Origin of the sequence: Micromonospora sp. NPDC049662 (assembly GCF_040675055.1) — a bacterium.
In the GTDB taxonomy this organism is placed as follows: Bacteria; Actinomycetota; Actinomycetes; order Mycobacteriales; family Micromonosporaceae; genus Micromonospora.
Genome location: NZ_JBFAOC010000037.1, coordinates 1 through 55,038, shown reverse-complemented (window position 1 = coordinate 55,038; position 55,038 = coordinate 1). Strand labels below are relative to the sequence as shown.

Genomic DNA, 55,038 nt, shown 5'->3' with positions numbered 1-55,038 from the left:
CGACGTCGAGCGGGTGGGCGCGGCGTTCCACTATGTGCGGGACGGGGCGACCGTCCGTCCGACCGACTTGCTGGACGTGACCGGGCTCACCGCCATGATCGCTCACTTGCCCGTGGATTCCGGCCAAGTTTGACCACGACGGGGAAATCCGTGGTAGGTTGACCGGGTTGCAGTTTTGGTTACCAGAGACTCTGTGTGCGCCTGGCGGGATTGTGGCCCCAGGCGCTCTTTGTTGTGTCCGGAGTTCTCCGGGCGGGGCGACCAGAAGCGACAGGCGATTCGCGCATCCCCGCGCGGAGCGCTCCTCTTCGGGCGCGCAACAAGTGCGCGTCCGACGTTCCGTCAAGGAGACGAAACACATGGCTATTGGCACCGTGAAGTGGTTCAACGCTGACAAGGGCTTCGGCTTCATCACCCCGGACGGCGGCGGCGCTGACGTCTTCGCCCACTTCTCGGCGATCCAGTCCTCCGGCTACCGGAGCCTGGACGAGAACCAGCGGGTCGAGTTCGAGGTGACCCAGGGCCAGAAGGGCCCGCAGGCGGAGAACATCCGTCCGCTCTGATCTTCGGATCGGTTCGTAGTACCCGTCGCGCCCTCCGGGTGTGACGGTGACGGGACCGGCCCGCCCCGCCGTCGACCCGCGTAACGCGGGCGGCGGCTCGGCGGCGGGCCGGCCCGTACCCTAATCGGTTCGTGCTTGTGAGTCCTGGCGGCCTTGTTACGCCGGTGACAGCGCCGAGTTCGGCGCCCTCCCTCGACACGTGCCGCGTCGAGGAAGGCTTCTGCGTGACCACAGTTATTCCGTCTTTTGCCCATACCGGTCTGGCGCCGGCGCTGTTGAGCGCCCTGACCGCGCAGGGCATCACCGAGCCGTTCCCGATCCAGTCGGCAACGCTGCCCGACTCGCTCGCCGGTCGGGACGTGCTCGGCCGGGGTCGTACCGGCTCCGGTAAGACGCTCGCCTTCGGGCTTCCCCTGCTCTCGCGTACCGCCGGCCGTAAGGCCCGGCCGGGTCGCCCGCTGGCCCTGGTGCTGGTGCCGACCCGTGAGCTGGCCCAGCAGGTGACCACCGCGCTGGCCCCGTACGCCCGCGCCGTCGGTCTGCGCTGCGCCACCGTCGTCGGCGGACTGTCGTTGCAGCGCCAGGCCGACGCGCTGCGCGCCGGCGCCGAGGTGGTCGTGGCGACCCCCGGTCGGCTGCACGACCTGATCAACCGCGGCGACGCCCGGCTCGACCAGGTCGAGATCACCGTGCTGGACGAGGCCGACCAGATGGCCGACATGGGCTTCCTGCCGCAGGTGACCAAGCTCCTGGAGCAGGTCGCCCCGCAGGGTCAGCGGATGCTCTTCTCCGCCACCCTGGACGGCGGCGTGGACCGGCTGGTCCGCCGCTTCCTCAGCAGTCCGGTCACCCACTCGGTCGACCCGGGTACCGCCACGGTCACCGCGATGACCCACCACGTGCTGCACGTCGACGCGCTCGACAAGCCCGACGCGTTGACCCGGATCGCCGCTCGCGAGGGCCGCACCATCCTGTTCATGGGCACCAAGCACCGCGCCGACCGGCTCGCGCGCCAGTTGCTCTCCAAGGGTGTACGCGCCGCCGCGCTGCACGGCGGCAAGTCCCAGCCGCAGCGCACCCGCATCCTGGAGCAGTTCCGCAACGGCCAGGTGACCGCCCTGGTCGCCACGGATGTGGCGGCGCGCGGCATCCACGTGGACGGCCTCGACATGGTCGTCAACGTGGACCCGCCGACCGAGGCGAAGGACTACCTGCACCGGGGCGGGCGGACGGCGCGCGCCGGCGAGTCCGGCTCGGTGGTGACGCTGGTCCTGCCGGAGCAGCGCCGCGACGTGTCCCGGCTGATGGCCACTGCCGGCATCCGGCCGCAGTCGGTCCAGGTGCGCTCGGGTGACGAGGCGCTGGCCCGGGTCACCGGGGCGCGTGAGCCCTCCGGTGTGCCGGTCACCATCGCCGCGCCGCCGGTGGCGGCCAACCGCGGACGGGCCGCAGGTGGCTCGGCAGCCACGGACGGCGCGCCCCGCTCCGCGCACCGCGCGTCGGGCCGGTCCCGCCGCCCGCGCCGCCCGCGTACGGTCTGATCCTTTCCGCACGACACCGACCCGTCCCGCTTCGGCTGGGCGGGTCGGTTCGTTCCGTGCCGCTGCCCGCCATCTGACCGTTCGGTTGAATCGGTAATCAGCCTCCGTTGGGTCGGCTGGCCGACTGTGCCCTGCTCCCGGGTGGTCGAAGCTGACCAGCGGGGGAACTGGGCGGGGGCCCGGCACGGGGGAGGAGCGGCAATGGTGGGTGCAGCCGGCTCGGGAGCGCTGCGTGAACTGATCCTGGTGGTCGCGGTCGGGCTCGCCGGGTTGCTCCTCGCCATGGTCGCGGCCTTCGGCCCCTGGCATGCCACCACGGCGGGCAACGCTCCCGCCGGTCTGGTGGAGCTGCGCAGTCCCGGCGACCCGGGCCCCGGCCCGACGGTCGAGCACCGGGGCTGAGCAGCGACCGGCCGACCGGCGCCGGCGGAGGGGCAGGCCCGGTCAGGATCGGTACGAGGTGTGGTCGGGCCGGCGGGGCACCGGCCCGACCACACCGCCTACGTGCACGGGTCCGCCAGCGCGTCGATCTTGCAGTTTCGGTCGTCGATCTGCCGTGATACGCCCCCTTTGTTGCCGCAGAAAGTGCAAGATCGCGGGGCAGGGCGGGCGGGGCAGGGCGGGCGGGGCAGGGGTCAGGGGGCGGTTGGGGTTTGGTTGTGGGCCAGCAGCAGGTCGGCCAGGGTGGTGCTGTCGACGACGGTGGCGATCGCCCCGTGCACCGCCAGCCAGACGTCGGTGAGCCCGGCGGCCACCCCGTGGTAGCCGGCCCGATCGGCCGGTAGGCCGCGCACTGTGGTCAGCGACCCACCCACCGCGCGCAGCACGTCCCCGACCGTGATCGCGGTGGCCGACCTGGTCAGCGCGTACCCACCATCGGCGCCGCGATGGCTGTGCAGCAGGCCGGCGCGGCGCAGGTCGAGCAGGATGCCCTGGAGGAAGCTGAGCGGGATCTCCTGCACCTCGGCCAGGCTGCCCGCCTTCACCAGCTCGCCGACACCGTCGCCGCCCGGTGCGGCGGCGGCGACGGCGAGCATCGCCCGGAGCGCGTAGTCGCTGCGCGCGGAGACGTACACCGCTCAGTTGCCCGCCTGGTCGAGCACGCCCCAGCGACGTCGGATCGCCTTGTCCGCCGCGCCGAACGCGGCGTCCACGACCAGGCCGAGCACCAGAATGACGATCATCGTGGAGAGCAGCCACGGCGCGTCGGACAGCTCCCGGGAGTAGGTGAGCTGCGCGCCGAGCGAAGTCTGCGAGATGCCGACCACGATCAGCTCACCGGCCATCAGACTCCGCCAGGAGAACGCCCAGCCCTGCTTGAGGCCCGCGACGATCGCCGGCAGCGCGGCCGGCGCGATCACGTACCGGTAGAGGTTGAGCCCACGGGCCCCCAGGTTGCGTCCGGCGCGCAGGAGCAGCGGTGGGACGTAGTCCACTCCGGAGATCACGCCGTTGGCGATGGACGGCGCCGCGCCGAGTACCACCACGAAGAAGATGGCCTTCTCGCTCAGCTCGAACAGCAGGATGGCCAGCGGGAACCAGGCGATCGACGGCATGGTCTGCAACGCGGTGATCATCGAGCCGATGGCGGCGCGCAGCACCGTGGACCGGGCCACCGCGAGGCCCAGGAGCAGGCCGACCGCGACCGAGAAGACGTACCCGACGGCCGCTCGGCGCAGCGTCGTGAGCAGGCCCTCCCAGAGCTGCGGGCCCTGGGCCTGGGTGATCAGCTCACGGCCCACGACCAACGGGCCGGGCAGGGAGTACGGCGGCTTCCAGCCCGACCAGACCACCACCTGCCAGGCCAGGATGGCGATCGCCAGCGCGGCGAGCTTGGGCCAGGTGGCCGCCCAGAGCCGGGTGCCCCGGGAGACCTCCTTCTCCCGGCCGGCGATCTCCAGCGCGTCCAGTCCGGTGATCTCCGCGTCGCTACGCGCCGAGCTGGTGAGGGTGTCACTGGCCATGGCGGCCCACCTCCGTACGGAGTCGTTCGGTGACCTCGGCGGCGATGGCGGCGACCTCGGGGGAGTCGATCCGTCGTGGCCGTGGGATGTCCACCTCGGTGGAGTAGATGATCCGGCCGGGGCGGCTGGAGAGCAGGATGATGCGGTCGGCCAGCCGGGCGGCCTCGCGCACGTTGTGCGTGACGAACAGGACCGAGAGTCGGCGCTCGGACCAGATGCGTTCCAACTCGTCGTGCAGGATGTCGCGGGTCATGGCGTCCAGCGCGCCGAACGGCTCGTCCATCAGCAGCACCGGCGTGTCCAGGGCCAGGGTGCGGGCCAGCGCGACCCGCTGGCGCATCCCGCCGGACAGTTCGTGCGGGCGTTTGCGGCCGAACTCGGCCAGGTGCACCGTGCGCAGCAGCTCGGCGACCCGGTCGCGGCGTTCGGCACGGGAGAGGCCCCGCAGCTTCAGCGGCACCTCCACGTTGGCCTCGACGGTCAGCCACGGGAACAGCGCCGGCTCCTGGAACATCAGCCCCGGGCTGGCGTCTCCGGCGATGCCGATCGTGCCGCCGCTCGGCCGGTCCAGGCCGGCGACCAGGTTGAGCAGGGTGCTCTTGCCGCAGCCGGACGCGCCGACCAGGCAGACGAACTCGCCCGGCGCGACGTCGAGGGAGACCCCGTCCAGGGCCAGTACGGCGTTCGCCCCGCGCCCGTACACCTTGGTTACCCCGGAGAGCGCGACCGCGGTGGTCGCGCTCTGCGGCGTCGTCGTGGTCGACGTCATGGCTGGGTGACCTCGGGCTTGCCGGCGGCCTTGAGCGACTTGTTGAGGTACGTCAGGTCGTACAGGCCCTTGAGGTCGACCGGCTCGGTGAGCTTGACCTCGACGGCGTGGTCGAGCCCGGCCTTGAGCGAGGTGGCGATCGGGTCGTTGGTGAACTCCAACGTCGGCCATGCCTGCTTGATCAGCTTGAGGTCCAGCGGCTTGCCGGTGATCTTGCCGATCGCGTCGGAGATGGCCTGCTGGGCCTCGTCCGGCTTGCTGTTGACGAACTCGTTAGCGGCGACCTGGCCGTCGACCAGCTTCTGCACGACGTCCGGGTGCGCCTTGAGGAACTTCGTGCTGACCAGCAGGTTGGTGATGACGAACTTCTTGTCCGGCCACAGGTCCCGCTCGTCGACGAGCACCTTGCCGCCGGCGTTGACCAGCCGGGACACGAACGGCTCGGGCACCCAGGCGGCGTCGATCGCGCCGCTGGTGAACGTCTCCACCGTCTGGGCGTTCTCCTGCGGCACGATCTTCACGTCGCCGCCGCCCTCCTTGGTGGTGGTCAGCCCCTGCTGCTTGAGCCAGTAGCGGACGGCCACGTCCTGGGTGTTGCCGAGCTGCGGGGTGGCGACCTTCTTGCCCTTGAGGTCCTGCGGGCCGTTGATGCCGGGCTTGACCACCAGCGCCACGCCTCCGGAGGCCGCGCCCGAGACGACCCGAACCGCCTCACCCTTGGACTTGGAGAACGCGTTGACGGTGGGGTTCGGGCCGATGTAGGTCGCGTCCAGCGCACCGGAGAAGACGGCCTCGATGGCGGCCGGGCCGGCGTTGAAGGTCTTCGGCTCCAGCTTGACGTCGGCGCCGAGCTTCTCGGCGAAGATGCCCTTCTCCACGCCGACGACGGCCGGCGCGTGGGTGATGTTGGGGAAGTAGCCGAGCCGCAGGGTCACCGGGCCGGAGCCGCCCCCCGCGCCCTCGCTGTCGTCGCCGCACGCGGCGGTGCTGCCCAGGGTCGCCGCGCCGAGAGCGGTGAGGGTGGCCAGGGTGACCAACCGGCGCAGGGGGAGGCGTCTCATCGTCCATCCAATCCGCAGTATTCCTACTTAGTTGGTAGGAAGACTGGGTCAGGCTGCGAGCAGCGTCAAGAGGCATCCACATGCCGGGAAGGGGCGTCTCAGTTATGTCGGCATTTCCTACTGTCTTGCTGTGGTAGGTGGTCGACCTCTCAAGCCGGTGGCAGCGGCTGCGCGAAGGTCGCCGGTGGCGGGGGTGCCGACGCGCTAGGGTCGATCCCGTGGCGGCGCGGAGATCCAGAATTCCAGCGACGAAGTATCCGGTCGAGCGGTTCACCCTCGACAACGGCCTGCGGGTGGTCCTGACCCCCGATCGCAGCGCCCCGGTGACCGGGGTGGCGGTGGTCTACGACGTCGGCATCCGCTCCGAGCCCCAGGGGCGTACCGGCTTCGCCCACCTCTTCGAGCATCTGATGTTCCAGGGCTCGGAGAACCTGGAGAAGCTGGCTCACTTCCGGCACGTGCAGGGCGCCGGCGGCACGTTCAACGGCTCCACCCACCTGGACTACACCGACTACTTCGAGACGCTGCCCAGCAACGCCCTGGAACGCGCCCTGTTCCTCGAAGCGGACCGGATGCGGGCGCCCCGACTGACCGAGGAGAACCTGCGCAACCAGGTCGACGTCGTAAAGGAGGAGATCCGGGTCAACGTGCTCAGCCGGCCGTACGGTGGTTTTCCCTGGCTGACCCTGCCGCCGGTCATGTTCGACACCTTTGCGAACGCGCACGACGGCTACGGCTCCTTCGACGACCTGGAGTCGGCCACCGTCGCCGACGCCGCCGACTTCTTCCGTCGCTACTACGCCAGCGGCAACGCGGTCCTGGCCGTCAGCGGTGACATCGACGTGGCCGAGGCGACCGAGCTGGTGACCCGGCACTTCGGGGACGTGCCGGCCCGTCCCGCGCCACGACGACCCGACTTCACCGAGCCCGACCTGACCGCCGAGCGGCGCAGCTCGTACACCGACGCTTTGGCGCCGTTGCCGGCGGTGGCCGGCGCGTGGCGGGTGCCCGACCCGGTCGGCGACTTCGCCGCCTACCTGCCGTACGTGGTGCTGGCCGAGGTGCTCACCGACGGCGAAGCGTCCCGCCTGGTCGAACGCCTGGTGCAGCGCGACCGCACGGTGACCAGCCTGGGTGGCTACCTCGGCTTCATGGGCGACCCGTTCGACGTGCGCGACCCGACGGCGCTGCTGTTGCAGGCGCACCTGCCGCCCGGCGGCGACGTGGACAAGGTGCTGCGCACCATCGACGAGGAGCTGGACCGGCTGGCCACCGACGGGCTGACCGACGGCGAGCTGGCCCGCACCCAGGCGCGGATGGCCACCCACCTGCTGCGCGACACCGACGCGGTGCTCGGCCGGGCGCTGCGGATGGCCGTCCTGGAGCAGCAACGCGGCGAGCCGGGCCTGCTCAACGACCTGCCCCGACTGGTCGGCGACGTCACCGAGGAACAGGTCCGGGCCGCCGCGGCCACCCTGCGCCCGGAACGCCGCGCGACGGTCGAGGTCATCCCCGGAGGCACCCGATGACGACCACGACCACCGCCACCGTCGGGCCGCGTACGCTCCCCCCGCTCGGGCCCACCCGCAAGCTGAAGGTGCCCAAGGCGGCCGAGCGGACGCTGGGCAACGGGCTCACCGTCATCGCGGTACGCCGGCCCGCCGTGCCCCTGGTCGAACTCCGGCTCTGGGTGCCGTTCGGCCGCGCCCACCTCGCGCGCGGGGCGATGCTCTCCCAGACCATGCTCTCCGGCACCGAGTCGATGACCAGCGTGCAGCTCGCCGCCGAGCTGCAGAAGGTGGGCGGCGGCCTATCCGCGGGAGTCGACCCCGACCGGCTGATGATCTCCGGCGCGGGGCTGGTCACCGGCCTGGACCGGATGCTGGAGTTGCTGGCCGAGGTGCTGACCGGCGCCAGCTACCCGAACGACGAGGTGGCCGCCGAGCGGGACCGGCTCATCGACCGGATCCAGGTCGCGCAGAGCCAGCCGTCGCACCTGGCCCGCGAGGCGCTCCTGAAGCGGATCTACGGGCGGCATCCGTACGCCACGCAGACCCCGGAGCCGGGCCAGCTCCGTGCCGTACGACCGGCGGCGCTGCGCAGCCTGCACACCGAGCGGGTGCACCCCGCCGGGGCGCAGCTGGTGGTGGTCGGCGACGTGCAGCCGGAGAAGGCCCTGGACGCGGCCGAGCGGGCGCTGTCCAGTTGGGCCGGGGCCGGGCGTACGGCCACCCTGCCGGCCACCCCGCCGCTGACGCCGGGGCCGCTGCTGCTGGTCGACCGGCCCGGCTCGGTGCAGTCCTCGCTGCGTGTCGCGCTGCCGGCCGTGCCGCGTACCGACCCTGACCACGCCCCGCTGCAACTGGCCAACCTGATCTTCGGTGGCTACTTCTCGTCCCGCTGGGTGGAGAACATCCGCGAGGACAAGGGCTACACGTACGGCCCGCACTCGGTGATCGAGCACTCGGTGGCCGGATCGGTGCTGGTCGCGGGCGCTGAGGTGGCCACCGAGGTCACCGGCCCGGCGCTGCTGGAGACCACGTACGAGCTGGGTCGGCTGGCCTCGCTGCCGCCGAAGCCCGAGGAATTGGAGCAGGCCCGCCAGTACGCCCTGGGCACGCTCCAGCTCGGAATGTCCACCCAGGCCGGTCTGGCGGCGCTGACCAGCGCGTACGCCGGCAATGGCCTGCGCCTGGACTTCCTGGCCGAGTACGCGTCCCGCCTCGCGAAGGCGACCGTCGACGACGTCGCCCGGGTCGCCGCCCACTACCTCGCGCCCGCCCGGGCGGTGGTCGTCGTGCTCGGCGACGCCGAGCGGATCACCCCGGGGCTGACCGCGCTGACGCCCGTGCACACCGAGCCGGTGCAGCCGTGAGCGGCGAGGGCGCGCCACCGCTGGCGCGCTCGACGCTGGATCGGGCCGCGCACCGCCGGGGTGACGCGCAGTGGTTGACCGAGGCGTGGCTGCGCGGCAGGGTGCTGCTGCTCGATTCGACCAACGACGGGCGGACGCTCGCGCGTACCGACGTGTCGCCTCCGACGCTGGTGCTGTTCGGCGCGGCCGACGCGCCGGCCGGCGCGGAGTCGACGGCGATGTTCCTCGGTGTCGAACCGGACGGGGTACCGGTGTTCGCGGTCGACGCCCCGTTGCCGGCGCTGCCGGGCACCCGCGCGGTCAATCTGCGCGAGGTGGGCCACCTGCTGGGTGACCGGGAGGCCGGCCTCTTCACGACCGCGCTCGCGCTGCTGAACTGGCACACCCGGCACGGCTACTCGTCGGCGACCGGCGCGCCCACCGTCATGGACGAGGCCGGTTGGTCGCGGGTGGATCGCAACGGCGGGCGGATCTGGCCGCGTACCGATCCGGCGATGATCGTGCTGGTGCACGACGGCGTCGACGGCCCCGAAGGCCGCTGCCTGCTCGGCAACAACGCCGGCTGGCCGGGCACCCCGGGCGGGCGGCGCTACTCCTGCCTGGCCGGTTACGTCGAGCCGGGGGAGTCGGCGGAGGCCGCGGTACTGCGCGAGGTCCGCGAGGAGGTGGGCGTCGCGGTCGAGCGGATCGGGTACGTCGGCAGCCAGGCCTGGCCGTTCCCGGGCTCGCTGATGTTGGGCTTCCTGGCCACCGCCGACCCGTCCGACCCGGTGCGGGTCGACCCGTCCGAGATCGCGTACGCCCGGTGGTTCTCCCGGGAGGAGATCGGGGCGGCGTGCGCGGGGCGGGCCGTGGACGTGGGGGACGGGGCCCAGCTGATCCTGCCGCCGCCGTCGTCGATCGCGTTGTTCCTGATTCACCGCTGGTTGGACGGGTGGGTGGACGCCGTCCGGTGAGCACGGTCCCGGCCCGTGGCCGCCGTTGCCGCGACGGTCACGGGCCGGGAACACGGGCCGCCGTGGTCGGTGGGAGCGGTATGACGCGGCGGGGGAGCCGAGCCGACCACGGCGGACGTCTGGTGGGTCAGGTGCCGGTGCGGCCGGGTCTGCGCCGGAAGGCGGGCTGCGGCTCGTTGAGCGGCAGGACCTTGACCCGTTGCTTGCCGGCCCGTACCGCGCCGACGGTGGACAGGGCCCGGGCCAGCACCAGCGCGGCGTCCCGGTCCTCGGCGTGCACGGTCTGCCGGCGCGGCTCGGGCGTGGTGGTCTCGTCACGGAGGCGGTGGCCGTCCGCCCAGGCGGCGGCGATGTCACCGTCGGCGACGGTGCGGATGTCGGTGCGAACGATCAGGAACCGCATGTGGGTCTCCGGATGAACCGCGACGGATGAGCCGGTGTGTGGAAGTTCCACGTTTCTCGTGGGTCATGTTACGCCCCGTGTTCATCCCAGCAAGTGAAACGCGCCTATTGGTTTTGAGCCTCGTCCGATCGGCGGATGCCTGGTCAGCGGGGGCGTCGGCGGATACGACGACGGGGCCGCCGGCACTGTGCCGACGGCCCCGCCCCACATTGGAGGATCAGTTCAGATCGAACTGGCCCGTCTTCGCTCCAGCGATGAAGCCGAGCCAACCGGCCCGGTTGAACAGCAGCACCGGGCCGCCCCGGTCCTTGCTGTCGCGCAGCGCGACCGCCGACGGGCCGGTGCCCAGCGGCGCGACCTCCACGCAGTTGGAGGTCTGGCTACGTGTGCTGGTACGCCACGGGGCGTCCGCCAGGGAGCTGGCGGAGACGGACGGCGTGTGGTGGATGTCGTTCATGGTTCTGCTCCTGATGTGAACCGCTCCGATGGGACGAGTGGTGCCGCACGCCCCGACGGAGGGTCCCCCGTGGATCACCGGTCCGTCAGTCGTCCCGAATCACGGCGACGTTGGGTCGGCGCCGTTGCCGGCCCGAACGCCACTGTGGATACGGGTGCCGCCCCGGTCGGCCGTCCCGTCGCCTCGATCAGCCAGGAGAGGGTGTCCGAAGCGTCTAGTGCCGCCGTGCATAGCCACTCGAACACTACTTTATAGCGATTTAGCGTGATTGACTCGGTCGACATGACGTCGACGAACCCCCCTTCGATGGCCAATGTCTCCGGATCGAGCGGATCGGCGAACCGATAGAGGGAGAAGGCGGTCGGCGGAAGGTACCAATCGCCCACCTGAGTGTCCCGCGGAAGCACGTGCAGCGTCACGTTCGGTAGCAGAGCAAGTTCGCAGAGTTGGTGCAACTGCTCCTGCAGCACCTCGGGCGGCCCGGACCGACGGCCGAGGGCGGCCTCCTCCAGCACGGCCGTGTAGGTCGGCGCGTGCGGCTCGCGCGTCAGCAGCGTCTGACGGGCCAGCCGCGCCTTGACCTCGGTCTCCAACTCGTCGGCCGGCTCCGGCTCGCCGGCCCGCTCGCTCACCCGACGGGCCGACTGGAGTCGGACCCGCGCGTATCCGGCGGTCTGCAGCAGGCCCGGCACCAGCACCGGGTTGTACTCGGAGATCTCCGCGCAGCCGGCCTCCAACTCGGCCCAGCTCCGCTGTTGCTGCGTCATCACCGGGAAGTTCTTCAACCAGCCGCGCATGTCGCCGGCCTCGCCGGCGATCCCGAGCAACTCCTCGCGCGCGGCGGCGTCGGCGCCGTACAGGTCCAGCAGGACGCTGACGTCCTGCGGGTCCGGTCTACTGCGGCCGTTCTCCAGGCGGGACAGTTTGGACGCGGACGCCCAGCCGATCCGCTCGATGACCTGGTCGCCGGTGAGGCCTGCGATCTCACGCAGACTGCGCAGTTCGATGCCCAACCGCCGGCGGCGCATGATTGGGCTGGGTGCGGCAGGAGGCACAGTGTCCTCTTTCCCGTCGTCCGCCGCAGACGCGACGGTAACTGTATGAAATTCGCCCCCCACGGTCAGTATGGACGGCGCGACCGGTGTCGGAGGTTCCGGCGGGGGCGTGTCTTGCCAAAAATGGACCACGGGTACGCCGGACGATGACGGACCCGCGGTCCCAGCCTCGTCGACCGCGCCCAGCCGGGCACGCCACCTTGCCGGAGGGACCCATGCGCACCGTCCTGCGCCGACCCGACTTCCGCCTCCTGTTCGGCGGCCTACTGGCCAGCATGACCGCCGAGTCGATCCTGCTACTCGCGCTCGCCATCTGGGTCAAGGACCTGACGGGCTCCGACGGGCTGGCCGGCGGCATCATCTTCGCCGTTGTCGCCCCGATGACGATGGCACCGCTGGTCGGGTGGTTCGTCGACAGGTACCCACGCCGACCCTTCTTCGTGGCCGCGAACGCGGTCACCGCGGTGCTGCTCGTACCGCTGTTCACCGTCCGCGACGCGGGCGACGTGTGGCGCGTCTACCTGGTCGCCGCCCTGTACGGCCTGTCCTCCATCACGCTCGGCGCGGCGCTCAGCGGGCTGATCCGGCAACTGGTGCCCGTGGAACTGCTGGCCGAGGCGAACGGCGTGCTGCAGACCGTACGCCAGGGGTTGCGGTTGGTCGGCCCCCTGGCCGGCGCGGCGCTCTACGCGGCGCTCGGCGGGTGGGCGCTGGCCGGCATCGGGATGGTCGGCTTCATGACCGCCGCCGTGGTGGTGACCGCGGTGCCGAGCCCGGCACAGCCGCCGCCCACCGTACGGCTGCGGTGGCCCGCCGAGCTGGGCGCCGGCCTGCGACACCTGACCGGTGAGCCGGCGCTGCGCCGGGCCCTCGTCGGCTACGGGCTCGGGTCGCTGGTGATGGGCTTCAGCGAGTCGCTGATCTTCGCGTACGTCGACCAGGGGTTGGGCCGGGACGCCGCGTTCGTGGGCGTGCTGGTGATGGTGCAGGGCGTCGGCGGACTGTGCGGCGGGATCTGCTCACCGGTCCTGGTCCGGCGACTCGGCGAGGTCGCCACCCTGGCCGCCGGGGTGGCGTTCTTCGCTCCGGCGGCGCTCGCGCTCGCGTACCCCGACCTGCCGCTCGGGTTCGGGGCGGTGCTGCTGGCCGGCGTCTCGCTGCCGCTGACGATGGTGGGTCTGCAAACGCTGATCCAGCGGCGCACGCCGCCCGCCCTGGTCGGACGGGTGGCAGCGGCCACCCAGGCGCTGGTCAGCGGGCCGCAGGCGCTCTCCATCGGCGCGGGCGCCCTGCTGGTCGGCGTCCTGGACTACCGTGCCCTGTTCGTGCTGGTCGGGGTGGCGACGCTGGCTGCCGGCGGCTACCTGTGGCGGGGCCGACACCTCAGCGCGCCGTCCGGCGGCGCGAAGACCACGCCGCCGACCCTTCCGGGGCCACGCCGCCCACTCGACGCCGGCATCGACAGCTCGGTGACCGTGTCCACCCGGCGGCCGTTCCGGCGTTGACGGGAGGCCGGACACGACGAACGGCCACCCGCGGGGGTGGCCGTTCGTCGAGGTCGTTACGCCTGCAGTCAGGCGCCCAACGTCGCCAGGTGCTGCTTGACCTGCGCGATCGACGGGTTGGTCAGGGCGCTGCCGTCATCGAAACGCAGCGTCGGCACCGTCTGGTTGCCGCCGTTGACGCTCATCACGAAGTCCGCGGCCTTCGGGTCCTGCTCGATGTCGACCACCTCATACCCGATGCCTTCCCGGTCGAGCTGCGACTTCAGCCGGTGGCAGTAGCCGCACCAGGGAGTGGAATACATCGTCAGCATGATCGGATCCTCCAACCGCTCTGGCCGCCGGCTTGCCGATCAAGCCGAGGCTGTCCGCTACAACACCCGGGGGAGCTGAGATGATTCCTGGTTGTGGGGGTTCACTCAGCGTCGGAAGGCGTACTCGCCGGGCTGGACCCGGAGCAGCGCTCCGCGGTGACCGCGCCGGCGGGCCCGGTGTGCATCCTGGCCGGAGCCGGCACCGGCAAGACCCGTGCGATCACCTCCCGGATCGCCCACCGGGCGCTCTCCGGCGAGATCTCCCCCCGGCACGTGCTCGCCGTCACGTTCACCGCCCGTGCGGCCGCCGAGATGCGTCACCGTCTCACGCTGCTCGGGGCCCAGGGCGTCCAGGCACGGACATTCCACGCGGCCGCGCTGCGTCAGGTGCGCTATTTCGCGCCCCGCCTGCTGGCCGGCCGCGCCATGCCCGAGCTGCTGGACAGCAAGGTGCGGCTGGTCACCCTCGCCGCCGCGCGGGTCGGTCTGCGTGCCGACCGAGCCGCTGCGCGGGACCTGGCCGGCGAGATCGAGTGGGCCAAGACGTCGCTGGTCGAGCCGGGGGAGTACGTCGTCGCGGCGGCCCGCGCGCTGCGGGACACGCCGCACGAGCCGGCGAAGGTCGCCGATGTGTTCACCGCGTACGAGCAGCTCAAGCGCTCCAACGGCGTGATCGACTTCGAGGACATGCTGCGGGCTGCGGTGTGGGGCATCGAGGAGCATCCGGACGTCGGCGAGCAGATCCGCAGCCAGTACCGGCACTTCGTGGTCGACGAGTACCAGGACGTCAACCCACTCCAGCAGCGGTTGTTGGACGCCTGGTTGGCCGGCCGCAACGACCTGACCGTGGTCGGCGACGCCAGCCAGACGATCTACTCGTTCACCGGGGCGACCTCGGCGTACCTGGTCGATTTTCCCCGCCGGCACCGCAACGCCACGGTGGTCCGGCTGGTCCGGGACTACCGCTCCACCCCGCAGGTCGTCGGGCTCGCCAACGCCGTGATCTCCCAGGCTCGCGGGACCGAGGCGCGGCTGCGACTGGAGTTGAGCGGACAGCGCCCTCCGGGCCCGGAACCCGACCTGCGGATCTTCACCGACGAGCCGGCCGAGGCGAACGCGGTGGCCGCGCGCTGTCGGGCGCTGATCGACGCCGGCACCCCGGCGAAGGAGATCGCCATCCTGTTCCGGACCAACGCGCAGTCCGAGGCGTACGAGAAGGCGCTGACCGAGGCCGCCGTGCCGTACGTGGTGCAGGGTGCCGAGCGCTTCTTCGAGCGCGTCGAGGTCCGTCAGGCGATGGTCGCCCTGCGCTCGGCCACCCGGTCCATCCCGGGGGAGACCCCGCTGCCGACCGCCGTCGTCGAGGCGCTCACCGCCGTGGGCTGGGCGCCGGACGCGCCCCCGGCCGGCGGCGCGGCACGAGAACGTTGGGAGGCGCTGGCCGCGCTGGTCCAGCTCGCCGAGGAGTACGCGGCCACGCCCGAGCTGGTGCCGATCGGCGAGGCCGCGTCGGTGGAGCGTCCGGTCACCCTCACCGACTTCACCGAGGAGTTGGCCCGTCGGGCCGCCCAGCAGCACGTGCCGACGGTGGACGGGGTCACGCTGGCGTCCCTGCACTCGGCCAAGGGGCTGGAGTGGGACGCGGTGTTCCTGGTCGGCCTCGCCGAGGGCACGCTGCCCACCACGTACGCCAAGACCGTCGAGCAGGTGGAGGAGGAACGCCGGCTGCTGTACGTCGGGATCACCCGGGCCCGGCAGTGGCTCTGGCTGTCGTACGCCGCCGCTCGGTCGCCGGGCGGACGGGCCCGGCGGCCCTCGCGGTTCCTGCCCCAGTTGGACCGCTCCGGCGGCACCGAGCGGGCCGGCGCCTCGACGGGCGGGGCCCGGCGACCCGAGCGGCGTCGGACGCAGATCGTCTCCTGCCGGATCTGCGGCGCCACCCTGCTCGCCGGCCCGGACCGCAAACTCGGCCGCTGCCCCACCTGCCCGTCCGACATCGACGACGAGCTGCACGAACGCCTGCGCGAGTGGCGGCAGCGGGTGGCCGGCGCGCAGAAGGTCCCGGCGTACGTGGTGTTCACCGACGCCACGTTGACCGCGTTGGCGGAGCGGCGACCCGGCCGGCCGGAGGAGTTGATCGCGATCGCCGGCATCGGCCCCCGCAAACTCGGCCTCTACGGTGAGTCGGTGCTGGCGCTCGTGGGGGGCGCGGGGGTGGACGACGTCTGCCCGGAGAAAACTTTCGAAATCTCGTCGTAAATTCGTTTGCCCTCGCGCCCAGGCGAGGAATAACCTCAGGACACACCACGCGAGCGGCGCCATTCCGGCTGCTCACGGGGGTTGGTCCAGTCGATCCGAGGAACGTGAGGGAGGTGGCACCCGTGAAGATCTTCACCTATGAGCGTCTGACGGCGATGCCGTCTGTCTGCGCTCCGCTGTCGACTGTCCGGGTGGCTCTTGTGGCTACCCGACCGTGGGCTTCGCAGGTGCACCAGGTTCAGACCGAGCTGAATCTGACCGTTGCGCCGAATGCCGGAGTCCAGGGGACCAGTGGCTTCACGGGCATGGGCATCGATGGCGCCAAGAAGCGTACGGATGTCCGCGGCGTTCCACCTCGAGGTAGACCGGTCTGAATCTCAGACACCGGCTCACCTCGAGGCCGCGGAACCCGATTACCGGGATCCGCGGCCTCAGTTTTTTGCCCCGCCGTAAGTACGTCGGAATGCGATCCACGAGATCGAAGTGAGAGAGAGGTGACCGGGAGATGAGTCTGGCGTTGGCCCCCATCGACGTGAGCGTCGAGTTGGAGGCGAACCTGCCCTGCCGGAAGTTCGACCCCGACCTGTGGTTCTCCGACTCGCCTGCCGAGCTCGAGCTGGCCAAGTCGCTCTGCGGGGACTGCCCGCTGCGCGTCGAGTGCCTGGCCGGGGCGGTGGAGCGAGCGGAGCCGTGGGGCGTGTGGGGCGGCGAGATCTTCGAGCGTGGCGCGGTCGTCCCGCGCAAGCGGCCCCGTGGCCGTCCGCGCAAGGAGGACGTCGCTCGTGACGCCGCGCTCCGGGTCGAGGCCGAGGCTCGCCTGGCGGCCAGTGGGCTGTCCGAGGTGCGAGGCGCGGTCCGGCTGGCAGCCTGACATGTTCCCGACCCGTTCCAACGACGCCGGTGTCACACCGGCAGTGAGTGAGAAGACGATGTTGAACGTTCCGAGTGGCGCCTACGAGATGCAACTACTCCACGAAGCGCTGACCAGGGCTCGAATGCGCCGGCCTCAGGCCGGTCGTACCACCACGAGCACTGAGGCAACCCGATCCGCCCGTACCGTCGCCATGAACAGCCGTCGCCAGTCGGCGCGCGACCTGGGCGTTCTCTAGTACCACCCCACGCAGAAGGGCGGGTGCCGACCGGCACCCGCCCTTCCCTTACGTCCTCAGGCGACCGGCGCGAAGCCGGGCAGCCAGCGTTCCAGGATGCTCCGGTACGGGGCCTTGGCCTCCAACTGGCAGAGCACCCCGATCGACCCGAGCGTCACCCGGTGGATGAGCAGGTACGACGGTGGCAGGTTGAGCTTCCGGCTCAACTGGTACGTGGGGGATCGGGGGCTGGCCAGCCGGGCCGCCTCGGCGCGTAGCCAGGCCCGGGTGAACCGGAACCCGTCGGCGGCGATGGGCTCCAGCATCGGGCGGAGGAAGTCGAGGACCCCCTCGGCGTCGATCTCGTCGGTGGCCCCGATGAACCCCTCGTCCCGCAGCCCCGCCACCACGCCGTCCGCGTCCCCGCGCAACGCCCGACCGGCGATGAAGCCGATCGGCTCCGGTGTGCCCTCCGGCATTCGGGCCACCGCGCCGAAGTCGATCACCCCGAGCCGTCCGTCGGGCAGGAGCCGGAAGTTGCCGGGGTGCGGGTCGGCGTGCAGCAGACCAGCCCGCTGGGGTGCGGACAGGTGCAGCGTGGCCATCAGTCGGCCGGCCTCGTCCCGCTGCTCCTCGCTGCCGTCCCGGATGATGTCGGCGAGCGGTGTGCCCGTCACCCACTCGGTGACCAGCACCCGGGGCGACGCGGAGACGACGCCCGGGATGTAGATCTCCTCGTCGTCGGCGTACGCGGCGGCGAAGGCCCGCTGCGACTCGGCCTCCAGTTCGTAGTCCAACTCCTCGGTGATCCGCTCGCGCAGCTCGACGAGGAGCGGCTTGACGTCGAGGCCGGGCTGAATCGCCCGGAACATTCCGCCGAGGCGGGAGAGCTGCTTGAGGTCGCCGAGCAGCGCGTCGCCGGCACCCGGATACTGGATCTTGACCGCCACGTCGCGGCTGTTCGGCTCGCCGGACGGGCCGTACCCCGGCTCCCGCCACCGTGCCCGGTGCACCTGCCCGATGCTCGCCGCGGCGGCCGGGGTGTCGTTGAACTCGACGAACCGGTCGCGCCAGTCCGGACCGAGCTGCTCGGCCAGCACCTTGTGCACGCTCGCGGCGGGCAACGGCGGCGCGGCCTCCTGAAGCTTGGTCAGCGCCTGTCGGTAGGGGGCGGCGATCTCCTCCGGCAGGGCCGCCTCGAAGACCGACAACGCCTGGCCGAACTTCATCGCCCCGCCCTTGAGCTGCCCCAACACGCTGAACAACTGCTCGGCGGTGCGCTGCTGGATCTCCGCCGAGATGACGTCGGAGGCGAGCCCGGTGACGCGCTTACCCATGCCGAGGACGGTCCGACCGGCGAAGCCGAGCGGCAGAGCGGCGAGCTTGGCGGTCCGGGACACGGCCCGGCGCGGGATGTCGGTCACTTCGCCATTGTTACCGACTTCAGGGGTCCGATGCTGCCGTGCGGCCGGGCTGGTGCGTACGCCCGGCGCCGCGAACACTCGCACGCCGGGTGCGGCGGCCAGCCCCGCCGCCGGAACCGGCCCGCGCCGGAAATCTCCACGGCGCCCCCCAGCGTCTCGGGCTGCCCGCCGTCGAGGTGGGCCAGGGCCTCCGCCACCGCGTATCCGATCGCCGCGAACAGTGTGCCGGTCGCGCCGGCGGTCACCGGCCGCGCCGCGGCCAGTTGAGCGGCGAGCCCTGGCCAGGCCGGGTCGCGGTCGGCCCGGTGCAGCTCGACGCAGCGCAGACACGGCCCGGCGGGCGGACGGACCAGCGGCCCGATCACCGGTACGCCCTCGCGGACGGTCACCATGAGGTGCGGCTGGCGGCGCTGGGCGAGACCGGCGGCGAGCAGCGCGGGCGGACGGTCCGCGCCGAACTGGATCACCAGATCCGTCCGGGCGGCCCGGACCGGGTGGGTGCCGGTGCCCGGCGCGACACGGTCGACCGCCGCCCGGATCGCCGGGGCCAGTGGCCGGCCCAACTCGGCAGCGGGAATGCCCGTCCCGATCAGGTCGATCGGTCGTACCGGGCCGCTGAGGTGCGGGATCACCTGGCCGACGCCGGCCTGGGCCAGCGCCAGCGCCAGCGGTCCGCCGAGGGCCCCGCCGCCGGTGAGCAGCACCCGGGCCGCCCGCCGACGGCGCAGGACCTGCGCCGGGGTGCCGGGTAACCGGGCTGCCGCCAGCGCCAACGCTCCGGCCTCGGCGGCGAGCCGGGCCCGGACCGGCCCGGCCAGGTCGCGGGGGAGCAGGGTGTGCGCCGGCACCAGCAGGCCCGCCGCGCGCAGGGCGTCCAGCAGCGTACGAGCGTCGTCGGCGGCAACCTGGGCGGCGCCGGCCTCGGTCAGTACGTCCCGCTCGCTGCGGGTGCCGTCCAGCAGATCGAGCAGGTGAGCGGTGCGCGGATTGGTCAGCTCCACCAGTACGGCGAGCCCGGGGCCAAGGCCGATCTGCAGGGTGTGCCGATCCCGCCAGAGCCGGCTCAGGCCGGGCAGCAGGGTGGGGCGAGGCAGCGGCGTACGACTCATGGTGACGAATCGTGACCGCATCCGTGCGCTCGGTCGATCGTTGTCCACAGGCGTCCAAGGCCGTATCCAGCCTTGTCCACAGGATCTGCGGGGTTATCCACAGGCCACTGCGCGTGCTGTCGGCCACCCGACAGAGTCACCTACGGGCGGAACGGCAACGGGGGCGGGACGGCCACTCCGCCGTCCCGCCCCCGCAGATCCGTACGGGTCAGACCTTCGCCTTGCCGAGAATCCGGTTCACTGTTGTGCCGCATACCGGACACTTGCCCTTGGCCATGTTCATGCCGGTCTTCGAGACCTCCACGTGCCCCTCGAAGTCCCGCTTCTCCTTGCACTTCACGCAGTAACCGTTGTAGGTCTGGGCCTGGTCGGCCACGGTGCCCTCCTCGTCTCGTCCGCCGGTCAATACGGTTCCGGCGGAATGCCCGGCGGCGGACCTCACGGGGCGCCGGCGCTGGGGCTTACTCCACGGCCACCTTCGTGACCGCTGGTTCGCGGACCCTACCCAGGTCTGGGCAGTTCCATGTCAGCTGTGCATCGTCACTGTGAGCAAGTCGACGTCGAGAGTGTGCATGGCGAATTAGGTCGGATAAGTCAGTTTGGCGGGGACACGCCGACCAAACCCTCACAGCCACCCCTGCGGGTGCCCCCGCGGCGGCGTCGAGCGCGGTGATCACCTACGGTGGAGGGGCGGACCGCGCGATGCCGCCGCCGGCGTACACGGTGGGTGACGAGACGGCGTGATGGCACCTCGGCGGTGGTCCGGTCAAGAAATTTTCGGGACGCCGGGCGACCAATCACCATTTTTTGGGCGCGTGTCGCGCGGTTGACTCTTGCGGACCCCTGGTCAGTACGCATTAGCTTTCCCTCGTGACACGTAGCCGAGGCTGCGCGGCCCAGTGATGGCGGGGACGCGTAAGCCGGTCGTCGAGGTACGGCGCAGCCAGCGTCGGCGACGCACGGTGTCTGCGTACCGTGACGGTGAGCGGGTGGTCGTCCTCATCCCGGACCAGTTCTCCCGGGCCGAGGAGAGCGAGTGGGTCGACCGCATGTTGGCACGGCTCGCCGCCCGCGAGGGTCGACTGGCCCGCTCCGACGACGAACTCGTCGCCCGGGCCAACCGGCTGATCGACCTCTACCTGGGCGGTTACGGCGAGAAGGCCGTGCCGGCCAGCGTCCGATGGGTCACCAACCAGAACGGCCGCTGGGGCTCCTGCACCCCCGCCGACCGCAGCATTCGCATCTCGCATCGCGTCCAGGACATGCCCGACTGGGTGATCGACTACGTGCTGCTGCACGAGTTGACCCACCTCATCGTGCCCAGCCACAACGCCCGTTTCTGGGGGCTCGTCGGCCGGTACCCCAAGTCGGAGCGTGCGCGCGGCTACCTGGAGGGCGTCGCCGCCGCATCCTGCGCCCCCGTCCCCACCTGACCCGCCCCTGGGCTCAGCCCAGCCGGTGACCTTGCCCGGCCTGACGCGCCTAGGGCCCTGTCCGGCTTGCGTGCCTGCCCGGCCTGCGTGCCTGCCCGGCCTGCGTGCCTGTCCGGCTTGCGTGCCTGTCCGGCTTGATCGACTCCGGTTCGCCGATGTTGGGGTGTCCTGGCGTCGGGATGCCCCGACTTCACCGGTGTGGAGTCGATCACCGGGCCCATCGGCCGACTAGGCCCGTCTGGGCTGGCGCAATGCGGCGGGCCGAGTCGTTGGGCTCGACGAGGCGGGCTCAGCGCGCGTTGGGCTCGGCGGGGTGGGGCTCGGCGCGCGTTGGGCTCGGCGGGGTGGGCGTCGGTGGGGTGAGTGAGGCGGTGGGTCGGGGCGTTAGGGTCGGGTCATGGCGCGGCGGGTGGTGGTGGTCATGTTCGGGCCGGTGCGGTGGTCGCCGCCGGGGATCGACCTGGCGGAGTGGCGGGCGGCGCTCGCCGAGGATGTCATCGACCTGGTCGCGACCCTCAATGAGGTGGACGTGGCCGTCGCCGTGACCCCGGCAGACCGTCCGCTGGCGGACGCGCTGGTCTGGCCCGGCACCGCGGTCCACGAGGTACCCGAGCCGACGCCGAACGCGGTGTTTGCCACGCTGGACGGCTACGACCAGGCGGCAGTGCTCGCGGGTGACGTGCCCGACCTGCCCGCGCTGACCGTCGGCAAGCTGTTGCGCCCGCTCACCACCCGGTCGGTCGCCGTCGCCCCGGCCGAGGGCGGCGGCCCGGGTCTGCTCGGAGTGGCCGTACGGCTGCCCGTGCCGCAGTGGTTGCCCCCGCTCGACTTTGACACCGCAATGCCGGCCGACGCCCGGGTCGGCGCCCCCCAGCCAGGGGACGTCGCCGTCACGGCCGGCTGGCGACGCCAGCGTGGCCCGGCCGACCTCGCCGCGCTGGACCCGGCCTTCGAAGGCTGGGAGGCCACCCGCTCGCTGCTGTCGGGCTCAAGCCGCCCCGCCTGATCGGCCCGCCTGATCGGCCCGCCGTCGCCGTGCCCGGTTGCCCCGCCTGGCCGCCGCGCCGTCGAGGCGTCGGCCGCCCCGCGCGGGGTTGTCGCGGGCGTGATCCAAGCGGATTCCCGGAAAGCGCGGCGTCCAGGCCGCGCGGACAACCCGCTTTCCAGGAAGCCGAGTGGATCATCAAGCCGCGCCGGGCGTGTGTCGGACGCCCGAGGCGCGCCGGGCGTGTGTCGGACGCCCGAGCTGCGCCGGGCGTGTGTCGGACGCCCGAGCTGCGCCGGGCGTGTGCCGGACGCCCGACTCGCGGGCGCCCGGCCTGGCCGCGTCAGCTCTTGGTGCCGCCGTCCGTGCCGCTGTCGCTGTCGTCGTTGTCGCCCTCGTCGTCGGACTCGCCCGGCGCCTTCTCGTGCGCGCCGCCCGGGGCGGTGAAGTCGAAGCTGTCCAGCTCGCTCAGGTCCATGTCGTTCATCGCGAACGCCACCGGGTCGGCGAAGTCGTCGTCCGAGGGGAGCAGATCCGGGTGGCCCCAGACGGCGTCCCGGCCCTCGATGCCGCGGTGCTGGGTGAGCGCCGCCCACAGGGCCGCCGCCTCGCGCAGCCGGCGCGGGCGCAGCTCCAGGCCGACGAGCGCCGCGAAGGTCTGCTCGGCGGGGCCACCGGCGGCCCGGCGGCGGCGGAACGCCTCGCCCAGCCGTACGACGTTGGGCAGCCGGTCGCCGGCGGCGCTGTCCACCACGTGGCACACCCAGCCCTCCACCAGGGCCAACGCGGTCTCCAGGCGGGCCAGCGAGGCCTTTTGCGCCGGAGTGTCCTCGGGGGTGAAGATGCCTTCCAGGGCGATCGCCTGCATCGACTCCGGGTCGGTCGGGTCGACCCGGCCCATCGCCTCCTCGATCGCCTCACGGTTGACCCGGATGCCAGCGGCGTACATCTCCACGGCGCTGAACACGTGCCCGCGCAGCCACGGAACGTGCTGGAAAAGCCGCTGGTGGGCGGCCTCGCGCAGCGCCACGTAGAGGCGTACCTCGTCCTCGGGAAGTTCCAGGCCCTCGCCGTACGCGCGGATGTTGGCCGGAATCAGCGCGGCCGTGCCGGCCGGGCCGAGCGGCAGCCCGATGTCACCGGCGGAGAGCACCTCCGCGGCGAGCGAGCCGAGGGCCTGCCCGAGCTGGCCGCCGAAGAGCGCGCCGCCGAGGGTGGCCACCATCGACTGCATCGGGCCGAGCTGGGCGCGCGCCTCCGGCGGCACCAGGTCACCCATCGCGCCGACCATCCGGCTGGCCACCGGGTCGCAGAGCTTGCGCCACACGTCGAGCGTCTTGAAGATCCACTCGTTGCGGTTCCAGGCGACCGGGGACTGGATGCCGGACGGCCACGACGTGGCCGGCTCCAACCACAGGTCGGCCAGGCGCAACGCCTCCTCGACGGCGTTGCGCTCGTACGGTGACACGGCCGGATCACCGGCGGCGGCGAGCTGGCTGGCCGCTACCTGCCGGGCCAGGTCCCAGTTGACCGGCCCGCTGCCCGGCGCCGAGAGCAGGTGCTGCAACTGCGACATGAACTGCTGCATCTGCGCGGGATCGTTGGGGTCTGGTGGTTGCCCACCCGGGAGCGCGAAACCGAACGGAATATCAGGCACGACCTCTACGGTACGCGCGCCGCGCCCCAGGTAGTCGCCGCTGGCGTTGCGCTGAGGGCGAAGTCGTGTGACGCATCCGTCGGACCGGCCGGTGGCGATCGGTACGCTCTGGCGCATGAGACGTCGTGGCCTGACGGTCCTGCTCGGTGCCCTGTTCACCGCCCTGCTGAGTATCGGGGTGCTCCGGGTGCCGATTCCGTACGTGGTGCTCGGCCCGGGCCCGACGGTCAACACGCTCGGGACGACCGACGGTAAGGAGGTCATCCAGGTCACCGGCCGGGAGACCTCCACGTCGGCGGGCCAGCTGCGGCTGACGACGGTGGGGGTGCAGCCGACGGTTCGGCTCCGCTCGGCGATCGCCGGCTGGTTCTCCGACGACGAGGCGGTGGTGCCGCGCGAACTGGTCTACCCGCCGGGGGAGTCGACCGAGCAGGTCGAGCAGCGCAACGCCGAGGACTTCAAGGTGTCGCAGACCAGCGCCGAGACCGCCGCGCTGCGGGAACTGGGCTTCCCGGTGCAGGTGGTGATCAAGACGGTCGCGGCGGACGGCCCGTCCGCCGGGACGCTCAAGGTCGGCGACGTGGTCACCTCGGTCGACGGTCAGCCGGTGCCGGTGGCTGCCAAGGTCACCGAGTTGATCCGGGCCAAGCCGGCGGGTACGGCGTTGACCATCGGTTACACGCGCGACGGCACGCCGGCCACCGCGACGGTGACCAGCCGGGAGCAGGACGGTCGACCGCGCATCGGCGTCGAGATCGACCAGCAGCAGCCGCACCCGTTCACGCTCGGCATCGACCTGGAGGACATCGGCGGGCCGAGCGCCGGTCTGATGTTCGCCCTGGGCATCGTGGACAAGCTGACCCCGGCCGACCTCACCGGCGGAAAGGTCATCGCGGGCACCGGCACCATCGACGACGAGGGCACCGTCGGTCCGATCGGCGGAATCGCCCAGAAGCTGGTCGGCGCGAAGCGGGCCGGGGCCAAGGTCTTCCTGGTGCCGGCCGACAACTGTGCCGAGGCGGTCCGTAACCCGCAGCCCGACCTGCCGTTGCTGAAGGTGGGTTCGCTGGACGAGGCGCTGACCGCGTTGGAGACGCTGCGCGCCGGTGGTCAGCCGACCCGCTGCTGACCCGTGTGACCGTGCCCCGACACGCTCAGGAACAACCCGTACTCTGGGTGCCTGATCGGAGCCGATCACATCGAGCGTGCGGAGCCAACAGTGGTAATGCGTAGCAGCAGCCCTCTGCCGAGGATGAGCCGGCGCGGCCGGGTCACCATCGCCGTCCTGGTCGGGGTGTTCGTGCTCTTCACCCTGCTCGGTTGGGGTGTCCAGGCCTGGACCGACTGGCTCTGGTTCGACGAGGTGCGCTACACCGAGGTCTTCACCGGTGTGCTCGTCACCCGACTGCTGCTCTTCGCAGTCATCGGCCTCGGCATGGCGGTGGTCATCGGCGGCAACCTGTGGCTGGCGTACCGGCTGCGGCCGCGACTGCGACCGCACTCGGCGGAGCAGGCCACGCTGGAGCGCTACCGGATGGCGCTCAGCCCGCGTCTCGGCACCTGGATCGCGTTGATCGCCGCCGTGATCGGCCTCTTCGCCGGGCTGTCCGCCCAGAGTCGGTGGGACCAGTGGCTGCTGTTCCGCAACGGCGGTGACTTCGGTGCCGTCGATCCGGAGTTCGGGGTGGACATCGGCTTCTACGTCTTCCAGCTCCCGTTCTGGCGCTACCTGCTCGGGGTCGGCTTCACCGCCGTGGTGCTGGCGCTGATCGGCGCGCTGGCGGTGCACTACCTCTTCGGCGGGGTCCGCCTCCAGGGCGTCGGGGACCGGATGAGCAACGCAGCGCGCGCGCACCTGAGCAGTCTCGTCGCGGTTTTCGTCCTGCTCAAGGCCCTCGCGTACGTGCTGGACCGGCGGGCGATGCTGCTCGAGTACAACGAGGGCGCCAAGCTGTACGGCGCCGGCTACGCGGACGTCAACGCGCTGCTGACGGCGAAGGAGATCCTGGCGTACATCTCGGTCGTCGTGGCCATCGCGATCGTCGTGTTCTCCAACGCCTGGATGCGGAACCTGGTGTGGCCGGGCATCTCGCTCGCCCTGCTGGGCGTCTCCGCGGTGGCGATCGGCGGCATCTACCCCTGGGCGGTGCAGACCTTCGAGGTGAAGCCGAGTGCCAAGGACAAGGAGGCGCCGTACATCCAGCGCAGCATCGACGCGACGCGGGCGGCGTTCGGGTTGGGCAACACCGAGACCACCCCGTACGCGGCGAGCAACCTCACCCCACCGGCGAACCTGGCCACCGACACGTCCGTCGTGTCCAACGTGCGCCTGCTCGACCCGCAGTTGGTCAGCGAGACGTACACCCAGCTCCAGCAGGTCCGGGGCTTCTACGACTTCGGCCCCAAGCTGGACATCGACCGGTACGGGGTGAACGGCAAGACGTCCGACTACGTCGTCGGTGTTCGCGAGATCAACTACGGCGAGTTGACCGACCAGCAGAACACCTGGATCAACCGGCACACCGTCTACACCCACGGGTACGGCCTGGTGGCCGCCCCGGCGAACCAGGTGGTGTGCGGCGGGCAGCCGTTCTTCGTCTCCGGCTTCCTCGGCGAGCGGACCCAGGAGGCGTGCTCCTCGCAGACCGAGCAGATCCCCGCCAAGCAGCCGCGCATCTACTACGGCGAGCGGATGGCCGCCGACGACTACGCGATCGTCGGGCAGTCCGACCCGAACAAGAAGGCCGAGTTCGACAGGCCCGTCGGTGAGGGCGGCGGCGAGTCCTACACCTACACCGGCGAGGGCGGCGTCAAGCTCGATTCCTTCTCGCGACGGCTCCTCTACGCCATCAAGGAGCAGGAGTCGAACTTCCTGCTCTCCGAGGCGGTCAACAAGGACTCCAAGCTGCTGTACGTGCGCAACCCGCGGGACCGGGTCGAGAAGGTCGCGCCCTTCCTCACGCTGGACGGTGACCCGTACCCGGCGGTGGTCGACGGTCGGGTGCAGTGGATCGTCGACGGCTACACGACGGCCGCCACCTTCCCGTACGCCGAGCGCGTCAACCTCCAGGTCGAGACGACCGACGAGCTGACCAACCGGGGCACCTTCCAACTGGCCCGGGAGAACGTCAACTACATGCGCAACTCGGTGAAGGCCACCGTCGACGCGTACGACGGCACCGTGACGCTCTACGAGTACGACGACACCGACCCGGTGCTCAAGGCGTGGAACAAGGCGTTCGGCGGTGACCTGATCAAGCCGAAGGCGGACATCCCGGTCGAGTTGAACGAGCACTTCCGCTACCCGGCGGACATGTTCAAGGTGCAGCGGAACCTGCTCACCAAGTTCCACGTGACCAACCCGGGTGACTTCTACTCCGCGCAGGACTTCTGGCAGGTGCCGAACGTGCCGGACGCGCCGGACAGCGGGCAGAAGCAGCCGCCGTACTACCTGTTCACCCAGTTCCCCGGGCAGGAGAGCCCTCGGTTCCAGCTCACCTCGGCGGTCACCCCGAACGGCCGGCAGAACCTGGCCGCGCTGATCTCCGGGTCGTACGTCGACGGCAAGCCCCGGCTGGAGGTGCTGGAGTTGCCGGACCAGACCCGGATCTCCGGGCCGGTGCAGGTGCACCAGCAGATGACCAACAACGCGAACATCCGTCAGCAGCTCAACCTGCTCTCCAGCAACCAGGCGCAGGTGCAGTACGGCAACCTGCTGTCACTGCCCTTCGCCGACGGGATGCTCTACGTCGAGCCGGTCTACGTGAAGAGCAACCAGCAGGACGCGTACCCGCTGTTGCAGAAGGTGCTGCTCTCCTACGGTGACGGCGGCTCGTTCGTGGCGCTCGCCGACAACATCAACGACGGCATCAAGCAGTTGGTCGATCAGGGTAAGAAGGCCGGGCAGGGCACCTCGCCGCCGCCCACCACGGGTGGCAACCCGACCAGCCCGTCGCCGGGCGCGACGCCGAGCGCGACCCCGAGCGCGACGCCGAGCGCGACCCCGACGCCGGGCGGCACCGCCCCGCCGGCCGGCGATCTGGCCGTCGCCGCGGACCGGGTGCAGTCCGCCATCACGGAGGTTCGCGCCGCGCAGACCTCCGGGGACTTCGAACGGTACGGCCGCGCGCTGAAGGCGCTGGACGAGGCGTTGACCGCGTTCCAGCAGGCGCAGCAGGCGAGCGGCGGCGCGCCCCCGCCGTCCGGCACCCCGAGCGCCACGCCGGGCGGCTGACCAGCCGCTCGTCAGGCACACCGGAGCCCTCGACGTCGGACCCCCGGGTCCGGACGTCGGGGGCTCCGTCGCATCCGTACGGTATGCCGGCCTGTCGCCTCTCCGACACGCTTTGTCCAGCCGAGCCGCAACCCCGGCCGGCCCCCTGCCGTCCTTGATGCATCGGGGGCGGACAAGGGGGCAGTCGTGAGGGACGCACAGAGCTTCGACGATTTCTACCGGGGCACCGTCCGGCGGATGATCCGGTACGGCTACGCGGTGACCGGTGACCACACCGAGGCGCAGGACGTCGTGCAGGAGGCGTTCGCGCGGGCCTGGCGGCAGTGGGGGCGGCTCGCCGAGCACCCGGCGCCCGAGGCATGGCTGCGACTGGTGGTCTCCCGGTTGGCGAACGACCGTTGGCGGCACCTGCACCGTCGGCGGGTCCTGCTGAGCCGCAGCGGTCCGCCGCCGACCGCGCCCCCACCGGGTGAGGACGGGGTGCTGCTCGTGAGCGCGCTCCGTCAACTGCCGGCCGCGCAGCGACAGGCGCTGGCTCTGCACTACCTCTTCGACATGTCGGTCGAGGAGATCGCCCGGGAGGCCGACGTGCCGGTCGGCACCGTCAAGTCCTGGTTGTCCCGCGGCCGGTGCCGGCTGGCCGTACTGCTGCCCGACGTCCACATCGACGAACTGGAGGCGAACGATGTCCGCTGAACTCTCCGACCTGTACCGATCGCTCACCGTCGCCGTGGACGACGTGACGGTGGCACCTCCCGAGGTGGTCCGGCGGCACGCCGACCGGCGGGCCCTGGTCCGAGCGGCGGGTAGCGCGCTGGCGGTGGCGGTGCTGCTCGGTGGGGTCGCCGTCGGCGGACGCCTGGCGTTCCCCGTGGACGGGTCCGTGCCGCTGCCGCCACCGGCTGACACGCCGGCCCCGCCGTCGGTCGCGGGCAGTTCCACGCCCACCCCGTCGGCGTCCGCGCCGCCCACGCCGCAATCGTCGTCCCCGACGCCGTCGCACACCACCGCAGGGGGTACGCGGTCGGGCGCGCCCACCGGCCAGGCCACCGCCCACGCGCCCACCTCGATCCCGGACCGGGCCTTCTTCGTCCTGGCGGCCGCCAACCGGACCGGTCTGGAGTCGACCGCCGCGGGGCCGGTCCTGCCGACGCTGTGCGGCGCCCGGTACGCCAGCGAGTCGGCGGTGGTGCAGCGCCGTGCCCGGTCGATCGCCTACAAGCGGCCGGAGACCCCGGCCGGGAATGTGCCGGACGGCAGTTACCGGCACAGCATCACCATCTACCGTCCGGGCCGCGCCGACGACGCGCTGCGGGAGCTGCGGCAGGCCGTGCGCGCCTGCCCCGAGCAGAAGATGCCCGACGACACCAGGGTCTGGCGGCAGCGACTCCTGGACCCGGGTGCGTACGGCGACGAGTCGGTGCTGTTCGAGCTGCGGGCCCCGTACCCGGCGGGCATGGGCGACCCGGGCGCGTACGAGGTGCGGCTGGTCCGGGCGGTCCGGGTCGACGACGTGGTGACGGTGCTCTGGGAGCAGGGCTGGGAGTACACCGCCGCCGAGCGCGCGCAGGTGGACGCCGACAGCCGGCGTGCGGTGGCGGCGATCGAGAACTGGCTGGGCTGACGGCGGTATCGGAGTCGCTTTGCGGTGCCCCGGGTCGGTGCGCTACGGTTAGCGAGCCGACGCGGGGTGGAGCAGCTCGGTAGCTCGCTGGGCTCATAACCCAGAGGTCGCAGGTTCAAATCCTGTCCCCGCTACGAGAGAAAGCCCGTCTCCGATCTTCCGGAGGCGGGCTTTCGTCATTGGCGCGTCCGCTCGCGCGGTTGCCCGGTGGGGCGACCCCCCGCTGATCATCGCCGGGACGAGTGGGTTAAGCTTTAACAGCCGACGCGGGGTGGAGCAGCTCGGTAGCTCGCTGGGCTCATAACCCAGAGGTCGCAGGTTCAAATCCTGTCCCCGCTACCACGAGGTACGACAAGAACCCGGTTCCCGCACAGGGACCGGGTTCTGTCGTTCCGGTCGACGTCGCCGCCGTCGCGGGCGGGGGCCGGCGCGAACCGGCCCCCGCGCACATGTCACCGCAGGCCGAAGGCCCGCATGACGGTCTGGGTGACGCCACCGCCGTTACGCTGCTTGGCGGTGACCCGGATCGACACGTACCCGGCCCGGCCCGGCGCGTTCAGGGCCGCCGTCCAGGTGCCCCCGCGCTCCTTGAGGCTCTGCCGTTGCCAGGTGCGTCCGTCGTCGTACGACACCTCGAGGCCGAGCGAGGAGACGCCGTCCTTCGCGGCCGTGCTGCCCACCACCACCGGGGTGATGGTGAGGTCGTTCCGGCGCGGCGCGCGGCCCGCCAGGTCCACGTCCGTGCCGTAGTCCAACTGGACCAGCGGCATCGCCTGCACGTCCGTGCCAGCGACAGCGGCGGAGAAGAAGGTCCAGTCGGTACGCGTGCTCGACGAGTACGGGCTGAACTCCGGCTTGGTCTCCGTCTCGACGACCAGCCGGTACGGTGACCGCTGCGCCGGCAGTTCACCGGCGAACAGCTCCGGCCAGTTCTCGAACTGCACCAGTTGCCGGTCGCCCTGGTAGAACGAGATTCGTTGCAGCATCGCGGCCCCGCCGCTGTGCGCGGATCCCCCGTCGCCGAACCCCTGGATGTAGGCGCTGATCCCGAACTCGCCCCGGAACGGGATGTCGTACGTCAGCAGGCGTGGCCGCGTGATGGGCCCGAACCAACGGTCCTTCTGGACGCTGCCCGGCCGGTAGGCGATCTCATCCGTGTACGACCGCCCCCAGTTGAGGACGTCGGCGAACTGCTTCCACCGGACGCCGTCGCCGGCGGAGACCCAGTCGGTACGTGGTCCCGGGGCCACCGGCTGGAAGCGGAACCCGCGAGCGGCCGCCCACTCGTACGGCGGGAAGTCCGTCCGGGTCTCGGCGGCCTGCTGGCCGGGTGGTGGGGCGAACACCAGGTCGATCCGGGCGAGGTGCTTCGGGTCGGTCCTGGGCGACGGGTCGACGGGTACGCCGCCACGATGGTAGTCGACCAGGTCGTACAGGTACCGCGACGAGGGGTGGGCGGTGACGGTGAGGCGTACCCCCTTGCGGCCGGCGGCGGTGATCTTGCCGATCAGGCTCTCGCCGTCGCCCGCGATCAGTGACGCGACCGGGAGCGGCCCGTTCGTCGTACCGTCGGATTCTCCATACCACTCGCTGGCGCGGCCCTCGCCGTCGTTGACGACCAGGAGCAGCGCCGCGCCGGCGGCGGTCGCCGCCTTGACCCGGTCCGACGGGGACACGGCGTCGTCGCGTCGGACGACGACCGCCTTGCCGCGGGCCGAGACCCCGGCGTAGTCCGCCGTCGCGCCGGTGCCGGCGAAGACGGCGTCCAGGCGCGTGGTGCCGTCGGTCAGCGGGCGGGCGCCCGGCTGTGCGAGTGGGTCACCGGTACGACGGCCATCGTGACTGATCTCCAGTGGCGTCTGCTCCGCCCGGATCCGGGTGGTGAAGACGAAGCTGCCCTCCCGCACCGTGCCCCTGGTGGGGAGCGCCCACAGACTGTCGTAGGTGGCGCCGGGCCAGAACGTCTCGCGCAGGGCGCTCGCGTCGCTGGGCGTCGGCTCGCGCGAGGTGAACGAGCGGTAGACGTCGATGCGGCTGTTGGTGACGGCGGTCGGCTGCGCTGTCGCCACCTTCACCTGACGGGCCGCCGAGGCGTCGAGTACGACGACCCGGTTGGTCGTCAGCTCGACCTCGGGCACGGTCAGCATCGCGAGGCCGAGGGAGCCGTCGCCGTGCAGGCCCTCGACGTCGACCGCGCCGACCACGGTGTAGGAGCCGGGGGCCCATCGGCTGACGAGTTTTCCATCCCGTACCCACATGAAGGTGGAGACGCCGTCGGCGCTGACGATCTCGACCTCACCGCTCATCGGCCGGCCGCTGCGGTCCCTCAGGTGGATCGTGAGGTCGTACTTCCTGGACTCCACCGCGATCCCGACGGCCGTGTGCACGGCACCGGCCGCGTGGCGGGCGGTGATCCGGGCGGAGTACCGGCCGGGGGTCAGCGCCTTCGGGTCCACCACGACGTCGACTGTCGAGGTGCCCCCCGCCGGTACTGTCACCTGGCTGGCACCGACCGCGAACGTCGTGGCGGGGGCGTCGGCGCCCTCGACAGCGAGCGCCAAGGTGATGGCGCTGCCCGTGGTGTTGGTGTAGGTGATCTTCCGAGTGATCGGCTTCGGCTGCGCGCCGGGCGACCACGGGACGAGTCCGGCGTCGACCGATCCGGTCGCGATGATCTGGTCCTGGTGGTAGGCGGCGGCCACGTTCACCCGACCACTACCGGCCCGGTAGGCGCTGTAGTCGGGCGTGGGCACGCTGGTGCCCATGAGGGCGTCCTTGATCTGGCTGGCGCTCCAGGTGGGGTGCTTCTGCGCCAGCAGGGCGGCGGCTCCGGCGACGTGCGGCGCCGCCATCGAGGTGCCGCTGTCCAGACGGTAGAACCCCTCGCCCCACTCGATGTGCTGCGAGCGCGCCGCCAGCACGTCGACGCCGGGGGCGGTCAGGTCGGGCTTGAGGCCGTCGTCGATCATCCGGGGCCCGGCGCTGGAGAAGTCGGCCAGGTGGTCGGTGGCGTCCACCGCGCCGATGGTGAGCGCGGCGTCCGCGGTCCCGGGCGCGCCCAGGGTGTACGGGTCGGGACCGCTGTTGCCGGCCGAGACGACGAAGAGCGCGCCGGTCTCGGCGGTCAGTTGGTTGACGGACTGGCTCAGTGGATCGTCCTGGCTGTGCCAGGCGCTGACGCCCAGGCTCATGTTGATCACCTTGGCGTGTTCGGTCCGTGCCGCCCACTCCATGCCGGCGATGATCCCGGAGATCGAGCCGCTTCCGAAGTCGTCGAGGACCTTGCCGATCACCAGGTCGGCGTCGGGGGCGACACCCCGCTCCCGACCGTCCGACGCGGCGCCCGTCCCGGCGACCGTGGAGGCCGTGTGGGTGCCGTGCCCGTTGCGGTCGATGACGTCCTGGCCGGGGATGAAGCTTCGGGACGCCACGATCCGGTTCACCAGGTCCGGGTGGGTCGTGTCCACTCCGGTGTCCAGCACGGCCACCCGTACGCCGCTGCCCGTCCCACCGGCGGCCCAGGCCGCCGGCGCGCCGATCTGAGCGGTGGTGTCGGCGAGGGCGGCCTTCGCCCTGCCATCGAGCCACACCTTGTCGATGCCGGCCGTGAAGGAGGGCGTCGCGGTGTCGGCGGCGCGGGCCGTCGACGCCGTCCCGCCGGGCTGGCGGCCGCCGGTGAGGGCCGACCAGAATTCGGCGGCCCGTGGGCGGTGGGCGCGGATCGCCTGGCCACGGACCGACGGCAGGTCCAGCGTGGTCTCCGCGCCCGGCAGGTCGGTGCGGCTCCGCAGCGCCGCCGAGCCCGCGGTGCGGGTGACGACCAGGGGGAGCGCGTCGGCCCGCGCGTCGTCGAAGCCCTGGGCGACGAGCTGGGTGACGTCGAAGAGTTGCTTGTCGAGGCGACCGGTGGCCAGGTACGGCAACGCCTCGTCCGGATACACGTAGGTGTCGCGGCCCTCGGTGGCGATGCGTACGGCGCCGGTGGCGCCCGGGGCGCGGACGACGTCCACGGTGGGCGTCGTGCCGTTGCGCCCGGGGGTCACCGTGACACGGTCGCCGGTGACGAGCGTGACCGTCACGGGTGCGGCCGCGGCGTCAGCCGCCCGGCCCGGCGGCGCCGTCGGGGGTGGGGACGCCGGAGCGCCGTGGGCCGTCGTTGGGGTGACGAGAGCGGTGACGAGGGTGACGCCCACCGCTGCTGCCGCAGATCTTCGGGTGAGAGAGAGCCGCACAGTGCCTCCTGAGATGACCAGTTGCCGAATCCGATCATCTGGATGGATCGATGTAAAGATCATCTCTTTTACCGTGTGGTTGCGGGCGCATTGCGCGGCCCGCCGTGCCCGGTCCCGTGAATTTGGCGTCTACCGCCGTGCCGAGGTTGCGCCCTTCGGCGAGGATGGGCGCATGTCTTCCTTCGGCAAGTGGTGGGGCCGGCTCAGCGCGGTCCTCGGTGCGGTGGTCCTGGCGGTCTTCGTGCCGGTCGCGGCCTGGGCGTCCACGGGGGCCGGCGAGGTGGTGGTGGAGGCCGCGCGGCGGCGCTCCCGTGGTGGCGGCTTCGGCTTCCTCGGTCTGCTCTGCTGCCTCGTGGTGGTCGCGATCATCGTGTTCCTGGTGCTGCGCCTCACGCGTAACCGTCGCGGCGGCCCGCCGCGCTGATCCGTCGCGCTCGTGGGCTGAGCCCGACCCGTCGCGCTGACGACCCGGGCTCAGCCCGCCAGGGCGCCGATGGCCTGGGACAGGAAGCGGGCGGTGGCCTCTCGGGTACCGTCCCGTCGGACCCGGACCCGCTCGGCGGCGGTGACCAGCAGGGTGCGTACCTTGGCGTGGCCCTTCGGTGGCGGTGACGGCGCCGGCCCGAGCTGATCGGCCAGGCTGTCCCCGAGAGCGGCGGCGCGCTGCTGGGCCGGGTCGGTGATGCTGCCCTGGGTGTACCGGCGAACGGCGAGACTGGGGTTGAGGCCCCGCTCGTGGCCGAGGACCGTGCCGGCCTCGCCGTTGGTGGTCAAAAAGTTGATCACGTCGGCCACGGTGTCCGGGTGGCGGGTGCCCCGGAAGCCGGCCCAGTACATCGACGCGCGTGCCCACTGGGCGCCCGGCGGCCCCGGGAAGCCCACCACGCCCAGCTCGGAGTCGGTGAGTCGTTGCAGCTCCGGCAGTTGGTGGGACCAGGCGAAGGACGCGGCCGTCAACCCGGTGACCACCGGCTGCCGGGACGGCTCCCCGCTGTCGGCCTGCTCGACGAGGGCCGCGCCCGGCGTCGCCCGGCCGGCGCGGGCCCGCTGCCACAGCTCGAACCAGGCGATCAGCTCGTCGGCGCCGAAGCCCAGCTCCCGACCCCGGTAGAATTCGCCGCCCTGGGACCGGAGCCAGAGCCAGAGGGCGCGGTAGTCGCCGGACGCGTCCATCGTGCCGGCCACCTGGTCGTCGCTGGCCTCGGTGACCAGCTGCGCCCAGGCGATGTAGTCCGCCCAGGACATTCCGCCACGCGGTTCGGGCACCTGTAGCTCGCGCAGCAGGTCCCGGTTGAAGACCACGGCGGCGAGTGTCTGCCCGGCCGCGACCCCCGTCGTCCGCCCGTCCACCGTGCCGTACCGGACCAGACCCTCCGGCAGGCCACGCAGGTCCAGTCGGTGATCGGCGATCGGCTGGCTCAGGTCGAGCGTGATCTGGCGTTGGGTGTACTCGGCCAGCATCGAGTCGTCGAGCTGGATCAGGTCCGGGACGTTCCCGCCGGCCGCCTGGGTGGCGAGCCGCTCGTAGTAGCCGTCGACGCCCTGCCAGGTCACCCGGAAGGTGACCCCCGGGTTGCGCTCGGAGTACAGCCGGAGGACCTTCTCCGTCAGCTCGGCCCGCTTCGCCCCGCCCCACCAGAAGACCGACAGCTCGACCGGGCCGTTCCCGGTCGAGGTGTCGGCGCCGTCGCTGCACCCGGCCAGGCCGCCGGTGGCCAGCAGGGGAGCGCCGAACAGCGCGGTGAGCACCCGGCGTCGGCCCGGGTCGGCGGCAAACCGGTTGATCGGGGGACGAACAGCGGACACGGGGTCTCCTGGCACCGACGGACGGGGGTCGGACCATTCACGCAGGCGGCGCAGGAGGGTGTCAACGTCCGTCCGGTCACCCCGGTCGGCCCGTGGGCCCAGGGGTGGCCGGACGGACCCGGCGGCGTCACGTGGTGTACTAGGGCACGTGGAACTTCTGCACTCGGGCAAGGTCCGGGACGTGTACGCCGACGGCGACGACCTGATCCTGGTCGCGTCGGATCGCATCTCGATCTACGACGTGCCGTTGCCGACACCGATCCCGGACAAGGGTCGACTGCTCACCGCGCTCTCGTTGTGGTGGTTCGAACAGCTCGCCGACCTGGTGCCGAACCACGTCATCTCGGCCACCGACGTGCCGGCCGAGTTCGCCGGCCGGGCGATCCGCTGCCAGCGGCTCGACATGGTCCCCGTCGAGTGTGTCGCCCGCGGCTACCTGACCGGCGGCGGCCTGCGCGAGTACGAGCGCACCGGAACGGTCTCCGGCGTACCGCTGCCCCGAGGGCTCGGCGAGGCGTCGATCCTGCCCGAGCCGATCTTCACCCCGTCGAGCAAGGCGCCGGCCGGCGAGCACGACGAGCCGATCACGTACGACGACGTGGTGGCCAAGGTGGGCCAGGAGACCGCCGAGCGGCTGCGGCAGATCACCCTCGACATCTACCGGCGCGGGGCCGAACTGGCCGCCGACCGGGGCATCCTGATCGCCGACACCAAGATTGAACTGGGTTGGGCGTCGGACGGCACCCTGGTGCTCGCCGACGAACTGCTGACCTCTGACTCGTCGCGGTTCTGGCCCGCCGAGTCGTACCAGCCGGGCCGTGTGCAGTTCTCCTACGACAAGCAGTACGTGCGGGACTGGGCCACCGGTAGCGGCTGGAACAAGCTGCCGCCCGCGCCGGACGTACCCGCCGAGGTCGTCGAGGCGACCCGGGCCCGCTACGTCGAGGTGTACGAGAAGCTCACCGGCAACCGCTGGGAGTGACCGCGCCGGCCTGGGACCCTCAGTGGTTCCAGGCGTCGTTCCCGAACAACCTCGACCACAGGTTGTCGACCACGCCCGAGGTGCCGTAGACGGTGTCTCCGTCGCCGTCCGTGCCGGCCGGCGCGACCTGGGTGCCGCCTCCGTACACCAGGTAGCCGGGGCCGGTCGGGGAACCGACCGCGTGTCGGGCGCCGCTGTGGATGCCGTACCCCACGAAGTCGCGCTCCCACTTGGACAGGAACCCGGCGGCGACATTGTCGAGCCCGTCGACGGTGGCCTGGACCAGATCCTTGAGCACCCCGACGTCGCCGCTGCCCAGGTGGGTGCCGACGTCGAACGAGGCGGCACCCGCGATGGCCGCCGCCCCGCCGGTGGCGATCGCCTCGGCCATCGTCTCGATCCCCTTGAGGAAGCTGAGCGCCGAGGCGGCGAACGAGTTCGCCGTCGCCAGGGCGGACGCCGCAGCCGGTGCGCCGACGACGGTTGCCCCGGCCGCCGCGATGAAGGCGGCGAAGACCGCCAGGATGGTGGACACCACCGCGTACGCCACGACGAGGCAGAGTAGGGCGGCTCCGACGCAGAGCATGGTGACGCCCACGGTGACCGTGAGGACCTGGGTGCCGACGATCTGCGTTCCGTACGCGTTGATGTGCACCCCGAACGCTTCGCGGTCCTTGCCGCTCCACTGGGCCGCGGTCAGGGTCGCGAGGGCGTCGTCGAGGTTGCCGTGGGCGGTGCCGAGTTGGTCGTACATGGCCAACCAGTCGCCGCCCTTGCGCATGATCGTCTCGGGGTCGCACTGGTTGAAGTAGACGATCTGGGCGATCGGCCAGGCGGCGGGGATGACCGCGGCGGCCAGGCTGATCTCCGTCATCGCGAGTTTCGCGGCGGCTGCGGGGTAGGTGGGGTCTGCCATGTCGGTCTCCGGCGTCCTCAGCGGGGAGCGATGGTGCTGGCGGTCTCGGCGGCCTCCCAGTTGTCCGCCGTACGGCCCAGCCGGGACCGGACCTCAGCGAGGTGCTCGCGCTTGGTGCGCAACTGCTCCTCGACGAACTCGATCGCGCCGACGTAGGCGACCGCGAGCTGCGGCACCACCGAGGTGAAGTTGCTGTGTTCGATGGCGCGGGCGGACTCCAGCAGTTCGGCGCAGGCGTCGAGGGGCGGCCCGACCTGACGCTCGATCGTGTCGCCGAGCGCGCGGATCGCCGGCGGGTCAACCTCGATCATCGACTCTCCCCGTGTACGTGATCGATGTTCATGGTGCCGGAGCGCGGACAGCCTAACAGGATCATGGATGGGCGTGAGTGCCCGTCGCTGGTAGCCTGCGAACCATGGCAGCCGGACGTTCCGCGTCGACGCCCCCCGAGGACTACCTGACCCGGATGGCCCGCCGACCGCGCTGGCAGCGGGTTATGGTGCCGATCCTCATGCTCCTGGTCCTGCTGGTGCTGCCCATCGGCCTCGGCCGCAACCTGATCGGCGCCGAGCGGGTGAGCATCCAGGTCGAGTCCTGTGACAACGGTGGTCCCAAGGGGACCCAGCGGTGCCGGGGCACCTGGAACATGTCCGACGGAAGGGTGGTCAGCGGCCCGGTGGGCGGCGGCTCGTTTCACACCGGCGACCGGGTCGACGGCTGGGCCAACGGCGACCGGGCCACCGCCAGCCTGATGGCCTGGCTCATCGCCCCGCTGATGGTGGGCGCGGTCCTGTTGGCGGTGACGGTGGCGCTCGCCGTCGTCTTCCTGCGGGCGGGCGTGCAGCGGGTGCGGCGCGGCCGCTGACCCGCTCCTGGGCTGGCGCCCTCAGACCCCCAGTTGACGCCGCAGCCGTTCCAGCATCTCCGTGCTCTCCCGGAGCGGCCCGCTGACCATGTCGTTGAGCTGCGCCAGCTTCGCCTGCGCTGCCGCCGGGTCGTGGAGCACCGCCGCAGGGCCGGCCGGGCCACCCAACTCACGCATCACCTCGTTGGTCGCCCGCGCCAGGTCGGCCCGCGCCTCGCGCAGGAGGCCGGCGACCAGCTCCGACAATTCGGCGGCGGGCAGTCTCAGGGCCCGTGGGTCGAGGTGTAGTTCCCGCGCCGGGTCGTCGGCGGTGCAGGTGACGCGCACCAACCCGTTCTCGCTCTCGGCGTGACCGGTCAACCCGGTCAACCGTTCGCGCAGCTCCTCGCCGCGGCTCAACTGCTCGCGCATCCGCGCCGACAGTTGCGCCATCACGTCCGGATTCGGTGTGCCGCCGATCGGCCCGCTCATCGTGTCCCTCCCGCTGTCGTCGATGTGACCGGCCGACGGTACCCACCACGGTCCACCCATGGGGGATCGGACCACTGTGGAGCGCGAATCAGCCCAGGCTCACAAAGATCCCGACGCCGACCAGCAGCACGGTCACGCTGACGGTGAGCAGCGAGACGAACGGGACCAGCACCGAGGACCTTCCGACGATGCTCGGCGACTCGACGAGGATCCGGTTCGGACGCTCGGGTTCGTACACCACGGTGACCGGCCCGGGCGCGGCCGAGAGCGGGGTCTGCCGGAAGCGCCCCGGCGTCGCGGTCACCTCGGTCCCGTCGACCAGTCGGTACCGCACCACCGGGTAGTAGGTGCGGGGACCGTTCCCCCGGGTCACCGGACGCAGTTCCACCACCTCACCCGGCGTTCGTACGCCCCGGCGCAGCAGACCGAGGTCGCGCCGGAACCGGACGAGGGCGTACGCGCTTCCGGCCAGGCCGAGGCCCGCCAGGATCGCCAGGACCACCTGCGGCATGACTCACTCCTCCCAGTCGAGCGTGCGCTGGACGGCCTTGCGCCACTGACGCAACTCCCGCTCACGCAGCTCGGCGGCCATCGTCGATTCCCACCGCGCGTCGGAGCGCCACTGCGCGCGCAGGGTGGCGAGGTCGGGCCAGAAGCCCACCGCCAGGCCAGCGGCGTACGCGGCGCCCAGGCAGGTGGTCTCGGTGATCCGGGAGCGGACCACCGGGACGTCGAGCACGTCGGCGAGGAACTGCATGAGCAGCGTGTTGGCGGTCATCCCGCCGTCCACCCGGAGTCGGCGCAGCGCCACGTCGGAGTCGGCGTCCATCGCGTCGACCACCTCGCGGGTCTGCCACGCCGACGCCTCCAGCGCCGCCCGGGCCAGGTGCCCCTTCGTGATGTAGCCGGTCAGGCCGGCGATCACCCCCCGCGCGTCGCTGCGCCAATGCGGGGCGAACAGGCCCGAGAACGCCGGCACGACGTAGCAGCCGCCGTTGTCGTCAACGGTGCGGGCCAGGTCCTCCACCTCGGCCGCGGAGGAGATCAACCCGAGGTTGTCCCGCAGCCACTGCACCAGCGATCCGGTGACCGCGATGGCGCCCTCCAGGGCGTACGCCGGTGGTTGGTCCTTGATCCGGTAGGCGACCGTGGTGAGCAGGCCGTGCGTGGACGGCACCGGGGTGGCGCCCGTGTTGAGCAGGAGGAAGCTGCCGGTGCCGTAGGTGCACTTGGCCTCGCCGGGCTGGAAGCAGGTCTGCCCGAACAGGGCGGCCTGCTGGTCGCCGAGCGCGCTGGCCACCGGCACCCCGGCAAGCACGCCGGTGGCCGTCCCGTACACCTCGGCCGAGCAGCGGATCTCGGGCAGCATCGCGGCGGGCACGCCCAGCGCGTCGAGCAGCTCCGGAGCCCAGTCGAGGGTGGTGAGGTCCATCAGCAGGGTCCGGCTGGCGTTGGTCACGTCGGTGACGTGCTCACCGGTGAGCTTCCAGATCAGCCAACTGTCCATCGTGCCGAACAGCACCTCGCCGCGCTCCGCGCGCTCGCGTAGGCCGTCGACCTCGTCGAGCAGCCATCGCAGTTTCGGGCCGGCGAAGTAGGTGGCCAGTGGAAGACCCGTGCGGGCCCGGAACCAGTCCTCGCCGTACGCCGAGGCGAGCTCGCGCAGCAGCGGGCCGGTGCGGGTGTCCTGCCAGACCACGGCGTTGGCTATCGGCCGGCCGGTGGCCCGGTCCCAGACGACGGTGGTCTCCCGCTGGTTGGTGATGCCCACGGCGGCGAGCCCCGACGGATCGACGCCGGCGGACCGCAGCGCCTCGGCGACCACCCGCTGGACGTTGTCCCAGATCTCCTCGGCGTCGTGCTCCACCCACCCGGGGCGGGGAAAGATCTGCCGGTGCTCGCGCTGGGCCGCGGCGACGATCTCCCCGGCGGCGTCGAACACGATGCACCGCGAGGAGGTGGTGCCCTGGTCGATGGCGGCGACGTACTGGGGGGTCACGGCAGCACCGTACCCGCAGTGGCGGCGTGGTGCGACACGCGTCACGTCGGCCCCGCGTCGCCTACGATGTGCGAACGTGCGCGACATCGCCGTTTTCAGTGGAACTGCCCATCCCGACCTCGCCGCCGAGATCTGCGCCCACCTGGGGGTGCCGCTGCATCCGGTACGGGTCTCCCGGTTCGCCAACGACTGTCTCGAGGTGCAGTTGCAGGCCAACTGCCGGGAGCGGGACGTCTTCCTGATCCAGCCGCTGGTGCCGCCCGTGCAGGAAAATCTGGTCGAGCTGCTGCTGATGATCGACGCGGCGCGGGGCGCGTCCGCCGGCCGGATCACCGTGGTGCTTCCGCACTACGCGTACGCCCGCTCGGACAAGAAGGACGCGCCACGGATCTCGATCGGCGCCCGGCTCGTCGCCGACCTGCTGACCTCGGCGGGAGCGGACCGGGTGCTGGCGCTGACCCTGCACTCGCCGCAGGTGCACGGCTTCTTCAGCGTCCCCGTCGACCACCTGCACGCGCTGCGGGAGTTGGCCACGCACTTCCGGCGGTACGACCTGAGCAACACCGTGGTGGTCTCGCCCGACCTGGGCAACGCCAAGGAGGCAGCCGCCTTCGCCCGGCTGCTCGGCACGCCCGTCGCGGCCGGCGCGAAGCAGCGGTTCAGCGACGACCTCGTCAAGATCAGCGCGGTGATCGGTGAGGTGGCCGACCGGGACGTCATCGTGTTGGACGACGAGATCGCCAAGGGCAGCACCGTGATCGAGTTGATGGAGCACCTGCGCGACCTGAAGGTCCGCTCGATCCGGCTGGCCTGTACGCACGGCCTGTTCTCCGGCGACGCGCTGCGCCGGCTCAGCGACCAGGACGGCGTGTTGGAGATCGTCTGCACCAACACGGTCCCCATCCCGGCCGAGAAGCGGGTGGCGAAGCTTCAGGTCCTCTCGGTCGCCCCGGCTCTGGCCGAGGCGATGCGCCGAATCCACAACGGCGAGTCAGTCTCCGCCCTCTTCGGCTGACCGCCCCGCCCCGGCCCTCCCCGCCCCCCGCCCTCGCCCCGCCCGCCCCCTCGCCCCGCCCGCCCCCTCGCCTCGCCCCGCTTCGGCTCGCCGATCTTGCACTTTGTGCTGCCCAAATGTCGCCTTGGGACCGCTTCGTCGCCACCGAAAGTGCAAGATCGGCGCGGCGGGGCGGGGCGCGGCGGGGCGCGGCGGGGGCGGGGTGGGGTGGGGTGGGGTGGGGGCGGGGTGGGGTGGGGTGGGGTTAGGGGGTGGGGAGGGTGGTGGTGATTCGGACGGTGGTGCCGGCGGAGCTGGTGGCGATCTCCATCGCGTCGGTCAGCTCGCGGGCCAGCCAGAGGCCCCATCCGCCGGCGGTCTCCGCGGCGGGACGACTCCGGTCGCCGAGGCGCTGCGGGGTGATGCCGTGCCCGTGGTCCGCCACCTCGCAGAGCAGCTCGCCGGGCTCCTGCCAGAGCCGGAGCCACCCGCGCCCGCCGCCGTGCCGCACCGCGTTGGTGATCAGTTCGTTGACGGCGAGCACGAAGTCGTCCAGCCGTTGGCCGTCGAGGCCGCAGGCGTGCGCGCAGGAGGTGACCGAGTGTCGAATCTCGGTCACCTGGGCCTGGTCGAAGGCCTCGGCGATCAGGAGGGCGGGTTCGATGGGCACAACCGTACGCGGTGCGTGCGGATCTGCATTCGTCATGGCCCTGTCCCGGCGGCGGATCTCGGAATATTTCGCGGCTTTTCAACCGTACGTCAGGGTTTCCTGGACCGCACCACGTGGCCCCCGCGTCACCGACCCGGCTGTGGCATCCTGACCGCCATGCCGTCGCCGCCGGGTGGTTTCGAGGTGCCGCTCTGGCGGGCGCTCACCGTCTTCCGGCTGGCCTCCCTCGGGTACGTCGGCGTGCTCGCCGTACGCGACGCCGACCGGTACGCCCACCCGATCATCGTCGGCGCCCTGGTGCTGGTGATGGTCATCTGGACCGGGCTGGCCGCCGTCGCGTACGCCCGACCGGCCTGGCGTCGCTGGCCACTGCTGCTGGTCGACCTCGGCGTGGTGATCGCCATCGTGCTGTCCAGCCCGTGGGTGGTGGGGCGGCAGGCGCTCGGGCACGGCGTACCCACTCTCGGGGTGGCCTGGATGGCCGGCCCGGTGCTGGCCTGGGCCGTCTCCGGCGGCCGGCGGCGCGGCACGGTGGCCGCGCTGCTGGTGGCCGGCGCGGACCTGGCCACCCGGGAGCGGATCGGCCAGTCCTCCTTCACCGGGGTGATCCTGCTGCTGCTCGCCGGGGTGGTGGTCGGGCACGTCGCCCGGCTCGCCGTGCGCGCCGAGGAACGCCTGCAGCACGCGGTGGAGCTGGAGGCGGCCACCCGGGAGCGGGAGCGGTTGGCCCGCGGCATCCACGACTCGGTCCTGCAGGTGCTGGCGTTGGTGCAGCGGCGCGGCGCGCACCTGCCCGGTGAGGCCGGGGAGTTGGCCCGGCTCGCCGGTGAGCAGGAGGCCGCGCTGCGCGCTCTGATCGCCGGCACCACGCCCGCCGGAATCACCGGGACGGACGCGGTGGACCTGCGGGACCTGCTCGGCCGGTACGCCTCGACGGCGGTGTCGCTCTCGGCGCCCGCCACCCCGGTGACCCTGCCCCGGCAGGTGGCCGGCGAGTTGGCGGCCGCCACCGGCGCGGCCCTGGACAATGTCGGCCGCCACGCCGGGGGACGGGCCTGGGTGCTGGTCGAGGACGAGGGGGAGACCGTGACCGTGTCGATCCGTGACGAGGGGCCGGGCATCGAAGAGGGCCGACTGGCCGAGGCCGCCGCGCAGGGGCGGCTCGGTGTCACCCAGTCGATCCGCGGCCGGGTGACCGACCTGGGCGGGACGGTCCGGATCATGTCGAGCCCCGACGCCGGCACCGAGATCGAGCTGACCGTGCCGAGGACGCGGCCGTGAACGCCGTGCGGGTGATGGTGGTCGACGACCATCCGATGTGGCGTGAGGGCGTGGCCCGGGACCTGGCGGAGGCCGGCTTCCTGGTGGTGGCGACCAGCGGCGAGGGGCGGCAGGCCATCCGGATCGGCGCCGCCGCCCGACCCGACGTGGTCGTGCTCGACCTGCAACTACCGGACATCTCCGGGGTCGAGGTCGTCGTCGGGCTGCGCGCCGCCCTGCCCGCCGTGCGGGTGCTCATGCTCAGTGCCAGTGGCGAGGAGCAGAGCGTGCTCGACGCGGTCAAGGCGGGCGCCACCGGCTACCTGGTGAAGTCGACGGCGCCCGGCGAGTTCCTCGACGCGGTACGTCGCACCGCCAACGGCGACCCGGTCTTCACGCCCGGCCTGGCCGGGCTGGTGCTGGGGGAGTACCGCCGGTTGGCCGCCGGGCCGGAGGCCGGCACGGCCGACGACGGTGAGCCGGGGACGCCCCGGCTCACCGCCCGGGAGACGGAGGTGCTGCGTCTGGTGGCGAAGGGGATGTCGTACAAGCAGATCGCCGAGCGGCTCGGCCTTTCCCACCGTACGGTGCAGAACCACGTGCAGAACACGCTGGGCAAGCTGCACCTGCACAACCGCGTCGAGTTGACCCGCTACGCCATCGAGCGTGGGCTGGACGACTGACCGGACCTCAGACCGAGCGCGGCGGTTCGGTCTCGTGGATGGCCAGCTCCTCGGCGGTCGCCCCGCCACCGGCCGCGCCCGCGTCGTACGCGACCGAATCGGTCTCCTGGTCGGTGTGCGCCCCCTCGTCCGGTTCCACCAGCCGGCCCACGGTGGCGTCGGCGACCGTGCCGAGCTGACCGTGGTCGTAGAGGGAGACCGGCGAGTTGGGGTCCGAGGTGGGCCCCGGGTCCATCACGTCGGCGTCGAGCTGGGCCTCCGCCGCAGCGGCCTCGTTCTCCGCCTCGAAGGCGATCTTCGGGTCGACCGGGCCGGCGAGCGGGTCGTCCACCGGGCGCTCGTAGACCTCCCGGTCGAGCTTGTAGTCCAACGACTCCCCGTCCAGCTGCTCCTCGGCGGTCGTCCCGAAGCGGTCCACCGCCACCGGCGTACGGTCGCCGGGGATCTGGGCCGGCTCCGGACCGTCCGCCTCACGCCCGGTCAGGACGTCGTCGTAGGCGGTCGAGTCGTCGTCGGCGGTGTCGGGCAGACCCTCCGCCTCGGTGTCGGACACGGGGGTCGGGAACTCGTTGTCGCGCATGTCTGATCACTACCCGCTGCCCTCCCGCCGTAACCGGGGCAGGGCCCGTCATCAGCGGATCGACCGGGAGCGGCGGTTGATCGCCGCCATCGTGCCGACGGCGGTGCCCGCCGCGGCGAGACCGAACGCCGCCGTCATCCGCACCAACTGACGCCGTCGGCCGTGCCAACCGCCGTCGCGGCTGGCCTGCCCGTCGGCGTGGAACACGTTGCCAGTGCTGTCCAGCCGGACGCCCGGACCGAACTGGGTGCGGTGGGCGTACCAGCCGAGGGTCCGCTCGACCAACGCCGGCGCCAGCCGCCACTGGAGGCCGAGCAGCCGGGCGGCCCCACCGGCGTACGCCTCCCGGCGTGGCCGGCGCAGCAACCGCACGATCGTCTGGGCGACCACCTCCGGCGGGTAGATCGGCGGGGGTGGCACCAGCTCCCGACCGCTGTGGTTGGCCGCGTGCCGGAAGAACGGGGTGTCGATGGTTGCCGGCAACACGGTGCAGACGGATATCTGCCCCCGACCGGTGACCCGCAGTTCCTGCCGGACGGTGTCGGCCAGGCCGCGGATGCCGTGTTTGGCGGCGTTGTACGCCGACTGGTACGGCATCGCCACCTCGGCCAGCACCGAGGCGTTGTTGACCAGCACGCCCCCGCCGGCCGCTTCCAGGTGCGGCAGCGCGGCCTTGATGCCGTGCACCGTGCCCAGCAGGTTGACCTCCAGCACCCGCCGGAACTCGGCGACCGGGATCTCGTCGAACAGACCCACCGCGCTCACCGCGGCGTTGTTCACCCACGCGTCGACGCGGCCGAATTCGACCACCGCCCGCTCGGCCAGGCGCTGCACGGAGTCGAGGTCGGTCACGTCGGTGGGTACGGCCAGCGCGCGGCCCCCCAGTTGCCGGCAGCGCTGCGCGACCTGCTGTAGCGCCTGCTCGCTGCGGGCGGCGAGGACCACGGCGGCACCACGCCGCGCCAACGCGTACGCGGTGGCCGTGCCGATCCCGCTGGACGCGCCGGTGATCACCACGGTCGAATCGTCGAGGCTCCGGGTCAGCGGCATCTCCCAGCGGTACCCCGGGTCGGGGCCGGTCATACCACCGGCCGGTGAGGTTCCGATTCGGGGCCGCTGTGATTGCCGTGGCGCAAGTGTCGGTGGCACTCGCGGTGACTGTTCCCGATCTGCCAGGTTTCGACTCGGCGCGCGCAGGTTAATGGGACGCTCTGACCGGGACCGCCGAGGAAAAGATCGCAGGGAGGTGACCCATGCGCGTCGGCCTCGTCTGCGCGCACAGCAGTTCGTACCGGCACGCCGACGGCCCGCCGGTCGGCACTCGACAACACATCGCGCGGGTCGCCGCCGAGTTGGCGGGCAGAGGCCATGATGTCCGGATCTACGAGCGCCGGGACGACCCGGAACTGCCGGCGACGCTGGACGTCGACGGCTACCGGGTGCACCGGGTGCCAGTCGGTCCGCCGACCGCCCTGCCCACCGCCGGACTCGTCCCGCACGTCACCGAGTTCGGGCGCTGGCTGACCGACGAGTGGGGCGGCGCCTGGCGTCCCGAGGTGGTGCACGGGCACTACTGGATCGGTGGGCTGGCTGCCGCGCACGCCGTCCGGGAGACCGACATCCCGGTCGTACAGACCTTCCACTCGCTCGGTGTGGAGCAGCTGCGCCACCTCGGCGGCGGGTACGACGGCCCGGGGGAGCGCATCCCGCTGGAACGGGCGCTGACCCGGGCGGTGGACATCGCCGTGGCCCAGTCCAACGACGAGGTCGACGAGTTGACCCGGATGGGCCTGCAACGGACATCCGTGGCGATGGTGCCGGCCGGGGTGGACACCGCGCAGTTCCACCCGGACGGCGAGGCGGCTCCGCGCGAACAGCGGTCCCGGATCCTCTCCGTCGGCGGGCTGTCCCCGGGGCACGGCCAGGACGACCTGATCCGGGCGATGCGGCTGGTCGGCGACGCCGAGTTGGTGATCGCCGGTGGCCCACCGGCCGACCAACTGTCCCACCACACCGAGGCACGCCGCCTGCGCGAACTGGCCGAACGCGCCGGGGTCGCCGAGCAGGTACGCCTCGTCGGAGCCGTACCGCACGACCAGATGGCGACCTGGTACCGCTCGGCCGACGTGGTGGCCTGCACTCCGCACTACTCCTCGGCCGGCCGCGTCTCCCTGGAGGCGATGGCGTGCGGGGTACCGGTTGTCGGCTACGCGATGGGCGGCCTGGCGGACGCCGTCGTCGACGAGGTCACCGGCCGCCTCGTGCCACCCGGTGACGTCCGGACGCTGGGGCTGTCCCTGCGCCGGCTGCTCGCCGACAACGCCGGCCGGTTCGCCTACGGTCACGCCGCCGTGGACCGGGTCCGTAGCAGCTACACCTGGGAACGGACCGCGGCCGCGCTGGAACGTCTCTACGAGCGGGTGGCGAGTCGCCGCAAGCCCGTCGAGGCCTGAAGGACGGCAGAGCCCACGCCGCGTCCGCGTGACGCGGCGTGGGCTCTCGTCTCAGGCGGCGGCGTGGGCTTTCGCGTCAGGCGGCTCGGCCGGCGCCGACCATGTCCCGGTTACTGCGGCGGGCCGCCGCGCGGTGCTGCTGCGGCTGGGCGTACCGGGTCAGGCCGATCACGGCGGCCAGGGTGACCAGGAAACCGGCGGCGGCCAGCCACTCGCGCCCCGGCCAGATCTTGTCGTTGAGCAGCAGCAGGCCGACGATCGCCGCGGGCACCGCTCCGGCGGCGTCCATGGCGGCGACCGCGGCGGTCGTCGAACCGCGCTGCATGGCCAGGCCGAGCAGCAGTTGGCCGACGATCGAGTGGCCGATCAGCAGATAGAACAGCGGGTCGGCGAGGAACGCCTCGGCCGACGGCGCGGAGGCCAGCGGCCGGGCCGCGACGGCGGCCGAGGAGAACGCCAGACCGGCCAGCGAGCCCAGCGCCACCGAACCGGGGGCGCCGTGCAGCCGGACGGCGAAGAAGCCGAGCACCGCGATGACCCCGAGCGCCACCAGCAGGGCTATCGAGCCGGCGGTGCCGAGCTGCTTCGACGGCGCCGGCCGCGCGGCCAGCACCAGCGCGGTGATCCCGGCGAAGAGCAGGGCCAGCAGGGCCACCTCCGCCATCGGCATCCGCCACTTCAACACCAGCACACCGATGATCGCGGTCACCCCGAGCCCGGCCGCCACGCTCGCCTGCACCAGGAACAGGGGCAGATCGCGCCGGGCCAGGAAGGCGAGCACGAAACCGCCGATCTGGCAGGTCAGCCCGATCAGGTACGTCCGGTGCCCGGCCAGTCTCAGCAGCAGACCCGGATCGAAGGTGTGGTGCACGGTGGTGCGCGCCGCGGCCACCGACTGGAGCAGGTTGGCGAAGCCGTACGCGACGATCATCGCCGCGAGGAAGCACCAGCCGGAGGAGACCACCTGGCGAGGATAGAGGTTGTCGGCAGTCAGCGCTCGGCTGGTCGATCCAGACGGGCGAGGATGTCGGCGTGCAGCACACCGTTGGTGGCCACCACGCTGCTCTCGGTGCCGGGCTCACCCGTCGGCGCGGGTCGACCGGTCAGATCGGTGATCGTGCCGCCCGCCTCGGTGACGATCGGCACCAGCGCCGCCACGTCCCACAGGGACAGTTCCGGTTCGACCATCACCTCCAACGCGCCCTCGGCTAACAGCATGTAGCCGTAGAAGTCGCCGTACGCCCGGCTGCGCCAGCCGGCCCGCAGCAGGTCGAGCAGCGCGTCGAGCCGCCCGGCGTCCTCCCAGCCGGTCAGCGACGAGTAGCAGACGCTCGCGTCGCCGACGTCGCGTACCGCGGAGACGCCGATCCGCTCGCCCGCGTCGGGACCGGGACCGGCGTACGCGCCCGCGCCCGCGCTCGCCCACCAGCGCCGTCCCAGCGCGGGGGCGGAGACCACGCCGACCGCCGGCCGGTCACCGTCGTACAGCGCGATGAGGCTGGCCCACACCGGCACCCCCCGGACGAAGTTCTTGGTGCCGTCGATCGGGTCGACGATCCACCGGCGGCCACCCGGCTCGGTGGCCGGCCGCGCGCCGTACTCCTCACCGAGCAGCCCGTCGGCGGGCCGGTGCTCGGTCAGCAGCGCCCGGATCTCCCGCTCCACGGCGGTGTCCGCGTCGGAGACCGGTGTCAGGTCCGGCTTCGTGTCCACCCGCAGGTCGAGCGCCCGGAACCGGGCCGTGGCGATGGCGTCGGCGCGGTCCGCGAGCAGATGGGCGAGGGCGAGGTCGTCGGCGTACCCGGTCATGCCGGCAACCTAGCCGACGTCCACCGGGTCACTCGTCGGGCCCGCGCCGGTCGCCCTCGCCGGGCCCGCGCTGGTCGCCCTCACCGCGCGCGTCGCCGTCGCCGGCCCGGGAGGCCAGCAACCGGCGGTACGACGCCAGCCGGCGCGGGTCCGCCTTCCCGGCGGCCACCCAGGCGTCCAGCCCGCAGTCGGCCTCGTCGGCCGTGTGCGGGCAGTTCGGCGGGCAGTCGACGGTGCCCTCCACCAGGTCGGGGAACCCGTGCAGCAGGCTGTCGGCGGAGACGTGCGCCAGCCCGAAACTACGGATGCCCGGGGTGTCGATGATCCAGCCGGGGTCGGTGTCGACACCGGGGACCGGTGGCAGCCGCAGCGCCACCGCGCTGGTGGAGGTGTGCCGGCCGCGACCGATGGCGCTGACCACCCCGACCGCGCGCGCGGCGTCCGGGACGAGGCGGTTCACCAACGTCGACTTGCCCACCCCGGAGTGCCCGACCAGCACCGACACCCGGCCGCTGAGCAGCGCGCGCAGCGCGCCCAGGTCGGCGTCGGGACGGTTGAGCACGTACGGCAGCTCCAGCTCCGTGTAGTAGCCCAGCACCTCCTCCGGGCCGGCCAGGTCGGCCTTGGTGAGGCAGAGCAGCGGCTCGACGTCCGCGTCGTACGCGGCCACCAGGCAGCGGTCGATGAACCCGGTGCGCGGCGGCGGGTCGGCCAACGCGCTGACGATCACCAACTGGTCGGCGTTTGCCACGACGACACGTTCCAACCGGCCCTCGGCGGTGGTCTCGTCGTCGTCGGCCGTGCGGCGCAGCACCGAGCGGCGCTCGGCGATCCGGACGATGCGGGCGAGAGCGCCCTGCGCGCCGGAGGTGTCGCCGACGAGGCTGACCCGGTCACCCACGACCACCGACTTGCGGCCCAGCTCCCGGGCCCGCATCGCGGTCACCGTCGGCAGCTCGGCGCCGACCGCTCCCCGTTCGGCGCCGGACAGCACACACTGGTAGCGCCCCCGGTCGACGGCGATGACGAAGCCGTCCACCGCGTCGGAGTGCTGAGGTCGGGTGCGCGTACGCGGACGCGACGACTTCCCGGGCCGCACCCGTACGTCGTCCTCGTCGTACTCCCGCCGCTTGGTCGCCAGGACCCGTCCTCTTTTCCGCGTCAGCTCTCAGTGCGCGTCCGGGACGCTCACTTGCCGGTCACCATCGCTGACCATAGCGCCGGGAACTCGGGCATGGTCTTGGAGGTACAGCCGACGTCGTCCACCTCGATGCCCGGCACGGCGAGCCCGGCCACCGCCGCGGCGTGCGCCATGCGGTGGTCGTGGTAGGTGCGGAAGATCCCGCCGCGCAGCGGCCGGGGCCGGATCGCGAGGCCGTCCGGCGTCTCGGTGACGTCGGCCCCGAGCGCGGTGAACTCCTGCGCGAGGGCGGCGAGCCGGTCGGTCTCGTGGCCGCGGATGTGCTCGACGCCGGTGAAGACCGAGGGTGAGTCGGCGAGCATGGCCAGCGCGGTCAGCACCGGGGTCAGCTCGCTGACCTCGGAGAGGTCGGCGGTCAGGCCGTGCACCACCCCGGTGCCCCGGACGGTCAGCCCGTCGGTGGAGAGGGTGACCTCGCCGCCCATCCGCTGCAGCAGGGAGCGGAGTTGCTCGACCGGCTGCGCGCTGCGGTGCGGCCAGCCCTGAAGCGTCACCTCACCGCCGGTGACCAGGGCGGCGGCGAAGAACGGCATCGCGCCGGAGAGGTCCGGCTCGATGTCCCAGCCGCGCCCGGTGAGGGGGCCGGGCTCGACGGTCCACACGTCGGGGGTGCTGTCGTCGACGGCGGCGCCAGCGGCCCGCAGCATCTGCACGGTCATCCGCAGGTGCGGCGCGGAGGGCACCGGCGGGCCGACATGGCGTACCACCACGCCCCGGTCGAAGCGCGGGGCGGCCAGCAACAACGCGGAGACGAACTGGCTGGACACGGAGGCGTCGATCGTCACCTCGCCGCCGGTGACCCCGCCGGTGCCGAGCACGGTCAGCGGCAGGCTGCCGGTGCCGGCGACGTCGATCCGGACGCCCAGCGAGCGCAGCGCGTCGACCAGCCGGCCGAGCGGCCGGGTGCGGACGTACGGGTCACCGTCGAAGGTGACCTGCCCGTCGGTCAGGCCGGCCACCGGCGGCAGGAACCGCATCACGGTGCCGGCCAGCCCCACGTCCACGTGGGCGGGGCCGACCAGCGGGTGCGGCCGGACCAGCCAGCGCTCGTCGTCACTGATCGAGACGTGCGCGCCCATCGCGCGCAGACCGGCGGACATCAGCTCGGTGTCGCGGGCGCGCAGCGGCTCGGCCAGGGTCGACGGCCCGGCGGCCAGGGCGCTGAGCACCAGGGCACGTGCGGTCATCGACTTGGAGCCGGGTAGGCGCAGCGTCGCCGCCACCGGGTCGGACGCGGTCGGTGCGGCCCACGGCTGTGGCGGCCGGGTCGCGGTTAGATTCCCCACGGTCACATTCTGCCCTGTCTGCGGGTGGGTGACGTCGGCCGGCTTGCGTACTCCCGGTTGGCGGGACAGCAGGCGGGGCCCTCGGCGGGTTAGCGTGAGCGCATGTGCGGCAGGTACGCGACGACCCGGGGCGCCGGTGAGCTGAGCGCCCTGTTCGAGTCGTCCGACGACACCGACGGGGTGCTCCGGCCGGATCACAACGTCGCGCCCACCGATCGCGTCCCGCTGGTCCGGCTCAGCCCCGAGGGGCACCGCAGCCTCTGCGTCGCCCGCTGGGGTCTGCTGCCGCACTGGTCGCGGTCCGCCGCCGGCGCCGCCCGCATGATCAACGCACGGGCCGAGACGGTGGCGACCAGCCGGGCGTACGCCGGGGCGTTCGCCCGCCGCCGGTGCCTTGTCCCGGCGGACGGCTGGTACGAGTGGGTCCGCCGGCCCGATGGCGGCCGGCAGGCGTACTTCATGACCCCGGCCGACGGCTCGGTGCTCGCCCTGGCCGGGATCTGGTCGTTCTGGGAGTCCGGGGCGGACAGCCGGCTCACCTTCAGCGTGCTGACCACCGCGGCGCTCGGCGATCTGGCCGAGGTGCACGACCGGATGCCGGTACTGCTGGCCCCCGAGCGGTGGTCGTCGTGGCTGACGCCGTGCGACGAGCCGGAGCGTCTGCTCGCCCCCGCGTCGTCCGACCTTCTCGCCGGGTTGGAGATCCGCCCGGTCGGGCCGGCGGTGGGCGACGTGCGCAACGACGGCCCGGAGTTGACCGCTCGCGTGTCCGTTCCGTCAATGTCGTCCCCACCGGAGTTGACCCTGTTCTGAGAATGAGAGGCATCGTCGAGCGCCGATTTGCCAGGTTCTGATCGATTCGTCGCCTGGCCGTTCAGCCATGTTCTTGAAAGCCCCTTGTCCCGGTGTCCGAAAGTGCGATACAACACAGCGCCGGTAGTGGCTGTCGGTTCGCACGGGGCGGACGACTTCACCGATCCTGCCGGTCCCACGGGGGAGGTGGGTGAAATGACACGGGCGCGTATGCCCCGCCCGCACGAGGTGGCTGCGGCACGCAGAGATCCGCGGCTGCTGCGGGCTCTGCGAGAACGTCGACAGGACGAAGCGTGGCGCACCAGAGGGACGTGCCAGAGCGTCGATCCGGAGACGTTCTTTCCGGCACCTAACGAACCGGCGGACGCCGCTGTCGCACTCTGCCGCAGTTGCGACGTGCAGGGCTCCTGCCTGGCATGGGCGTTGGAGGTCGGCGACTGTCACGGCGTCTGGGGGGCGACCACCCCCCGCGAGCGGCGGGCGATGCTCGTCGCGTGGCGCGGCGAGGTCGAACCCGACCCGGACGCGGTCGACGACGCCGGCCCTCCGGTCCGCGACCGCCTGCTCACGCTGGTGCCGCTGAGCTGACCATCGCGCGCCGCTGAGCCGACCAGCGCGGCGAACCGATCCCGGTGACGGGCCCGGTCGGCGCAGAATGGGCCGGTGCTGCCCAGCGAAGAGATCGACACCCCGCGCGGTCCGGCGCGGATCGACACCGACCCACCGGTCGGTCCGACCATTGCGTCGGGCCGGGCGGCCGGCGTCGCGACGGCTCGCGCGCCGGTCGCCCTGTTGGTGCTCGGGCACGGGGCGGGCGGCAGCGTGGACGCCCCCGACCTGCTCGCGGTTCGGGACGCGGCGGTCACGGCCGGCCTGACGGTGGTCCGGGTGACGCAGCCCTACCGTGTCGCCGGCCGTCGCGCGCCGGCCCCCGCCGGGCACCTCGACGAGGCGTGGACGGCGGTGCTGGCCGTGCTGCGCGAGCGGCACACCGACGTACCCACGCTCCTGGTCGGTGGTCGTTCCAGTGGCGCGCGGGTCGCCTGCCGAACGGCCGGCGCGGTCGGCGCGGCCGGCGTCCTCGCGCTGGCCTTTCCACTGCACCCGCCCGGCAAGCCGGAGCGGTCCCGGGCCGCCGAACTCGCCACCGGTCTGCCGACGCTCGTCGTCAACGGCGACCGGGATCCGTTCGGCGTGCCCGGGTCCGGGCCGGGCGTGCGGGTCGTGACCCGGCCGGGGGAGACGCACGACCTGCGACGTGACCCCGCCGGCACGGGCGCGGTCGTCCGGGACTGGCTGCGCTCCCACGGCTGGACAGCCGACTGACCTCAGGGACCGTTTCCGGTGCTGGGCGCGGGTCGTTGCATCCGATGGTGCCGCCCGTCCGAACCGGACAGGTGTCACCAGTCCTCCCAGGCCCTTCCTGGTCCCAGCGCCGGCGTCTCCGGGGCCGGGACCAGGAACGGGAGAGCCGGACGGAATGCCCCAGTGGTCATCTCGCGTTACTAACCCCGGACGACTTTTCTGCGAGGGGGGTGACCGGTGCCGACCGAGACACGAAGCCTGGAACGGGACGAGCGGGACGCCCGGCAGCTACGGCGGCTGCTGGATGGTCCGGACTGGCCCGTGACAGCGGGACCGGGCGGGGTGGGTGCGGTGAGCACGAGCACACCGGCCGGAAGTGAATCTGTGGGCAGGTCCGTGCGCGTATCCTCGGCGGGAAAGCATCCGACGCGAGGGGATGTGCGGTTGACCACCGAGAAGACGGACGAGCGCAGGGCCCGGTTCGAACGGGACGCGATGCCATTCGTCGATCAGCTCTACGCTGCTGGGCTGCGCATGACGCGTAACCCGGCGGATGCCGAGGACCTGGTCCAGGAGACGTACCTGAAGGCGTACGCCGCCTTCCACCAGTTCGAGCAGGGCACGAACCTGAAGGCCTGGCTCTACCGGATCCTGACCAACACCTACATCAACTCCTACCGCAAGCGGCAGCGCCAGCCGATCCAGGCGCCGACCGAGGAGATCACCGACTGGCAGCTCGCCGAGGCCGAGTCGCACACCTCCAGCGGTCTGCGTTCGGCCGAGACCGAGGCTCTGGACCGGCTGCCGGACAGCGACGTGAAGGAAGCCCTCCAGCAGTTGCCGGAGGAGTTCCGCCTGGCTGTCTACCTGACCGACGTCGAGGGCTTCTCCTACAAGGAGGTCGCCGACATCATGGGCACGCCGATCGGCACCGTGATGTCGCGTCTGCACCGCGGCCGTCGTAATCTGCGCAAGCTGCTCGAGCAGTACGCCGCGGAGCGGGGCTTCAGCCCGGCCCGGTCCGCGAAGGGCTCGACCGCTGCCGCTGCCAGCCGGGAGGTGTGACGTGAGCTGTGGAGAGCCGCACGAGACGGACTGCCGCGAGGTGCTCGCGGAGGTCTACCTCTACCTGGATCTCGAGTGCGCCGACGAGCGGCGCGCGCTGATCCGGCACCACCTCGACGAGTGCGGGCCGTGCCTGCGCGAGTACGGGCTCGAGCAGGAGGTGCGGGCGCTGGTCGCGCGTTGCTGCGGCAACGAGACCGCGCCGGACCAGCTGCGTGAGCGGCTGCGGGTGAAGCTCACCGAGCTGGTGGTCTTCGAGACGAGCGATTCCCGCGAGCTGGCCGACTGAGCGTCGGCGCCGCCGCCTGGGCCGGCGAGTCGGTGACCAGCAGGTCGGCGGCGTCCAGCAGGTCGGTGCCGAACTCGCTGCGGTCG

General features: G+C 72.1%; 55 protein-coding genes and 2 tRNA genes (1 of these 57 only partly in view). 31 read left to right on the top strand and 26 right to left on the bottom strand.

Features of this window, described 5'->3' with window-relative positions; genetic code table 11:
• From AB0J36_RS24195 to AB0J36_RS24180, 4 genes are all read left to right on the top strand, one after another.
• Positions 1–133, top strand: partial view of an ATP-dependent DNA helicase gene (locus AB0J36_RS24195; protein ID WP_357392367.1) — the 3' end only. 3,290 nt of this gene lie to the left of the window's left edge; only the last 133 of its 3,423 coding nucleotides appear in the window; its start codon lies beyond the left edge, outside the window; the stop codon is at positions 131–133.
• A 226-nt stretch (positions 134–359) separates the two neighbouring features.
• On the top strand, positions 360–563 hold the full coding sequence (locus AB0J36_RS24190; protein WP_007464836.1) for a cold-shock protein: 204 nt from the start codon (positions 360–362) through the stop codon (positions 561–563).
• A 224-nt stretch (positions 564–787) separates the two neighbouring features.
• Positions 788–2,104, top strand: a complete 1,317-nt coding sequence (locus AB0J36_RS24185; protein WP_355050584.1) for a DEAD/DEAH box helicase — start codon at positions 788–790, stop codon at positions 2,102–2,104.
• Between the two features lie 201 nt (positions 2,105–2,305).
• Positions 2,306–2,506 carry a hypothetical protein gene (locus AB0J36_RS24180; RefSeq protein WP_357175365.1) on the top strand — a complete coding sequence of 67 codons (201 nt, stop codon included), beginning with the start codon at positions 2,306–2,308 and terminating at the stop codon, positions 2,504–2,506.
• 233 nt (positions 2,507–2,739) lie between these two features.
• Here AB0J36_RS24180 and AB0J36_RS24175 read toward each other — a convergent pair whose 3' ends face one another.
• The 4 genes from AB0J36_RS24175 to AB0J36_RS24160 are packed head-to-tail and all read right to left on the bottom strand — an operon-like array spanning position 2,740 to position 5,898.
• Positions 2,740–3,180 carry an Rrf2 family transcriptional regulator gene (locus AB0J36_RS24175; RefSeq protein WP_357397499.1) on the bottom strand — a complete coding sequence of 147 codons (441 nt, stop codon included), beginning with the start codon at positions 3,178–3,180 and terminating at the stop codon, positions 2,740–2,742.
• 3 nt (positions 3,181–3,183) lie between these two features.
• Complete coding sequence (locus tag AB0J36_RS24170; protein ID WP_357126000.1) at positions 3,184–4,068, bottom strand: ABC transporter permease; 885 nt, start codon at positions 4,066–4,068, stop codon at positions 3,184–3,186.
• Complete coding sequence (locus tag AB0J36_RS24165) at positions 4,058–4,837, bottom strand: ABC transporter ATP-binding protein (RefSeq protein WP_357125997.1); 780 nt, start codon at positions 4,835–4,837, stop codon at positions 4,058–4,060. The genes AB0J36_RS24170 and AB0J36_RS24165 overlap by 11 nt, the downstream gene beginning before the upstream one ends.
• The gene (locus tag AB0J36_RS24160; protein ID WP_357125994.1) at positions 4,834–5,898 is read right to left on the bottom strand and encodes an ABC transporter substrate-binding protein; all 1,065 of its coding nucleotides are present in this window, start codon (positions 5,896–5,898) and stop codon (positions 4,834–4,836) included. The genes AB0J36_RS24165 and AB0J36_RS24160 overlap by 4 nt, the downstream gene beginning before the upstream one ends.
• A gap of 218 nt (positions 5,899–6,116) precedes the next feature.
• Here AB0J36_RS24160 and AB0J36_RS24155 point away from each other — a divergent pair, with 218 nt between their 5' ends.
• Genes AB0J36_RS24155 through nudC form a run of 3 tightly spaced genes read left to right on the top strand, consistent with a single transcriptional unit; the run spans position 6,117 to position 9,729 of the window.
• Complete coding sequence (locus AB0J36_RS24155) at positions 6,117–7,427, top strand: pitrilysin family protein (RefSeq protein ID WP_357397495.1); 1,311 nt, start codon at positions 6,117–6,119, stop codon at positions 7,425–7,427.
• Entirely contained in the window at positions 7,424–8,773 is a 1,350-nt protein-coding gene (locus tag AB0J36_RS24150) for a pitrilysin family protein (protein WP_357125989.1), read from the top strand. The genes AB0J36_RS24155 and AB0J36_RS24150 overlap by 4 nt, the downstream gene beginning before the upstream one ends.
• Complete coding sequence (nudC, locus tag AB0J36_RS24145) at positions 8,770–9,729, top strand: NAD(+) diphosphatase (RefSeq protein ID WP_357397491.1); 960 nt, start codon at positions 8,770–8,772, stop codon at positions 9,727–9,729. Before AB0J36_RS24150 ends, nudC begins: the two co-directional genes overlap by 4 nt.
• A 127-nt stretch (positions 9,730–9,856) precedes the next feature.
• Here the strand turns inward: nudC and AB0J36_RS24140 are convergent, their stop codons facing one another.
• From AB0J36_RS24140 to AB0J36_RS24130, 3 genes are all read right to left on the bottom strand, one after another.
• Positions 9,857–10,132 carry a hypothetical protein gene (locus AB0J36_RS24140; RefSeq protein ID WP_355050778.1) on the bottom strand — a complete coding sequence of 92 codons (276 nt, stop codon included), beginning with the start codon at positions 10,130–10,132 and terminating at the stop codon, positions 9,857–9,859.
• A 217-nt stretch (positions 10,133–10,349) separates the two neighbouring features.
• The gene (locus tag AB0J36_RS24135; protein WP_357125981.1) at positions 10,350–10,589 is read right to left on the bottom strand and encodes a DUF397 domain-containing protein; all 240 of its coding nucleotides are present in this window, start codon (positions 10,587–10,589) and stop codon (positions 10,350–10,352) included.
• A gap of 74 nt (positions 10,590–10,663) precedes the next feature.
• Positions 10,664–11,644 carry a helix-turn-helix transcriptional regulator gene (locus tag AB0J36_RS24130; protein WP_357125978.1) on the bottom strand — a complete coding sequence of 327 codons (981 nt, stop codon included), beginning with the start codon at positions 11,642–11,644 and terminating at the stop codon, positions 10,664–10,666.
• A gap of 146 nt (positions 11,645–11,790) precedes the next feature.
• Between AB0J36_RS24130 and AB0J36_RS24125 the strand changes: the two genes are divergently transcribed.
• On the top strand, positions 11,791–13,149 hold the full coding sequence (locus AB0J36_RS24125) for an MFS transporter (protein WP_357125975.1): 1,359 nt from the start codon (positions 11,791–11,793) through the stop codon (positions 13,147–13,149).
• 68 nt (positions 13,150–13,217) lie between these two features.
• Here AB0J36_RS24125 and AB0J36_RS24120 read toward each other — a convergent pair whose 3' ends face one another.
• Entirely contained in the window at positions 13,218–13,460 is a 243-nt protein-coding gene (locus AB0J36_RS24120; RefSeq protein WP_357125972.1) for a mycoredoxin, read from the bottom strand.
• A gap of 93 nt (positions 13,461–13,553) precedes the next feature.
• On the opposite strand from AB0J36_RS24120, the gene AB0J36_RS24115 reads away from it, so the two are divergent.
• From AB0J36_RS24115 to AB0J36_RS24105, 3 genes are all read left to right on the top strand, one after another.
• A complete protein-coding gene (locus AB0J36_RS24115) occupies positions 13,554–15,719 on the top strand; it encodes an ATP-dependent DNA helicase UvrD2 (RefSeq protein WP_357125969.1) in 2,166 nt (721 codons plus the stop codon).
• Positions 15,720–15,841: 122 nt separating this feature from the next.
• The gene (locus AB0J36_RS24110; RefSeq protein WP_357125966.1) at positions 15,842–16,093 is read left to right on the top strand and encodes a hypothetical protein; all 252 of its coding nucleotides are present in this window, start codon (positions 15,842–15,844) and stop codon (positions 16,091–16,093) included.
• A gap of 131 nt (positions 16,094–16,224) precedes the next feature.
• Positions 16,225–16,590, top strand: a complete 366-nt coding sequence (locus tag AB0J36_RS24105; protein WP_355050569.1) for a WhiB family transcriptional regulator — start codon at positions 16,225–16,227, stop codon at positions 16,588–16,590.
• A gap of 294 nt (positions 16,591–16,884) precedes the next feature.
• Here the strand turns inward: AB0J36_RS24105 and AB0J36_RS24100 are convergent, their stop codons facing one another.
• The 3 genes from AB0J36_RS24100 to AB0J36_RS24090 all read right to left on the bottom strand — a co-directional run bounded on the left by AB0J36_RS24100 (position 16,885) and on the right by AB0J36_RS24090 (position 19,716).
• Positions 16,885–18,231, bottom strand: a complete 1,347-nt coding sequence (locus tag AB0J36_RS24100; RefSeq protein WP_357125961.1) for an AarF/ABC1/UbiB kinase family protein — start codon at positions 18,229–18,231, stop codon at positions 16,885–16,887.
• On the bottom strand, positions 18,228–19,340 hold the full coding sequence (locus tag AB0J36_RS24095; protein WP_363661142.1) for a hypothetical protein: 1,113 nt from the start codon (positions 19,338–19,340) through the stop codon (positions 18,228–18,230). The genes AB0J36_RS24100 and AB0J36_RS24095 overlap by 4 nt, the downstream gene beginning before the upstream one ends.
• A 208-nt stretch (positions 19,341–19,548) precedes the next feature.
• Positions 19,549–19,716: a DUF5679 domain-containing protein gene (locus AB0J36_RS24090; protein ID WP_007464795.1), complete on the bottom strand. Its 168-nt coding sequence runs from the start codon at positions 19,714–19,716 to the stop codon at positions 19,549–19,551.
• Positions 19,717–20,242: 526 nt separating this feature from the next.
• Between AB0J36_RS24090 and AB0J36_RS24085 the strand changes: the two genes are divergently transcribed.
• Positions 20,243–20,773 carry a M48 family metallopeptidase gene (locus AB0J36_RS24085; RefSeq protein ID WP_357125955.1) on the top strand — a complete coding sequence of 177 codons (531 nt, stop codon included), beginning with the start codon at positions 20,243–20,245 and terminating at the stop codon, positions 20,771–20,773.
• A gap of 397 nt (positions 20,774–21,170) precedes the next feature.
• Positions 21,171–21,779: a hypothetical protein gene (locus AB0J36_RS24080; protein ID WP_357175353.1), complete on the top strand. Its 609-nt coding sequence runs from the start codon at positions 21,171–21,173 to the stop codon at positions 21,777–21,779.
• 322 nt (positions 21,780–22,101) lie between these two features.
• On the opposite strand, the gene AB0J36_RS24075 is transcribed toward AB0J36_RS24080, so the two are convergent.
• Entirely contained in the window at positions 22,102–23,415 is a 1,314-nt protein-coding gene (locus tag AB0J36_RS24075; RefSeq protein WP_357125949.1) for a zinc-dependent metalloprotease, read from the bottom strand.
• Positions 23,416–23,530: 115 nt separating this feature from the next.
• On the opposite strand from AB0J36_RS24075, the gene AB0J36_RS24070 reads away from it, so the two are divergent.
• The 6 genes from AB0J36_RS24070 to AB0J36_RS24045 all read left to right on the top strand — a co-directional run bounded on the left by AB0J36_RS24070 (position 23,531) and on the right by AB0J36_RS24045 (position 29,615).
• The gene (locus AB0J36_RS24070) at positions 23,531–24,544 is read left to right on the top strand and encodes a PDZ domain-containing protein (RefSeq protein WP_357125946.1); all 1,014 of its coding nucleotides are present in this window, start codon (positions 23,531–23,533) and stop codon (positions 24,542–24,544) included.
• Positions 24,545–24,640: 96 nt separating this feature from the next.
• Positions 24,641–27,649, top strand: a complete 3,009-nt coding sequence (locus AB0J36_RS24065) for a UPF0182 family protein (RefSeq protein ID WP_363661141.1) — start codon at positions 24,641–24,643, stop codon at positions 27,647–27,649.
• A gap of 186 nt (positions 27,650–27,835) precedes the next feature.
• Positions 27,836–28,345: a SigE family RNA polymerase sigma factor gene (locus AB0J36_RS24060; protein WP_357125941.1), complete on the top strand. Its 510-nt coding sequence runs from the start codon at positions 27,836–27,838 to the stop codon at positions 28,343–28,345.
• Positions 28,335–29,273, top strand: a complete 939-nt coding sequence (locus AB0J36_RS24055; RefSeq protein ID WP_357125938.1) for a hypothetical protein — start codon at positions 28,335–28,337, stop codon at positions 29,271–29,273. The genes AB0J36_RS24060 and AB0J36_RS24055 overlap by 11 nt, the downstream gene beginning before the upstream one ends.
• Before the next feature lie 60 nt (positions 29,274–29,333).
• Positions 29,334–29,407 (top strand) — tRNA-Met (locus tag AB0J36_RS24050).
• 131 nt (positions 29,408–29,538) lie between these two features.
• Positions 29,539–29,615: transfer RNA gene (locus AB0J36_RS24045), tRNA-Met, on the top strand.
• A gap of 110 nt (positions 29,616–29,725) precedes the next feature.
• Here the strand turns inward: AB0J36_RS24045 and AB0J36_RS24040 are convergent.
• Entirely contained in the window at positions 29,726–33,505 is a 3,780-nt protein-coding gene (locus tag AB0J36_RS24040) for a S8 family serine peptidase (protein ID WP_357397480.1), read from the bottom strand.
• A gap of 172 nt (positions 33,506–33,677) precedes the next feature.
• On the opposite strand from AB0J36_RS24040, the gene AB0J36_RS24035 reads away from it, so the two are divergent.
• On the top strand, positions 33,678–33,929 hold the full coding sequence (locus AB0J36_RS24035; protein ID WP_357125931.1) for a hypothetical protein: 252 nt from the start codon (positions 33,678–33,680) through the stop codon (positions 33,927–33,929).
• 50 nt (positions 33,930–33,979) lie between these two features.
• Here the strand turns inward: AB0J36_RS24035 and AB0J36_RS24030 are convergent, their stop codons facing one another.
• Positions 33,980–35,311 (bottom strand): extracellular solute-binding protein, encoded by a 1,332-nt coding sequence (locus AB0J36_RS24030; RefSeq protein WP_357125928.1) that lies wholly within the window; start codon positions 35,309–35,311, stop codon positions 33,980–33,982.
• A gap of 148 nt (positions 35,312–35,459) precedes the next feature.
• On the opposite strand from AB0J36_RS24030, the gene AB0J36_RS24025 reads away from it, so the two are divergent.
• Complete coding sequence (locus AB0J36_RS24025) at positions 35,460–36,293, top strand: phosphoribosylaminoimidazolesuccinocarboxamide synthase (RefSeq protein ID WP_357175338.1); 834 nt, start codon at positions 35,460–35,462, stop codon at positions 36,291–36,293.
• 19 nt (positions 36,294–36,312) lie between these two features.
• Here the strand turns inward: AB0J36_RS24025 and AB0J36_RS24020 are convergent, their stop codons facing one another.
• Positions 36,313–37,209, bottom strand: coding sequence for a hypothetical protein (locus tag AB0J36_RS24020; RefSeq protein ID WP_357125922.1), 897 nt, complete (start codon positions 37,207–37,209; stop codon positions 36,313–36,315).
• Positions 37,210–37,226: 17 nt separating this feature from the next.
• On the bottom strand, positions 37,227–37,520 hold the full coding sequence (locus AB0J36_RS24015) for a hypothetical protein (protein ID WP_357125918.1): 294 nt from the start codon (positions 37,518–37,520) through the stop codon (positions 37,227–37,229).
• A gap of 104 nt (positions 37,521–37,624) precedes the next feature.
• Here AB0J36_RS24015 and AB0J36_RS24010 point away from each other — a divergent pair, with 104 nt between their 5' ends.
• Positions 37,625–38,074, top strand: coding sequence for a hypothetical protein (locus AB0J36_RS24010; RefSeq protein ID WP_355050553.1), 450 nt, complete (start codon positions 37,625–37,627; stop codon positions 38,072–38,074).
• 21 nt (positions 38,075–38,095) lie between these two features.
• On the opposite strand, the gene AB0J36_RS24005 is transcribed toward AB0J36_RS24010, so the two are convergent.
• The 3 genes from AB0J36_RS24005 to glpK all read right to left on the bottom strand — a co-directional run bounded on the left by AB0J36_RS24005 (position 38,096) and on the right by glpK (position 40,544).
• Positions 38,096–38,545, bottom strand: coding sequence for a YbaB/EbfC family nucleoid-associated protein (locus AB0J36_RS24005; protein ID WP_357125914.1), 450 nt, complete (start codon positions 38,543–38,545; stop codon positions 38,096–38,098).
• An 88-nt stretch (positions 38,546–38,633) separates the two neighbouring features.
• Positions 38,634–39,056, bottom strand: coding sequence for a DUF3592 domain-containing protein (locus AB0J36_RS24000; protein ID WP_357175336.1), 423 nt, complete (start codon positions 39,054–39,056; stop codon positions 38,634–38,636).
• Between the two features lie 3 nt (positions 39,057–39,059).
• Positions 39,060–40,544 (bottom strand): glycerol kinase GlpK, encoded by a 1,485-nt coding sequence (gene glpK, locus AB0J36_RS23995; RefSeq protein ID WP_357125908.1) that lies wholly within the window; start codon positions 40,542–40,544, stop codon positions 39,060–39,062.
• Between the two features lie 76 nt (positions 40,545–40,620).
• Here glpK and AB0J36_RS23990 point away from each other — a divergent pair, with 76 nt between their 5' ends.
• Positions 40,621–41,559: a ribose-phosphate pyrophosphokinase gene (locus AB0J36_RS23990; RefSeq protein ID WP_357125905.1), complete on the top strand. Its 939-nt coding sequence runs from the start codon at positions 40,621–40,623 to the stop codon at positions 41,557–41,559.
• A gap of 244 nt (positions 41,560–41,803) precedes the next feature.
• Here AB0J36_RS23990 and AB0J36_RS23985 read toward each other — a convergent pair whose 3' ends face one another.
• Complete coding sequence (locus AB0J36_RS23985; RefSeq protein WP_357125902.1) at positions 41,804–42,244, bottom strand: ATP-binding protein; 441 nt, start codon at positions 42,242–42,244, stop codon at positions 41,804–41,806.
• 120 nt (positions 42,245–42,364) lie between these two features.
• On the opposite strand from AB0J36_RS23985, the gene AB0J36_RS23980 reads away from it, so the two are divergent.
• Complete coding sequence (locus AB0J36_RS23980) at positions 42,365–43,489, top strand: DUF5931 domain-containing protein (RefSeq protein WP_357125899.1); 1,125 nt, start codon at positions 42,365–42,367, stop codon at positions 43,487–43,489.
• A 14-nt stretch (positions 43,490–43,503) separates the two neighbouring features.
• The gene (locus AB0J36_RS23975; RefSeq protein ID WP_357126556.1) at positions 43,504–44,151 is read left to right on the top strand and encodes a response regulator transcription factor; all 648 of its coding nucleotides are present in this window, start codon (positions 43,504–43,506) and stop codon (positions 44,149–44,151) included.
• Between the two features lie 7 nt (positions 44,152–44,158).
• Here AB0J36_RS23975 and AB0J36_RS23970 read toward each other — a convergent pair whose 3' ends face one another.
• Together AB0J36_RS23970 and AB0J36_RS23965 are read right to left on the bottom strand one after the other, a co-directional pair.
• Positions 44,159–44,731: a DUF5709 domain-containing protein gene (locus AB0J36_RS23970; protein ID WP_357125896.1), complete on the bottom strand. Its 573-nt coding sequence runs from the start codon at positions 44,729–44,731 to the stop codon at positions 44,159–44,161.
• A 51-nt stretch (positions 44,732–44,782) separates the two neighbouring features.
• Positions 44,783–45,781, bottom strand: coding sequence for an SDR family oxidoreductase (locus AB0J36_RS23965; protein WP_357125892.1), 999 nt, complete (start codon positions 45,779–45,781; stop codon positions 44,783–44,785).
• 203 nt (positions 45,782–45,984) lie between these two features.
• Here AB0J36_RS23965 and AB0J36_RS23960 point away from each other — a divergent pair, with 203 nt between their 5' ends.
• The gene (locus tag AB0J36_RS23960) at positions 45,985–47,184 is read left to right on the top strand and encodes a glycosyltransferase (RefSeq protein WP_357125889.1); all 1,200 of its coding nucleotides are present in this window, start codon (positions 45,985–45,987) and stop codon (positions 47,182–47,184) included.
• Between the two features lie 76 nt (positions 47,185–47,260).
• On the opposite strand, the gene AB0J36_RS23955 is transcribed toward AB0J36_RS23960, so the two are convergent.
• The 4 genes from AB0J36_RS23955 to aroA form a co-directional block, all read right to left on the bottom strand.
• The gene (locus AB0J36_RS23955; RefSeq protein ID WP_357126553.1) at positions 47,261–48,115 is read right to left on the bottom strand and encodes a hypothetical protein; all 855 of its coding nucleotides are present in this window, start codon (positions 48,113–48,115) and stop codon (positions 47,261–47,263) included.
• 59 nt (positions 48,116–48,174) lie between these two features.
• The gene (gene hisN, locus AB0J36_RS23950; RefSeq protein WP_357125886.1) at positions 48,175–48,993 is read right to left on the bottom strand and encodes a histidinol-phosphatase; all 819 of its coding nucleotides are present in this window, start codon (positions 48,991–48,993) and stop codon (positions 48,175–48,177) included.
• Positions 48,994–49,021: 28 nt separating this feature from the next.
• The gene (rsgA, locus tag AB0J36_RS23945) at positions 49,022–49,930 is read right to left on the bottom strand and encodes a ribosome small subunit-dependent GTPase A (protein WP_357126550.1); all 909 of its coding nucleotides are present in this window, start codon (positions 49,928–49,930) and stop codon (positions 49,022–49,024) included.
• Between the two features lie 251 nt (positions 49,931–50,181).
• Positions 50,182–51,480: a 3-phosphoshikimate 1-carboxyvinyltransferase gene (aroA, locus tag AB0J36_RS23940; RefSeq protein ID WP_357125881.1), complete on the bottom strand. Its 1,299-nt coding sequence runs from the start codon at positions 51,478–51,480 to the stop codon at positions 50,182–50,184.
• Positions 51,481–51,582: 102 nt separating this feature from the next.
• Here aroA and AB0J36_RS23935 point away from each other — a divergent pair, with 102 nt between their 5' ends.
• The 5 genes from AB0J36_RS23935 to rsrA all read left to right on the top strand — a co-directional run bounded on the left by AB0J36_RS23935 (position 51,583) and on the right by rsrA (position 54,952).
• Positions 51,583–52,293: an SOS response-associated peptidase gene (locus tag AB0J36_RS23935; protein WP_357125878.1), complete on the top strand. Its 711-nt coding sequence runs from the start codon at positions 51,583–51,585 to the stop codon at positions 52,291–52,293.
• A 195-nt stretch (positions 52,294–52,488) separates the two neighbouring features.
• Positions 52,489–52,881, top strand: a complete 393-nt coding sequence (locus tag AB0J36_RS23930; protein ID WP_355050539.1) for a WhiB family transcriptional regulator — start codon at positions 52,489–52,491, stop codon at positions 52,879–52,881.
• Positions 52,882–52,956: 75 nt separating this feature from the next.
• The gene (locus AB0J36_RS23925) at positions 52,957–53,619 is read left to right on the top strand and encodes an alpha/beta family hydrolase (protein ID WP_357125873.1); all 663 of its coding nucleotides are present in this window, start codon (positions 52,957–52,959) and stop codon (positions 53,617–53,619) included.
• 216 nt (positions 53,620–53,835) lie between these two features.
• The gene (locus AB0J36_RS23920) at positions 53,836–54,663 is read left to right on the top strand and encodes a sigma-70 family RNA polymerase sigma factor (protein WP_355050537.1); all 828 of its coding nucleotides are present in this window, start codon (positions 53,836–53,838) and stop codon (positions 54,661–54,663) included.
• 1 nt (position 54,664) lies between these two features.
• Positions 54,665–54,952, top strand: coding sequence for a mycothiol system anti-sigma-R factor (gene rsrA, locus AB0J36_RS23915; RefSeq protein WP_355050536.1), 288 nt, complete (start codon positions 54,665–54,667; stop codon positions 54,950–54,952).
• Positions 54,953–55,038: the final 86 nt, after the last annotated feature.

Bases quoted from the DNA above. Each gene is read 5' to 3' on its own strand.
- AB0J36_RS24190 (WP_007464836.1), top strand. From the start codon at position 360: ATGGCTATTGGCACCGTGAAGTGGTTCAACGCTGACAAGGGCTTCGGC.
- AB0J36_RS24180 (WP_357175365.1), top strand. From the start codon at position 2,306: ATGGTGGGTGCAGCCGGCTCGGGAGCGCTGCGTGAACTGATCCTGGTG.
- AB0J36_RS24170 (WP_357126000.1), bottom strand. From the start codon at position 4,068: ATGGCCAGTGACACCCTCACCAGCTCGGCGCGTAGCGACGCGGAGATC.
- AB0J36_RS24165 (WP_357125997.1), bottom strand. From the start codon at position 4,837: ATGACGTCGACCACGACGACGCCGCAGAGCGCGACCACCGCGGTCGCG.
- AB0J36_RS24160 (WP_357125994.1), bottom strand. From the start codon at position 5,898: ATGAGACGCCTCCCCCTGCGCCGGTTGGTCACCCTGGCCACCCTCACC.
- AB0J36_RS24150 (WP_357125989.1), top strand. From the start codon at position 7,424: ATGACGACCACGACCACCGCCACCGTCGGGCCGCGTACGCTCCCCCCG.
- AB0J36_RS24140 (WP_355050778.1), bottom strand. From the start codon at position 10,132: ATGCGGTTCCTGATCGTTCGCACCGACATCCGCACCGTCGCCGACGGT.
- AB0J36_RS24135 (WP_357125981.1), bottom strand. From the start codon at position 10,589: ATGAACGACATCCACCACACGCCGTCCGTCTCCGCCAGCTCCCTGGCG.
- AB0J36_RS24125 (WP_357125975.1), top strand. From the start codon at position 11,791: ATGACGGACCCGCGGTCCCAGCCTCGTCGACCGCGCCCAGCCGGGCAC.
- AB0J36_RS24120 (WP_357125972.1), bottom strand. From the start codon at position 13,460: ATGCTGACGATGTATTCCACTCCCTGGTGCGGCTACTGCCACCGGCTG.
- AB0J36_RS24105 (WP_355050569.1), top strand. From the start codon at position 16,225: ATGAGTCTGGCGTTGGCCCCCATCGACGTGAGCGTCGAGTTGGAGGCG.
- AB0J36_RS24095 (WP_363661142.1), bottom strand. From the start codon at position 19,340: ATGAGTCGTACGCCGCTGCCTCGCCCCACCCTGCTGCCCGGCCTGAGC.
- AB0J36_RS24085 (WP_357125955.1), top strand. From the start codon at position 20,243: ATGGCGGGGACGCGTAAGCCGGTCGTCGAGGTACGGCGCAGCCAGCGT.
- AB0J36_RS24080 (WP_357175353.1), top strand. From the start codon at position 21,171: ATGGCGCGGCGGGTGGTGGTGGTCATGTTCGGGCCGGTGCGGTGGTCG.
- AB0J36_RS24070 (WP_357125946.1), top strand. From the start codon at position 23,531: ATGAGACGTCGTGGCCTGACGGTCCTGCTCGGTGCCCTGTTCACCGCC.
- AB0J36_RS24065 (WP_363661141.1), top strand. From the start codon at position 24,641: ATGCGTAGCAGCAGCCCTCTGCCGAGGATGAGCCGGCGCGGCCGGGTC.
- AB0J36_RS24055 (WP_357125938.1), top strand. From the start codon at position 28,335: ATGTCCGCTGAACTCTCCGACCTGTACCGATCGCTCACCGTCGCCGTG.
- AB0J36_RS24035 (WP_357125931.1), top strand. From the start codon at position 33,678: ATGTCTTCCTTCGGCAAGTGGTGGGGCCGGCTCAGCGCGGTCCTCGGT.
- AB0J36_RS24020 (WP_357125922.1), bottom strand. From the start codon at position 37,209: ATGGCAGACCCCACCTACCCCGCAGCCGCCGCGAAACTCGCGATGACG.
- AB0J36_RS24015 (WP_357125918.1), bottom strand. From the start codon at position 37,520: ATGATCGAGGTTGACCCGCCGGCGATCCGCGCGCTCGGCGACACGATC.
- AB0J36_RS24010 (WP_355050553.1), top strand. From the start codon at position 37,625: ATGGCAGCCGGACGTTCCGCGTCGACGCCCCCCGAGGACTACCTGACC.
- AB0J36_RS24005 (WP_357125914.1), bottom strand. From the start codon at position 38,545: ATGAGCGGGCCGATCGGCGGCACACCGAATCCGGACGTGATGGCGCAA.
- AB0J36_RS24000 (WP_357175336.1), bottom strand. From the start codon at position 39,056: ATGCCGCAGGTGGTCCTGGCGATCCTGGCGGGCCTCGGCCTGGCCGGA.
- AB0J36_RS23985 (WP_357125902.1), bottom strand. From the start codon at position 42,244: ATGACGAATGCAGATCCGCACGCACCGCGTACGGTTGTGCCCATCGAA.
- AB0J36_RS23980 (WP_357125899.1), top strand. From the start codon at position 42,365: ATGCCGTCGCCGCCGGGTGGTTTCGAGGTGCCGCTCTGGCGGGCGCTC.
- AB0J36_RS23975 (WP_357126556.1), top strand. From the start codon at position 43,504: ATGGTGGTCGACGACCATCCGATGTGGCGTGAGGGCGTGGCCCGGGAC.
- AB0J36_RS23970 (WP_357125896.1), bottom strand. From the start codon at position 44,731: ATGCGCGACAACGAGTTCCCGACCCCCGTGTCCGACACCGAGGCGGAG.
- AB0J36_RS23965 (WP_357125892.1), bottom strand. From the start codon at position 45,781: ATGCCGCTGACCCGGAGCCTCGACGATTCGACCGTGGTGATCACCGGC.
- AB0J36_RS23960 (WP_357125889.1), top strand. From the start codon at position 45,985: ATGCGCGTCGGCCTCGTCTGCGCGCACAGCAGTTCGTACCGGCACGCC.
- AB0J36_RS23955 (WP_357126553.1), bottom strand. From the start codon at position 48,115: ATGATCGTCGCGTACGGCTTCGCCAACCTGCTCCAGTCGGTGGCCGCG.
- hisN (WP_357125886.1), bottom strand. From the start codon at position 48,993: ATGACCGGGTACGCCGACGACCTCGCCCTCGCCCATCTGCTCGCGGAC.
- rsgA (WP_357126550.1), bottom strand. From the start codon at position 49,930: ATGCGGGCCCGGGAGCTGGGCCGCAAGTCGGTGGTCGTGGGTGACCGG.
- AB0J36_RS23935 (WP_357125878.1), top strand. From the start codon at position 51,583: ATGTGCGGCAGGTACGCGACGACCCGGGGCGCCGGTGAGCTGAGCGCC.
- AB0J36_RS23930 (WP_355050539.1), top strand. From the start codon at position 52,489: ATGACACGGGCGCGTATGCCCCGCCCGCACGAGGTGGCTGCGGCACGC.